Origin of the sequence: Mycobacterium sp. E1747 (assembly GCF_001667775.1) — a bacterium.
In the GTDB taxonomy this organism is placed as follows: domain Bacteria; phylum Actinomycetota; class Actinomycetes; order Mycobacteriales; family Mycobacteriaceae; genus Mycobacterium.
In genome coordinates this window covers 1-42,437 of sequence record NZ_LZJI01000222.1, presented here as the reverse complement: position 1 = coordinate 42,437, position 42,437 = coordinate 1, and the positions used below count along the sequence as shown (strand labels likewise).

Annotated in this window: 47 protein-coding genes; 26 read left to right on the top strand and 21 right to left on the bottom strand. The window is 68.6% G+C overall.

The window, feature by feature from the left end:
• From A5695_RS23860 to A5695_RS23845, 4 genes are all read left to right on the top strand, one after another.
• The coding region (locus A5695_RS23860) for an alpha/beta hydrolase (RefSeq protein WP_068088232.1) at nucleotides 1-1,147 on the top strand (1,147 nt) is incomplete at its 5' end.
• Nucleotides 1,148-1,165: 18 nt separating this feature from the next.
• Complete coding sequence (aftC, locus tag A5695_RS23855; RefSeq protein WP_068088226.1) at nucleotides 1,166-2,467, top strand: arabinofuranan 3-O-arabinosyltransferase; 1,302 nt, start codon at nucleotides 1,166-1,168, stop codon at nucleotides 2,465-2,467.
• 109 nt (nucleotides 2,468-2,576) lie between these two features.
• A complete protein-coding gene (gene msrB, locus A5695_RS23850) occupies nucleotides 2,577-2,987 on the top strand; it encodes a peptide-methionine (R)-S-oxide reductase MsrB (RefSeq protein ID WP_068088225.1) in 411 nt (136 codons plus the stop codon).
• Nucleotides 2,988-3,102: 115 nt separating this feature from the next.
• The gene (locus A5695_RS23845; RefSeq protein ID WP_068088224.1) at nucleotides 3,103-3,951 is read left to right on the top strand and encodes a DUF559 domain-containing protein; all 849 of its coding nucleotides are present in this window, start codon (nucleotides 3,103-3,105) and stop codon (nucleotides 3,949-3,951) included.
• An 88-nt stretch (nucleotides 3,952-4,039) separates the two neighbouring features.
• Here A5695_RS23845 and A5695_RS23840 read toward each other — a convergent pair whose 3' ends face one another.
• Genes A5695_RS23840 through hemE form a run of 4 tightly spaced genes read right to left on the bottom strand, consistent with a single transcriptional unit; the run spans nucleotide 4,040 to nucleotide 7,891 of the window.
• The gene (locus A5695_RS23840; protein WP_068088221.1) at nucleotides 4,040-4,792 is read right to left on the bottom strand and encodes a class I SAM-dependent methyltransferase; all 753 of its coding nucleotides are present in this window, start codon (nucleotides 4,790-4,792) and stop codon (nucleotides 4,040-4,042) included.
• Nucleotides 4,789-5,484: a hydrogen peroxide-dependent heme synthase gene (hemQ, locus tag A5695_RS23835; protein ID WP_068088217.1), complete on the bottom strand. Its 696-nt coding sequence runs from the start codon at nucleotides 5,482-5,484 to the stop codon at nucleotides 4,789-4,791. The genes A5695_RS23840 and hemQ overlap by 4 nt, the downstream gene beginning before the upstream one ends.
• Nucleotides 5,485-5,489: 5 nt before the next feature.
• The gene (locus tag A5695_RS23830; protein ID WP_068088215.1) at nucleotides 5,490-6,845 is read right to left on the bottom strand and encodes a protoporphyrinogen oxidase; all 1,356 of its coding nucleotides are present in this window, start codon (nucleotides 6,843-6,845) and stop codon (nucleotides 5,490-5,492) included.
• The gene (gene hemE / locus A5695_RS23825) at nucleotides 6,842-7,891 is read right to left on the bottom strand and encodes a uroporphyrinogen decarboxylase (RefSeq protein ID WP_068088213.1); all 1,050 of its coding nucleotides are present in this window, start codon (nucleotides 7,889-7,891) and stop codon (nucleotides 6,842-6,844) included. The genes A5695_RS23830 and hemE overlap by 4 nt, the downstream gene beginning before the upstream one ends.
• Nucleotides 7,892-7,949: 58 nt before the next feature.
• Here hemE and A5695_RS23820 point away from each other — a divergent pair, with 58 nt between their 5' ends.
• The 3 genes from A5695_RS23820 (at nucleotide 7,950) to A5695_RS23810 (ending at nucleotide 10,819) form a co-directional block, all read left to right on the top strand.
• Complete coding sequence (locus A5695_RS23820; protein WP_068088210.1) at nucleotides 7,950-8,771, top strand: enoyl-CoA hydratase/isomerase family protein; 822 nt, start codon at nucleotides 7,950-7,952, stop codon at nucleotides 8,769-8,771.
• A 76-nt stretch (nucleotides 8,772-8,847) separates the two neighbouring features.
• Nucleotides 8,848-9,504 carry a DUF3000 domain-containing protein gene (locus tag A5695_RS23815; RefSeq protein ID WP_082946268.1) on the top strand — a complete coding sequence of 219 codons (657 nt, stop codon included), beginning with the start codon at nucleotides 8,848-8,850 and terminating at the stop codon, nucleotides 9,502-9,504.
• Between the two features lies 1 nt (nucleotide 9,505).
• Entirely contained in the window at nucleotides 9,506-10,819 is a 1,314-nt protein-coding gene (locus tag A5695_RS23810; RefSeq protein WP_068088208.1) for a ribonuclease D, read from the top strand.
• Here the strand turns inward: A5695_RS23810 and dxs are convergent.
• The 4 genes from dxs to A5695_RS23790 all read right to left on the bottom strand — a co-directional run bounded on the left by dxs (nucleotide 10,816) and on the right by A5695_RS23790 (nucleotide 17,626).
• Nucleotides 10,816-12,729 (bottom strand): 1-deoxy-D-xylulose-5-phosphate synthase, encoded by a 1,914-nt coding sequence (gene dxs / locus A5695_RS23805; RefSeq protein ID WP_068088203.1) that lies wholly within the window; start codon nucleotides 12,727-12,729, stop codon nucleotides 10,816-10,818. The genes A5695_RS23810 and dxs overlap by 4 nt on opposite strands.
• Nucleotides 12,730-12,787: 58 nt before the next feature.
• Nucleotides 12,788-14,251, bottom strand: coding sequence for a cation:proton antiporter (locus A5695_RS23800; protein WP_068088200.1), 1,464 nt, complete (start codon nucleotides 14,249-14,251; stop codon nucleotides 12,788-12,790).
• 160 nt (nucleotides 14,252-14,411) lie between these two features.
• Nucleotides 14,412-15,602 carry a class I SAM-dependent RNA methyltransferase gene (locus A5695_RS23795; protein WP_068088190.1) on the bottom strand — a complete coding sequence of 397 codons (1,191 nt, stop codon included), beginning with the start codon at nucleotides 15,600-15,602 and terminating at the stop codon, nucleotides 14,412-14,414.
• A 29-nt stretch (nucleotides 15,603-15,631) separates the two neighbouring features.
• The gene (locus A5695_RS23790) at nucleotides 15,632-17,626 is read right to left on the bottom strand and encodes an APC family permease (protein ID WP_068088185.1); all 1,995 of its coding nucleotides are present in this window, start codon (nucleotides 17,624-17,626) and stop codon (nucleotides 15,632-15,634) included.
• A gap of 127 nt (nucleotides 17,627-17,753) precedes the next feature.
• Between A5695_RS23790 and A5695_RS23785 the strand changes: the two genes are divergently transcribed.
• Together A5695_RS23785 and A5695_RS23780 are read left to right on the top strand one after the other, a co-directional pair.
• Nucleotides 17,754-18,422: a TrkA family potassium uptake protein gene (locus tag A5695_RS23785; protein ID WP_156749825.1), complete on the top strand. Its 669-nt coding sequence runs from the start codon at nucleotides 17,754-17,756 to the stop codon at nucleotides 18,420-18,422.
• A gap of 12 nt (nucleotides 18,423-18,434) precedes the next feature.
• A complete protein-coding gene (locus tag A5695_RS23780; RefSeq protein WP_068088182.1) occupies nucleotides 18,435-19,112 on the top strand; it encodes a TrkA family potassium uptake protein in 678 nt (225 codons plus the stop codon).
• Between the two features lie 125 nt (nucleotides 19,113-19,237).
• On the opposite strand, the gene A5695_RS23775 is transcribed toward A5695_RS23780, so the two are convergent.
• Both A5695_RS23775 and A5695_RS23770 read right to left on the bottom strand, forming a co-directional pair.
• Nucleotides 19,238-19,879, bottom strand: a complete 642-nt coding sequence (locus tag A5695_RS23775) for a DUF3159 domain-containing protein (protein ID WP_068088251.1) — start codon at nucleotides 19,877-19,879, stop codon at nucleotides 19,238-19,240.
• Nucleotides 19,880-19,953: 74 nt separating this feature from the next.
• On the bottom strand, nucleotides 19,954-20,322 hold the full coding sequence (locus A5695_RS23770; protein WP_067268953.1) for an OB-fold nucleic acid binding domain-containing protein: 369 nt from the start codon (nucleotides 20,320-20,322) through the stop codon (nucleotides 19,954-19,956).
• Nucleotides 20,323-20,458: 136 nt separating this feature from the next.
• On the opposite strand from A5695_RS23770, the gene A5695_RS23765 reads away from it, so the two are divergent.
• Nucleotides 20,459-21,160 carry a hypothetical protein gene (locus tag A5695_RS23765; RefSeq protein WP_068088180.1) on the top strand — a complete coding sequence of 234 codons (702 nt, stop codon included), beginning with the start codon at nucleotides 20,459-20,461 and terminating at the stop codon, nucleotides 21,158-21,160.
• Nucleotides 21,161-21,166: 6 nt separating this feature from the next.
• Here A5695_RS23765 and A5695_RS23760 read toward each other — a convergent pair whose 3' ends face one another.
• Both A5695_RS23760 and dut read right to left on the bottom strand, forming a co-directional pair.
• Nucleotides 21,167-21,919 (bottom strand): DUF3710 domain-containing protein, encoded by a 753-nt coding sequence (locus A5695_RS23760; RefSeq protein ID WP_068088176.1) that lies wholly within the window; start codon nucleotides 21,917-21,919, stop codon nucleotides 21,167-21,169.
• Complete coding sequence (gene dut / locus A5695_RS23755) at nucleotides 21,919-22,383, bottom strand: dUTP diphosphatase (protein WP_068088173.1); 465 nt, start codon at nucleotides 22,381-22,383, stop codon at nucleotides 21,919-21,921. Before dut ends, A5695_RS23760 begins: the two co-directional genes overlap by 1 nt.
• 25 nt (nucleotides 22,384-22,408) lie before the next feature.
• On the opposite strand from dut, the gene A5695_RS23750 reads away from it, so the two are divergent.
• A complete protein-coding gene (locus tag A5695_RS23750) occupies nucleotides 22,409-22,894 on the top strand; it encodes a DUF3093 domain-containing protein (protein WP_068088170.1) in 486 nt (161 codons plus the stop codon).
• A gap of 4 nt (nucleotides 22,895-22,898) precedes the next feature.
• Here A5695_RS23750 and A5695_RS23745 read toward each other — a convergent pair whose 3' ends face one another.
• Nucleotides 22,899-23,201 carry a DUF4193 domain-containing protein gene (locus tag A5695_RS23745; protein WP_007171590.1) on the bottom strand — a complete coding sequence of 101 codons (303 nt, stop codon included), beginning with the start codon at nucleotides 23,199-23,201 and terminating at the stop codon, nucleotides 22,899-22,901.
• Nucleotides 23,202-23,401: 200 nt separating this feature from the next.
• On the opposite strand from A5695_RS23745, the gene cei reads away from it, so the two are divergent.
• Entirely contained in the window at nucleotides 23,402-24,052 is a 651-nt protein-coding gene (gene cei / locus A5695_RS23740) for an envelope integrity protein Cei (RefSeq protein ID WP_068088167.1), read from the top strand.
• Nucleotides 24,053-24,059: 7 nt separating this feature from the next.
• Here the strand turns inward: cei and A5695_RS23735 are convergent, their stop codons facing one another.
• Nucleotides 24,060-24,938: an inositol monophosphatase family protein gene (locus tag A5695_RS23735; protein ID WP_068088165.1), complete on the bottom strand. Its 879-nt coding sequence runs from the start codon at nucleotides 24,936-24,938 to the stop codon at nucleotides 24,060-24,062.
• A gap of 104 nt (nucleotides 24,939-25,042) precedes the next feature.
• Between A5695_RS23735 and ppgK the strand changes: the two genes are divergently transcribed.
• From ppgK to A5695_RS23720, 3 genes are all read left to right on the top strand, one after another.
• On the top strand, nucleotides 25,043-25,852 hold the full coding sequence (gene ppgK, locus A5695_RS23730; protein WP_068088163.1) for a polyphosphate--glucose phosphotransferase: 810 nt from the start codon (nucleotides 25,043-25,045) through the stop codon (nucleotides 25,850-25,852).
• A gap of 176 nt (nucleotides 25,853-26,028) precedes the next feature.
• A complete protein-coding gene (locus tag A5695_RS23725; protein WP_082946266.1) occupies nucleotides 26,029-27,522 on the top strand; it encodes an RNA polymerase sigma factor in 1,494 nt (497 codons plus the stop codon).
• An 84-nt stretch (nucleotides 27,523-27,606) separates the two neighbouring features.
• The gene (locus A5695_RS23720) at nucleotides 27,607-28,014 is read left to right on the top strand and encodes a RidA family protein (RefSeq protein WP_068088161.1); all 408 of its coding nucleotides are present in this window, start codon (nucleotides 27,607-27,609) and stop codon (nucleotides 28,012-28,014) included.
• Here A5695_RS23720 and A5695_RS23715 read toward each other — a convergent pair.
• Nucleotides 27,963-28,328, bottom strand: a complete 366-nt coding sequence (locus tag A5695_RS23715; RefSeq protein WP_068088159.1) for a DUF952 domain-containing protein — start codon at nucleotides 28,326-28,328, stop codon at nucleotides 27,963-27,965. The two genes, A5695_RS23720 and A5695_RS23715, sit on opposite strands and share 52 nt — an antisense overlap.
• Before the next feature lie 136 nt (nucleotides 28,329-28,464).
• On the opposite strand from A5695_RS23715, the gene A5695_RS28030 reads away from it, so the two are divergent.
• From A5695_RS28030 to A5695_RS23705, 3 genes are all read left to right on the top strand, one after another.
• Nucleotides 28,465-28,650, top strand: a complete 186-nt coding sequence (locus tag A5695_RS28030; RefSeq protein WP_082946269.1) for a hypothetical protein — start codon at nucleotides 28,465-28,467, stop codon at nucleotides 28,648-28,650.
• A gap of 65 nt (nucleotides 28,651-28,715) precedes the next feature.
• Entirely contained in the window at nucleotides 28,716-29,684 is a 969-nt protein-coding gene (locus A5695_RS23710) for a YihY/virulence factor BrkB family protein (protein ID WP_068088156.1), read from the top strand.
• 67 nt (nucleotides 29,685-29,751) lie between these two features.
• A complete protein-coding gene (locus A5695_RS23705) occupies nucleotides 29,752-30,837 on the top strand; it encodes an IS630 family transposase (protein ID WP_068088154.1) in 1,086 nt (361 codons plus the stop codon).
• Here A5695_RS23705 and A5695_RS23700 read toward each other — a convergent pair.
• Complete coding sequence (locus A5695_RS23700; RefSeq protein WP_007171573.1) at nucleotides 30,834-31,073, bottom strand: DUF3039 domain-containing protein; 240 nt, start codon at nucleotides 31,071-31,073, stop codon at nucleotides 30,834-30,836. The two genes, A5695_RS23705 and A5695_RS23700, sit on opposite strands and share 4 nt — an antisense overlap.
• Before the next feature lie 45 nt (nucleotides 31,074-31,118).
• Between A5695_RS23700 and A5695_RS23695 the strand changes: the two genes are divergently transcribed.
• The 3 genes from A5695_RS23695 (at nucleotide 31,119) to A5695_RS23685 (ending at nucleotide 33,470) form a co-directional block, all read left to right on the top strand.
• Nucleotides 31,119-31,544 (top strand): DUF3099 domain-containing protein, encoded by a 426-nt coding sequence (locus A5695_RS23695; protein ID WP_369830232.1) that lies wholly within the window; start codon nucleotides 31,119-31,121, stop codon nucleotides 31,542-31,544.
• 150 nt (nucleotides 31,545-31,694) lie between these two features.
• The gene (sigB, locus tag A5695_RS23690; protein WP_040623889.1) at nucleotides 31,695-32,654 is read left to right on the top strand and encodes a sigma-70 family RNA polymerase sigma factor SigB; all 960 of its coding nucleotides are present in this window, start codon (nucleotides 31,695-31,697) and stop codon (nucleotides 32,652-32,654) included.
• A 126-nt stretch (nucleotides 32,655-32,780) separates the two neighbouring features.
• Complete coding sequence (locus tag A5695_RS23685; protein WP_068088149.1) at nucleotides 32,781-33,470, top strand: metal-dependent transcriptional regulator; 690 nt, start codon at nucleotides 32,781-32,783, stop codon at nucleotides 33,468-33,470.
• Nucleotides 33,471-33,491: 21 nt separating this feature from the next.
• Here A5695_RS23685 and A5695_RS23680 read toward each other — a convergent pair whose 3' ends face one another.
• A complete protein-coding gene (locus A5695_RS23680; protein ID WP_068088247.1) occupies nucleotides 33,492-34,550 on the bottom strand; it encodes a DUF4192 domain-containing protein in 1,059 nt (352 codons plus the stop codon).
• Between the two features lie 110 nt (nucleotides 34,551-34,660).
• On the opposite strand from A5695_RS23680, the gene sthA reads away from it, so the two are divergent.
• Nucleotides 34,661-36,076 carry a Si-specific NAD(P)(+) transhydrogenase gene (gene sthA / locus A5695_RS23675; protein WP_068088246.1) on the top strand — a complete coding sequence of 472 codons (1,416 nt, stop codon included), beginning with the start codon at nucleotides 34,661-34,663 and terminating at the stop codon, nucleotides 36,074-36,076.
• On the opposite strand, the gene A5695_RS23670 is transcribed toward sthA, so the two are convergent.
• Complete coding sequence (locus A5695_RS23670) at nucleotides 36,073-36,912, bottom strand: serine protease (protein ID WP_068088243.1); 840 nt, start codon at nucleotides 36,910-36,912, stop codon at nucleotides 36,073-36,075. The two genes, sthA and A5695_RS23670, sit on opposite strands and share 4 nt — an antisense overlap.
• A 189-nt stretch (nucleotides 36,913-37,101) precedes the next feature.
• Here A5695_RS23670 and A5695_RS23665 point away from each other — a divergent pair, with 189 nt between their 5' ends.
• The 3 genes from A5695_RS23665 to A5695_RS23655 are packed head-to-tail and all read left to right on the top strand — an operon-like array spanning nucleotide 37,102 to nucleotide 39,870.
• Nucleotides 37,102-38,064, top strand: a complete 963-nt coding sequence (locus A5695_RS23665) for a proteasome assembly chaperone family protein (protein WP_068088238.1) — start codon at nucleotides 37,102-37,104, stop codon at nucleotides 38,062-38,064.
• 41 nt (nucleotides 38,065-38,105) lie between these two features.
• A complete protein-coding gene (locus A5695_RS23660; RefSeq protein ID WP_068088146.1) occupies nucleotides 38,106-39,137 on the top strand; it encodes an alpha/beta fold hydrolase in 1,032 nt (343 codons plus the stop codon).
• A gap of 46 nt (nucleotides 39,138-39,183) precedes the next feature.
• Complete coding sequence (locus tag A5695_RS23655) at nucleotides 39,184-39,870, top strand: PhzF family phenazine biosynthesis protein (protein WP_068088143.1); 687 nt, start codon at nucleotides 39,184-39,186, stop codon at nucleotides 39,868-39,870.
• Between the two features lie 17 nt (nucleotides 39,871-39,887).
• On the opposite strand, the gene A5695_RS23650 is transcribed toward A5695_RS23655, so the two are convergent.
• The 3 genes from A5695_RS23650 to A5695_RS23640 all read right to left on the bottom strand — a co-directional run bounded on the left by A5695_RS23650 (nucleotide 39,888) and on the right by A5695_RS23640 (nucleotide 41,493).
• On the bottom strand, nucleotides 39,888-40,373 hold the full coding sequence (locus A5695_RS23650) for a peroxynitrite isomerase (protein ID WP_068088142.1): 486 nt from the start codon (nucleotides 40,371-40,373) through the stop codon (nucleotides 39,888-39,890).
• A gap of 32 nt (nucleotides 40,374-40,405) precedes the next feature.
• Nucleotides 40,406-40,870 carry a transcriptional regulator NrdR gene (gene nrdR / locus A5695_RS23645; protein ID WP_068088141.1) on the bottom strand — a complete coding sequence of 155 codons (465 nt, stop codon included), beginning with the start codon at nucleotides 40,868-40,870 and terminating at the stop codon, nucleotides 40,406-40,408.
• 128 nt (nucleotides 40,871-40,998) lie between these two features.
• On the bottom strand, nucleotides 40,999-41,493 hold the full coding sequence (locus A5695_RS23640; RefSeq protein ID WP_068088140.1) for a LysM peptidoglycan-binding domain-containing protein: 495 nt from the start codon (nucleotides 41,491-41,493) through the stop codon (nucleotides 40,999-41,001).
• A gap of 289 nt (nucleotides 41,494-41,782) precedes the next feature.
• On the opposite strand from A5695_RS23640, the gene lexA reads away from it, so the two are divergent.
• On the top strand, nucleotides 41,783-42,437 hold a 655-nt coding region (gene lexA, locus A5695_RS23635), incomplete at its 3' end, for a transcriptional repressor LexA (RefSeq protein WP_068088235.1).

Below are 42,437 nucleotides of genomic sequence, written 5' to 3'. Positions count from 1 at the left end.
GGTCTGGCTGTCGCGGGGCGGCGCCGACGTGCTGCAGACCCACCCGATCGTGGCCGTCGACCGGCGTGGCATGGGCATGTCGAACCCGATCGACTGCCGGGACCCCTCCGACCGCCAGATCATGCGCGACCAGGCGCAGTTCCAAGCCGGCGACGACCCCGTCGCCAACCTCTCGGACGTCGCGAACACCGCCACCACCAACTGCACCGACGCCATCGCGCCGGGCGCCGGCGCCTACGACAACGCCCACGCCGCCTCGGACATCGAGCGGCTGCGCTCGCTGTGGGACGTTCCCGCGGTCGCGCTGGTCGGGGTCGGCAACGGCGCACAGGTGGCGCTGGCCTACGCCGCTGCGCGCCCCGACAAGGTCGCCAGGTTGATCCTCGACTCGCCAGTTGCCTTGGGCGTCAACGCCGAAGCAGCCGCCGAGCAACAGGTCAAGGGCCAGCAGGCCGCGCTCGACGCGTTCGCCGCCCAATGCATCGCGGTGAACTGTGCGCTGGGTCCCGACCCCAAGGGCGCCGTCGGCGCGTTGCTGGCCGACGCCCGCGCCGGCAAGGGGCCGGCCGGGGCGTCCGTGGCCGAGGTGGCGAACGCCATCACCGTCGCGCTGGGCTTTCCCTCCGGCGGCCGTGTCAACGCCAGCACCAACCTGGCCAACGCCCTGGCGGCCGCCCGTTCCGGCGACACCAACCAGCTGACCAACCTGATCAACCACGCCAACGCCACCCAGGACTCTGACGGCCAGTTCGTCAACACCTGCAGCGACGCCGTCAATCGCCCCACCCCGGACCGGGTGCGCGAACTGGTCGTGGCGTGGGCCAAGCTGTACCCGCAGTTCGGCACCGTCGCGGCGCTCAACTTGGTCAAATGCGTGCACTGGCCCACCGGCTCGCCGCCGGCGCCGCCGAAATCGTTGAATGTGGACGCCCTGCTACTGGGCGTGCAGAACGACCCGATCGTCGGGAGCGAAGGCGTCGCGGCCACGGCCGCGACCGTGATCAACGCGAACGCGGCCAGCAAGCGGGTGATGTGGCAGGGCATCGGCCACGGCGCCAGCATCTACTCCCCGTGCGCGGTGTCCCCGCTGATGGGTTACGTCAACAGCGGCAAACTGCCCGGAACCGACACGTACTGTCCCGCCTGATTTTCCGGCCGCACGCCGGTGTACGGTGCGCTGGTGACGGCAGCTGATCCGACCCGAACCGGCTTGCGTGATCGGACGCTCGCCGCCTTTCGTCCCCGTAGCGGCCCGCCGAACACCGCGACGATATTGCGATCCGCGTTGTGGCCGGTGGCCATTCTCTCGGTGCTGCACCGCAGCATCATCCTGACGCTCAACGGCAACATCACCGACGACTTCAAGCCGGTGTACCGCGCGGTCCTCAACTTCCGGCGCGGCTGGGACATCTACAACGAGCACTTCGACTACGTCGACCCGCACTACCTGTACCCGCCCGGCGGCACGCTGCTGATGGCGCCGTTCGGCTACCTGTCCTTCACGCCGTCGCGGTACCTGTTCATCCTGATCAATACCGTGGCCATCCTGATCGCCTGGTACCTGCTGTTGCGGTTGTTCAAGTTCACGCTGTCCTCGGTGGCCGCTCCCGCCCTGCTGCTGGCCATGTTCTGCACGGAAAGCGTCACCAGCACGCTGGTGTTCACCAACATCAACGGCTGCGTGCTGCTGGCAGAGGTGCTGTTTTTGCGGTGGCTGCTGGACGGGAAGGTGCGGCACCAGTGGTGGGCCGGGCTCGTCATCGGGTTGACGCTCACGCTCAAGCCCGTGCTGGGTCCGCTGCTGCTGCTGCCCCTGCTGAACCGGCAGTGGCGCACGCTGGTGCCCGCGTTTCTCGTGCCGATCGCCATCAACGCGGCCGCCTGGCCGCTGGTCAGCGACCCGACTGATTTCGTCACGCGCACGCTGCCCTACATCGGCGGCGTCCGGGACTACTTCAACAGCTCGATCGAGGGCAACGGCGTGTACTTCGGCCTGCCCACGTGGCTGATCGTCTTCCTGCGACTTCTGTTCACCGTGATCGCGATCGGCGCGCTGTGGCTGCTCTATCGCTACTACCGCACCCGCGACCCGCTGTTCTGGTTCACCAACTCGTCGGGCGTGCTGCTGCTGTGGTCGTGGCTGGTGTTGCCGCTGGCCCAGGGTTACTACTCGATGATGCTGTTGCCGTTCCTGATGACGGTGGTGCTGCGAAACTCGCTGATCCGTAACTGGCCCGCGTGGCTGGGGATCTACGGCTTCCTCACGCTCGACGACTGGTTAATCTACCGGTACATGAGGTATGGCCGCGCGCTGCACTACCTCAAGATCACCTACGGCTGGTCGTTGCTGCTGATCGTGGTGTTCACCGTGCTTTTGTTCCGCTATCTGGACGCGAAGGCCGAGGACCGGCTGGACGACGGTATCGACCCGGCGTCGCTGACGGGTCGGCCTGAGCTCGCGCGGTGATCGCAAATGCGGCGCGCGCGGTGACCGCAAGCGCGGCGAAAGCCGGGCGCTGGGGGTACCCCCGCGAAGCTGGGGGACGGGTCACCGCAAATAAAGCTAGCGTGGAGGCATGACTACCCCGAAGCTGCAGCTGACCGACGACGAGTGGCGCCAGAAGCTCACGCCCCAGGAGTTTCACGTGCTGCGCCAGGCCGGCACCGAGCGGCCGTTCACCGGTGAATACACCGACACCAAAACCGAAGGAATCTATCAGTGCCGGGCCTGCGGCGCCGAATTGTTCCGCAGCACAGAGAAATTCGAGTCGCACTGCGGCTGGCCGTCGTTCTTCGACCCGGCCAACTCCGACGCGGTGATCCTGCGGCCCGACCACTCGATGGGGACCACGCGCACCGAGGTGCTGTGCGCGAATTGCCACAGCCACCTGGGCCACGTGTTCGCCGGCGAGGGCTACCCCACGCCGACCGATCAGCGCTACTGCATCAACTCCATCTCACTGCGCCTGGTGCCGGCCGAGGCATAGTCCCAGCGGTCGCCGCGTGCCGCGACACTTAAACCACGCACACGACACGCCGCAAAGCGTCGCCACGGTTTAAGTCTCGCGGAGCCGGCGGCGTCTTCGTGGCGTCTTTCCCGATGTGGACGACGTGTTTCTCGGCAGCGAGGCAGTGCGGCGGGGAACCGTGAGCCGGCACCAGCTGCGAGCTCAATTTCGCGCCATATATCCCGACGTTTATCTTCCGGCTCACGCCACGCCGTCGCTCCGCACGCGTTCGGTTGGGGCGTGGTTGTGGTCGGGCCGCCGTGGCGTGCTCGCTGGACTTGCCGCCGCGGCGCTGCATGGCTCGCAATGGATCGATGACGACGAGCCGATCGAGCTGATTTGGCGGAACCCGCATCCGCCGACTGGCGTCATCACCCTCAATCAGCGTGTCCGACCGGACGAGGTCGTGCGTGCCAGCGGCCTGCCGGTGACTTCTCTGGCGAGGACGGCGTTCGACTTGGCCAGGCGGCCGCCCCACGGCAAAGCGGTGGCGCGACTCGACGCGCTGATGCGAGCGACGCCGTTCTCGATCGAGGAGGTAACGCTCCTCGCCAAGCGGCATGCGGGGGCGCGCGGTCTGCGGACGCTACGCACAACGCTTCCGCTGGTCGACCCGGGCGCAGCATCCCCGAAGGAAACGTGGCTGCGCTTGCTGCTGATCGACGCTGGGCTTCCGGCTCCCACCACGCAGATACCGGTGCAGCAGAACTGGCGACTCGTGGCCGTCCTCGACATGGGTTGGGAGGACTACAAAGTGGCGGTCGAGTACGACGGAGACCACCATCGCACTAACCGCCGCCAGTACGCACGGGACCAGAATCGGCTCCGGAAGCTCGACGAACTGGGCTGGGTCGTCATCCGGGTGATCGCCGAGGACAAGCCCGACGATGTGATACGCCGCGTCCGAGGCGCGCTCACCTGTCGCGGATGCCGCGACACTTAAAGTACGCATGCGACACGCCGGAAAGCGTCGCCACGGTTTGAGTCTCGCGGAAGCCAGGCGGGCAAGGCGGGGCGGGGACGGTCCGAGATCAGTCCACCCGGGTGGCGTGCACTTCCCAGAACGGGGCGTGCGCCCGCGCGCCCTCGAGCCAGGGCTCGATCACGCGGAAGCGCTCCAGCAACACCTGCGCCTGATCGGCCATGTCGGGGTTACGCGCGGCCATCAGCTCGATCGACTCGACACTCACGTTGACCTGGTAGGTGGTCGTGCCGAGATAGGTGATCTCCCAGCCGCCGGCCGGAAGCACGTCGCGAAAGTCGTTCTCGGACAACGACCGCAGCATCTTGAAGCCGTTGATGTTGTGTTGGCCGAACTCGTACATGAACAGCCGCGCGCCGGGCTTGGTCGCGCGGTGCAGCGCCCGCACGTAGGACTGCCGAAGCTCGGGCTCGGTGCTGAAGGTGTGGTAGAAGGCGCAGTCGACGACGGTGTCGAACCGGCCGCCGAATCCGTCCAGCTTGGTGGCGTCGGCCAGCTCGAAGTTGACCGAGACCCCGGCCTTTTCGGCGTTCCGCCGGGCCCGCTCGATGGCTCCCGCCGAGCCGTCGATGCCGGTCGCCGAGTAGCCCTTCGAGGCGTAATAGATCGCGTGATGGCCCGGCCCGGTGCCCGGGTCAAGCACCTCGCCCTTGATCGCACCCAGCGCGACCAGCTGCTGGACCACCGGCTGGGGCCCGCCGATGTCCCATGGCGTTGCGGTGGGTAAACCGTGCGACGTGCGCTCATCGCGGTACATCTGCTCGAAACGCGTCGGATCGTTGGGGTCGAATGCGGTCGTCATGGCAGCGCATTCACCAACTGCTCGACCGACACCCGGGGGCCGGTGAAAAACGGCGTCTCCTCGCGGGTGTGCCGCCGCGCGTCGGTGGCGCGCAGCTCGCGCATCAGGTCGACGATGCGGTGCAGTTCGGGGGCCTCGAAGGCCAGCAGCCATTCGTAGTCGCCCAGCGCGAACGCCGGCACCGTGTTGGCGCGCACGTCCTTGTACTCGCGCGCGGCCATGCCGTGTTCGGCAAGCATGCGGCGCCGTTCCTCGTCGGGCAGCAGGTACCACTCGTAGGACCGGACGAACGGATACACGCAGATGTAGTTCCCGGGCTCCTCCCCGGCCAGGAACGCCGGGATGTGGCTCTTGTTGAACTCGGCCGGCCGATGCAGCGCCACGCTGCTCCACACCGGCGAGCAGGCCCGCCCCAGCGTGGTGGTGCGCCGGAAGTCGGCGTAGGTGGCCTGCAGCGCTTCGACGTTTTCGGCGTGGGTCCAGATCATGAAGTCGGCGTCGGCCCGCAGGCCCGCCACGTCGTAGAGACCGCGCACCACGACGCCGCGCTCCTCCTGCTGCTTGAAAAACCGCGACGCGTCATCGATCGCGGCGTCGCGCTGATCCCCCAGCTCCCCCGGCCGCACCGAGAAGACGGAGAACATCAGGTAGCGGATCGTGGCGTTGAGGGTGTCGTAGTCGAGCTTGGCCATGGAACCTATCGTGCCACCTTCAGGTCGAGGGCTTCGACCGCGCGCCCGGCCGCACCGACGCACGCCGGCACACCGATGCCGTCGAGGTAGCTGCCGGCCACGGCGAGCGCCGGCGGCAGCCCCGCCCGTATCTCGGCGACCAGTTCGGCGTGGCCGGGCCCGTACTGCGGCATCGCGTCGATCCAGCGCTGCACGCGGGCATCGAGGGGGTCGACGGCCAGCCCGAACGCGTCGACCAGGTCGCTCAACGCCCAGCCCAACAACTCGTCGTCGGAAACGCTGGTAGCCACGTCGTCGCCGCACCGGCCGAACGACAGCCGCAGCAGCTGGGCGTCCCCGCGGGCGCCCCATTTGCGCGACGAGAGCGTGATCGCCTTGCCCCGCAACCGCTCTCCGGTCGCGACCAGCACCCCCGAGCAGTCCGGGAAGGGGGTGTCACCCGGCACGGCGAGCGCCACCACGACCGAGGACGCGTTGGTGATCCGGCCGGCGGCGGCCGCGCTGGCCGGGGCGATTTCGGCGAGTAGGCGCGCCACGCGGTGGGCCGGGACGGCCAGGATCACCGCGTCGGCATGCCGGCGGGCTCCGGTGTCATCCAGCAGCGACCAGCCGGCCTCGGCGCGGTCCAGCCGCTGCACCGCCGCCCGCACCCAATGCGGTCGACCGCGCGCGACGAGCGCGTCGAGCAGCACCTGGTAGCCGCCGTCGAGCGCCCCGAACACCGGCGCCCCGGTGGCCGGTGGCAGCGCCTGCCGGACCGCGTCCGTCAGGCTGGAGGCGCCGCGGTCCAGGGCCGCCGCGACGCCAGGGGCCGCCGCGCGCAGACCGATGGTGGCCGCCGAGCCCGCATACACCCCGCTCAGCAGGGGATCGACCGACCGTGTCACGACCTGCTCGCCGAACCGCTCGCCGACCAGTTCGGCCGTCGCGGGGTCGCTGCCCGGTCGCCATGCGAGAGCGCGGCCGGGTTCGTCCTCGATGCGCGCGACGGTCGCCTCGTCGACCAGTCCCGCCACCGACGCGGCCGACGACGGAATCCCGATGACCGTGCCGATGGGCAGCGGGTGCAGGCTCCGCTGGCTGTAGATCAACGGCCGGGCGCCCGTGGACACCACTCGCCGCCCCGAGAGCCCCAGCTCGTCCAGCAGCGCCGGCATCTCCGGCCGACGCAGCACGAACGCCTCGGCGCCCAAGTCCATCGCCTGCCCGCCGACGCGCTCGGTCCGCAGGATGCCGCCGAGCCGGTCGGCGGGATCGAACAGCGTGATGTGCGCGTCGTCGCCCACCGCGGCGCGCAGCCGATAGGCCGCCGTCAGCCCCGAAATACCACCCCCGACAACGCAATACGAGGCGGCGGTCATAGGGAATGGACCAGCGACACCAGATCGGTCAGCACACCGGGGTCGGTGTCCGGCAGCACGCCGTGGCCAAGGTTGAAGACGTGACCGGTCGCGCCCGCGTCGACGGCGTGGCGTCCGTCCTCGACGACGGCGCGGGCGGCGCGTTCCACGGCGGGCCATCCGGCCATCAGCACCACCGGGTCGAGGTTGCCCTGCAGCGCCGTACCGGGCCGGACCCGGGCGGCCGCGTCGGTCAGCGCGGTGCGCCAGTCCACGCCCACCACCGTCGCGCCGACCGTCGACATGGCACCCAGCAGTTCGGCGGTGCCGACGCCGAAGTGCGTCATCGGCACGCCGTATTCGGCGAGCGCGCCGAAAACCCGTGCGCTGTGCGGTTGGACGTAGGTCCGGTAGTCGGCGAGCGACAGCGCGCCCGCCCACGAGTCGAACACCTGAATGGCGTCCACGCCGGCCTCCAGCTGCACCCGCAGGAAGCCGACGGTGATGTCGGTCAGCTTCTCCATCAGCGCGTGCCAGCTGTCCGGCTCGGCGAGCATCATCGCCTTGGTGCGGGCGTGGTGGCGGCTCGGGCCGCCCTCGATCAGGTAGGACGCCAGGGTGAACGGCGCCCCCGCGAACCCGATCAACGGGACGGCGCCGAGCGCGGCCACCAGCAGCGTGACCGCGTCGGAAACCGGCTGAATACGTTGGCAGTCAAGGGGTTTCATCGCGTCGACGTCGGCGGCGGTGCGCACCGGCGAGGCGATCACCGGCCCGACGCCCGCGACGATGTCGAGGTCGACGCCCGCGCCGAGCAGCGGCACCACGATGTCGGAGAACAAGATGGCCGCGTCGACGTCGTGGCGCCGCACCGGCTGCAGGGTGATCTCGCAGACCAGTTCGGCGTCGAAACAGGCCGACAGCATGTCGGCCTGGGCCCGCAGCGCCCGGTATTCGGGCAGCGAGCGACCGGCCTGCCGCATGAACCACACCGGGGGTCGACCGGGCTTGCTGCCGGTGACAGCGGCCAGGTACGGCGACTCGGGGAGGTCGCGACGGGTACTCATCGTCCTCAATGCTGCCACGGCGGCGGCCTCGCCCCCGCGCTGCGTACTATCAACCACCGTGCCGGTCAGCCAGCCCCCCGTGAATTACGCCGAGTTCCCCAGTCTGCGCTGCGAAGTGGGCGACAACGGCATCTTGACGCTGGTTCTCGACGCCCCCGGCCTCAACTCGGTGGGCCCGCAGATGCACCGCGACCTCGCCGACATCTGGCCGGCGATCGCCCGCGACCCCGACGTCCGCGTCGTGCTGGTCCGCGGCGAAGGCAAGGCCTTCTCCTCCGGGGGCAGCTTCGACCTGATCGCCGAAACCATCGGCGAGTACGAGGACCGGATCCGCATCATGCGCGAAGCCCGCGACCTGGTGCTCAACATGGTCAACTTCGACAAGCCGGTCGTCTCGGCGATCCGGGGACCGGCCGTCGGGGCGGGCCTGGTGGTGGCCCTGCTCGCCGACGTCTCGGTGGCGGGCCGCACGGCGAAACTCATCGACGGGCACACGAAGCTGGGCGTGGTCGCGGGCGACCACGCCGCGATCTGCTGGCCACTACTGGTCGGCATGGCCAAGGCCAAGTACTACCTGCTCACCTGCGAGACGCTGCTCGGGGAAGAGGCCGAGCGGATCGGCCTCGTTTCCACCTGCGTCGACAACGAAGACGTGCTGGCCACGGCCACGCGGATCGCCGAGGACCTGGCGCGGGGCGCGCAGAACGCCATCCGCTGGACCAAGCACAGCCTCAACTACTGGTACCGCATGTTCGCACCCGCCTTCGACACCTCGCTCGGCCTGGAATTCCTCAGCTTCAGCGGCCCCGACGTGCAGGAGGGCCTGGCCGCACATCGCGAGAAGCGACCCGCCCGATTTACCGGCGGAAACGCCTCCTGAGCTGGCTCGATACGCCCCGATGAGCTCTGGTAACGGCTTGGTAGCGGTCGGCGCGCCTGGTTTCGCCTGTCGGCCGATGGGTCTACCGTCGGACCCTGTGACCCGTGCCGCGACGACGAAGAGCGACCGGGATGAACAGGAGCGGCGCCAAGTGACCTCAGCTGAACCGGAGCCATTCCGCGAGGCGGTAGCGGCGATGAACGGCGTCACCGTGCGGCCGGAAATCGAGCTGGGCCCGATCCGTCCACCGCAACGCCTGGCGCCCTACAGCTATGCGCTGGGGGCCGAGGTCAAACACCCCGACCGCGAGATCGTCCCGGAGCGGTCCGAAGGCGACGCCTTCGGCCGGCTGATCCTGCTGTACGACCCGGAAGGCGCCGACGCGTGGGACGGCACCATCCGACTGGTCGCCTACATCCAGGCCGATCTGGACCCCAGCGAGGCCGTCGATCCCCTGCTGCCCGAGGTGGCGTGGAGCTGGCTGGTGGACGCGCTGGAGTCCCGGATGGATCAGGTCACCGCCCTGGGCGGCACCGTCACCGCGACCACGTCGGTGCGCTACGGCGACATCTCCGGGCCGCCGCGCGCCCACCAGTTGGAGCTGCGGGCATCCTGGACGGCGACCACGCCGCAAGTCGGCGTCCATGTCGAAGCCTTCTGCGAGGTACTCGAACACGCGGCGGGCCTCCCACCGACGGGCGTCACCGATCTGAGCTCCCGGTCACGCGCCTGACATGTGCGAACCGGAGGCCCCCGGGCCCGGCAGCACTGCGCCCGACCACAGCGAGCCCGACAACCCCGAACCCCAGCCCACGCCGCTGCTGCGCCCCGCCGAAGGGATTCCCGACCTCTCGGTGACGGCGCGGCAGATCCAGGAGGCCGCGACGCTGCTGGAGCATGGCCGCGGGCCGTTCGCTGTGGACGCCGAGCGGGCGTCGGGTTTCCGGTATTCCAATCGGGCGTATCTGATCCAGATCCGCCGGGCCGGCGCCGGCACGGTGCTCATCGACCCGGTCAGCCACGGGGCCGATCCGCTGGAGGCACTGCGACCCCTCGCCGAGGTGCTGAGCGAAGACGAATGGATCCTGCATTCCGCCGACCAGGACCTGCCCTGCCTGGCGGAGGTCGGCCTGCGGCCGCCGGCCCTCTACGACACCGAGCTGGCCGGGCGGCTGGCCGGTTTCGAGCGGGTGAACCTCGCGACCATGGTCGAGCGGCTGCTGGGTTCCGGGCTGGCCAAGGGCCACGGGGCGGCCGACTGGTCCAAGCGCCCGCTGCCCGAGGAATGGCTCAACTACGCGGCGCTGGATGTGGAACTGCTCATCGAGCTGCGCGCCGCGATCGCCGACGTCCTGGCCGAGCAGGGGAAAACGGCTTGGGCCGCAGAGGAATTCGACTATCTGCGGGCGGTAGGGTCCAGGGATCCCAGCGCCGCGCCGCGACCGGACCGGTGGCGGCGCACCTCGGGGATCCACCGGGTGCGCGACCCGCGTGCGCTGGCCGCGGTTCGCGAGCTGTGGCTGACCCGCGACCGCATCGCCCAGCGCCGTGACATCGCGCCGCGGCGCATCCTGCCCGACTCGGCCATCATCGAGGCCGCCATCGCCGACCCGAAGACGATCGAGGACCTCACCGCGCTGCCGGTGTTCGGCGGGCGCAATCAACGCCGCAGCGCCGCCACCTGGCTGGGGGCGTTGGAGGCGGCGCGGCGAACGAAGAACCCGCCCGCCGATACCGAACCGCCCAACGGCCCGCCCCCGCCGGCGCGCTGGAGCAGGCGCAAACCCGAGGCGGCCGCACGGCTGGAGGCGGCGCGGGCGGCGCTGTCGAGAGTGTCGGAGCAGGTGCGCGTCCCGACCGAGAACCTGGTCTCGCCCGATCTGGTGCGACGGTTGTGCTGGGACTGGGAGCCGGCGCCCGATCCTCTCGATGCCGTCGAGACGTTCCTGCGGGCCGGGCAGGCAAGGCGGTGGCAGCGCGAATTGGTGGATCCCCCGCTGGCCCAGGCGCTGCAGCCCCCGGCCGAGCAGGAGCCTGAGGACGACTAATCGAGGTGTTCGCGGATCTCCGCTTCGGTGACGGAACTGCCCAGGGCGGCCACCCAGCCGGTGATGCGCCGGGCCACGTCCTGATCGGTCAGCCCGAGGTCGGCCAGCAGCTCACCCCGCGAGGCGTGCTCGTAGAACCGCTGCGGCAGGCCGACGTCGCGGCACGGGACATCGATCTCGGCGCCGCGCAGCGCGGCCGACACCGCCGACCCCACGCCGCCGCTGACCCCGTTGTCCTCGCAGGTGACGACCAATTTGTGCTGCGCGGCGAGCTCAAGCACCCCGTCGGACACCGGTAGCACCCAGCGCGGGTCGATCACCGTCACGCCGATCCCCTGGTTGTGCAGCCGCTTGGCCACCTCCAACGCCATCGGGACGAACGCGCCGACGCCCACCAGCAGCACGTCGTGGTTCAACCCGGCAGCTGGCACCGCCAGCACGTCCACGCCCGAGCGCCGCTCCAGCGCCGGAATGTCTTCGCCCACATCACCTTTGGGGAACCGCAGGGCGGTCGGGCCGTCGTTGACGTCGAGGGCCTCGCCGAGTTCCTCGCGCAACCGGGTGGCATCCCGGGGTGCCGCCACCCGCATGCCCGGCACGATGCCCAGCATCGACATGTCCCACATGCCGTTGTGGCTGGCGCCGTCCGAACCGGTGATGCCGGCGCGGTCCAGCACCATGGTGACGGGCAGCTTGTGCAGCGCCACATCCATCATGATCTGGTCGAAGGCGCGGTTAAGGAACGTCGAGTAGATGGCCACCACGGGGTGCATGCCGCCCATCGCCAGTCCCGCGGCCGACGTCAGGGCGTGCTGCTCGGCGATGCCGACGTCGAACAGCCGATCCGGGAATTGTTGGCCGAAGGAGCTCAGGCCGGTCGGGCCCGGCATCGCCGCGGTGATCGCCACGATGTCGCGGCGCTTCCTGGCGTAGCCGATGAGCGCGTCGGAGAAGGAGGAGGTCCAGCCCGGGCCGGCGACCTTGGTGGCCTGCCCGGTGACCGGGTCGATCACGCCGCAGGAGTGCATCTGCTCGGCCTCGTCGTCCTCGGCCGGGCCGAAACCCATGCCCTTGCGGGTGACGACGTGCACGATCACCGGCCGGCCGAAACCGCGCGCGTGCCGCAGCGCCATCTCCACCGCGCGCTCGTCGTGGCCGTCCACCGGCCCCACGTACTTCAGGCCGAGGTCGGTGAACAGCAGCTGCGGGGACAGCGAGTCCTTGATGCCGGCCTTGACGCTGTGCATGAACCGGTAGGCGAGCTCGCCGAAGAACGGCATCGAGCGCACCGCGTTGCGGCCCTTCTCCAGCGCCTGCTCGTAGGCCGGCTGCAACCGCAGGGTCGCCAGGTGGTCGGCCACACCGCCGATCGTCGGCGCGTAGCTGCGGCCGTTGTCGTTGACCACGATGATCACCGGGCGGCGCGACGCGGCGATGTTGTTCAGCGCCTCCCAGCACATGCCGCCGGTGAGCGCGCCGTCGCCGACTACGGCGACCACGTGCCGGTTGCGGTGGCCGGTCAGCTCGAAGGCTTTGGCCAGGCCGTCCGCGTACGACAGGGCGGCGCTGGCGTGGCTGGACTCGACCCAGTCGTGTTCGCTCTCGGCTCGCGACGGATAGCCCGACAGGCCGCCCTTCTTGCGAAGGCTCTCGAAATCCTGGGCGCGGCCGGTCAGCATCTTGTGGACATACGCCTGATGACCGGTGTCGAACACGATCGGGTCGTGCGGCGAGTCGAACACCCGATGCAGCGCCAGCGTCAGTTCGACCACGCCGAGATTGGGCCCCAGGTGTCCCCCGGTGGCAGCGACCTTGTGAATCAGGAACTGGCGAATCTCGGCGGCGAGCTCGCGCAGCTGCTGTTGGGACAGGTGTTGCAGATCAGCGGGCCCGCGGATCTGTTCCAGCATCCCGATAGTCTACGCAACGTCCGCGGGTACGACAGGGAAGCGACCGAAGGGCGCGGGCCTACGAGCGCCCGAAGAGGTCGGCAAGACTCTCGCGCAGTTCGGGATCCGCGAGCACAACGACCTCGTCGCCGGCCCGGAGTTCGGTATCGCCCCGGACGGGCACCAGTCCGGTGGTGCGGACCACAATGCTCACCCAGATGTCGCCCACGCGGTCGCTGAGCCCCTCGACCGTGCACCCCTCGGCGGCCGACCCACGGGCAACGCTGAAGCGATGGACCCCCTGCGGTTCGTCCGCGAGCCGGACACCTATCTGCCACGGCTGGGTTTCCACGGTGCGGATGGGCAGGCGTAGTAGCCGCGCGACACCCGGCACCGAACTTCCCTGCACCAGGACGGAGAAGATAACGACGATGACGACGATGCCGTAGAGGCGTTCGGCGTCGGCGACATGGGCGGCTCGAAGGAACTCGCCGAGCAGGATCGGCACCGCCCCCTTGAGCCCGGCGTAGAGGACGAAGATGCGTTCGTTGCGCCGCAACCCGACGGGGATCAGGCACGAGCCCACCGCCAACGGCCGAATCACCAGAGTCAGGACCACACCGAGGACCAGCCCCGGGATCCACACGTCTGGATGGGCGAGCACGACGATGTCGACGGTCAAGCCCAGAAAGGCGAACGCGACGATTTCGGCCAGGCCGGCCAGGGCGGCATGGAATCGCTTGATCTCCGGCTTGTAGGGCGCGCGTGCCTCGCCGATCACGATGCCCGCGACGAACACCGCTAGGAAGCCCGAGCCGTGCGCGAGCGTGGCGATGCCGTACAGCATCAGGCAGGATGCCAGCGTTCGCAGCGAGTAGAGGCCTTCGCTCGGTAGGGCGACGCGACGCATGAAGACGAGCAGGGCACGACCGCCGATCACCCCGACGGCCAGTCCGATCACCATCTGGAGAACGAATTGCTTTCCCACACCGGCGAATCCGGCTGCGCTGAGCCCGCCTGCGGCGATCAGGCTGGACATCAGGGCGATGCCGACCGGATCGTTGGCACCGGACTCGCCCTCCAGAATTGTGCTGCTGCGGCCCCTGATCTCGCGCTTGCCCAAGACCGAGAAAACCACGGCCGGGTCGGTGGGGGCCACCGCCGTGGCGACGAGTACGGCCGGAAACCAACCGATTCCGCATGCGTAGTGCACCACCAGCGCCGCCCCGGCGGCGGTGAGGGCGGTTCCTACCACACCCAGCGACAGGATCGGCACGGCAGCCGCGCGGAACCTTGATGGTCCGATGTGCATGCCGCCGTCGAACAACACCAACACCAACGCGATGGTGATCACCCGCTCCACGGTCGGCTCGGACGGTGACTGCACCGCCGGCACAGCGTGCACCACCACGGCGGCCCCGACCAGCACGAGCAGGGGCACCGGAATCTTCACCCGCTCGGTGAGGCGGTTCGCCAGCACCGCCACCAAACCGACTGCGCTGCAGAGCGAAATGATCAGCGCGTAGCGAAGAGTCTCGGTCATGACGGCCGCAGCCCCATACCGCTTGATGCGTCGACGGGCGCGGCCCGCTCTCCGGTGGTAGGCACCTAAGCCTTTCGGTTGGTCGACGAGGACATCGCCGACCAGACTTCCCGGCACACCGCGAGGGAGTCTATCGGCTGCGGCGCCCTTCCTCTAATCGCTAGCGGGTCAACAGTGCGACGCATTCGGTGTGGTGCGTGAGCGGGAAGGCGTCGAATACCTTGATCTTCTCGACGGCATAGCCCTGGGCGAGGTAGAGGCCGATGTCGCGCGCGAAAGACGCCGCCTCGCAACCGATGTGCACCACCCGCGGAACCCCGGCGGCGGCCAGCAGCTCTATGACTTCGCGCCCGGCGCCCGCCCGGGGCGGATCCAGCACCGCCACGTCGGCGCTCGAGCGTTGCGCGCCGAGCGCCCGGCGCACCGAGTCGGTGACGACCTGCACCTGCGGCAGGTCGTCCAGCGCGGCGCGGGCGGACCGCGTCGCCGCCCGCGAGGTGTCCACGGTCAGGACCCGCCCGGACTCCCCGACCGCGGCGCCCAGCGCCGCGGCGAAAACACCCGCGCCGCCGTACAGATCCCACGCGGTCGTGCCGGGGCCCGGCTGGGCCCAGTCGGCGACCAGCCTGCTATACACCGCGGCCGCGCCGCGGTGAGCCTGCCAGAAGGCCGTCACCGGGATCTGCCAACTGCGCCCGTCCACCCGCTGGACCGCCTCGTAGCCGCCCTGCACGACCTTGGTCACGGTCCGTTTGCCCTGGCGCAGCGTGCGCACCACGTGGCGCGCGTCGTCGTCGTCGACGACAACGTGCAGTTGGGCCGACGGCGGCCAGTCCGATTTGGTAAGCCCGTCGAGCATGCCGGGCGGCAACTGCGCGCAGCGCAGGTCGGTCACCAGATCGTCGCTGTGATACCGGTGAAAGCCGGGCCGCCGGTCCGCCCCCACATCCAGCCGGACGCGCGTGCGCCACCCCGCCGGTCCGGAATCCGACAGCGGTTCGGCCTCGCCGGTCCAGCGGTGTCCGCCCAGTCGCTCCAGTTGGTTGGCGACCACCTGCGCCTTGAGGGCACGCGCCGCTTCCGGCGCGGCGAACGCCAGGTCGCAACATCCGGCCCCGTCGACGCCGGCGATCGGGCACAGCGACTCGACGCGGTCGTCGGCCGGCTCTAGCACCTCGAGGGCCTCTGCGTGCCAATAGGATCCGCGGTCGGCGGTCACTCGGACCCGCACTCGCTCACCCGGCAGCGCATAGCGGACGAACACCACGCGCCCTTCGTGGTGCGCCACACAGCTGCCACCGTTGGCCGGGGAGCCGGTCACCAGCGTGAGTTCCCCAGCCGAGGGAAGCACCGCGTTGGGCGTGCGGGACGATTCGCGTATCAATCGAAGATTCCCCGACGAGTGTCGCCCGGGGCCACGTGCGGCTGCAGCGCCTGCAGCCGCTCCGACGAATTCAATTGCCACGGAACCGAAGTCACCATCACGTTGGGCATGAACAGCAGCCGGCCCTTGAGCCGCAGCGCGCTTTGATTGTGCAGCACCTGCTCCCACCAATGCCCCACCACATACTCGGGGATGAACACGGTGACGACGGTGCGCGCTGACTCCTTGCTGACCCGCTTGACGTAATCGAGTATCGGACGGGTGATTTCGCGATAAGGCGAGGCGATGACCTTCAGCGGCACGCTGATGTCGCTTTCCTCCCACTGATGCACCAGCTCTCGGGTCTCGGCCTCGTCGACGCTGACGGTGAGCGCCTCGAGCACATCGGGACGGGTCGCGCGGGCATAGGCCAGCGCGCGCAGCGTCGGCAGATGTAGCTTCGACACCAGCACCAGGGCGTGGTTGCGGCTGGGCAGCACCACGTCGTGCTGGGCGGCGGCCTGTTCCTCCAGTTCCCGGCTGACGGTCCCGTAGTGCCGGTGGATCATCTTCATGATTCCGAACAGCAAACTCATCGCGAAAAGCGCGATCCAGGCGCCGGCGACGAACTTGGTCACCAAAACGACCACCAAAACGGCGCCGGTGGCGATCAGCCCAACGGTATTGACCACTCGGGAGCGCATCATCTGGCGCCGCGCCCGCGGATCGGTCTCGCTGCGCAACAGCCGGGTCCAGTGCCGGACCATGCCGATCTGGCTCAACGTGAAGGAAATGAACACGCCGACGATGTAGAGCTGGATCAGCGCGCTGAGCTCGGCACGGAACGCGATGATCGCCAGCAGGGCGGCCCCGGACAGGAACAGGATCCCGTTGGAGAACGCCAACCGGTCTCCGCGGGTGTGCAGCTGGCGCGGCAGGTAGCTGTGCTGCGCCAGGATCGAGCCGAGTACCGGAAACCCGTTGAACGCGGTGTTGGCTGCCAGCACCAGAATGAGTGCGGTCACAGCCGCGATCAGCAGGAAGCCGATGTGAAAGCTCCCGAAGACCACCTGCGCGAGCTGTGCGACGAGAGTCTTCTGGTAGTAGTGCGGCGGCGTGCCCGCCAGCTGCCTGGCCGGGTCATCGACCACTTGGACGCCAGTCTTCTTGGCCAGCAGGATCATCCCCATAAACAGACTCACCGCGATTGCGCCGAGCATCAGCAGTGTGGTCGCCGCGTTGCGCGACTTGGGCTTCTCAAACGCCGGGACCCCGTTGCTGATCGCCTCCACACCGGTCAGCGCCGCGCATCCCGAGGAGAACGACCGCGCCACCAGGAACGCCAGGGCGAAACCGACGATCTGGCCGTGCTCGGCATGCATCTGGAAACCGGCGGATTCGGCCCGCAGCGGATCACCGAGCACGAAGGCACGGATCAGTCCCCAGCCGATCATGACGGTCAAGCCGATGATGAACGCGTAGGTCGGAATGGCGAACGCCAATCCGGACTCGCGGACGCCGCGCAGGTTCATCGCCATCACCAGCAGGATGGCCGCCACGCAGAACCACACCTTGTGTTCGGCCACGATTGGGATGGCGGAGCCGATGTTGGACATCGCCGACGCGGTCGAAACGGCAACGGTGAGAATGTAATCCACCAGTAGGGCGCTGGCCACCACCAGGCCGGCGGTGTCGCCGAGGTTGGTGGTGACCACCTCATAGTCGCCCCCGCCCGACGGGTAGGCGTGCACGTTCTGGCGGTAGCTGGCCACCACGACCAGCATGACCGCGGCCACGGCAAGACCGATCCACGGCGCCAGCGCGTACGCGGACAGGCCGGCCACCGAGAGCATCAGGAAGATCTCCTCGGGCGCGTAGGCCACCGAGGACAACGCGTCGGACGCGAACACCGGCAAGGCGATCCGCTTGGGCAGCAGGGTATGACTCAGCCGGTCGCTGCGGAACGGCCGGCCAATCAGCAACCGACGCGCTGCGGTTGAAAGTTTGGACACGAGAGCCAAGAGTAAGCCCACACGGGTTTGGCGGTAACTTCGTAGGCGAGAATGTTTGCCGACCCGAATCGGCTGGCCGACGTGGGTTGCCGATGGGAGACGCAGGACGCGGCCGAGAGGATCGTAAGTGCGAGTAGTGGTGATGGGCTGCGGCCGAGTCGGCTCCTCGGTGGCCGACGGGCTATCGCGGATCGGCCACGACGTCGCGGTCATCGACCGCGACAGCACCGCCTTCAACCGGCTGAGCCCCGAATACGCCGGAGAGCGGGTGCTGGGTCAGGGGTTTGACCGCGACGTGCTGCTGCGGGCCGGCATCGAGGAGGCGGACGCGTTTGCCGCCGTGTCATCCGGGGATAACTCGAACATCATCTCGGCGCGGCTGGCCCGGGAGACCTTCGGCGTCAAGCGCGTCGTCGCCCGGATCTACGACGCCAAGCGCGCCGAGGTCTACGAACGCCTCGGCATCCCCACGATCGCCACCGTGCCCTGGACCACCGACCGCCTGCTCAACGCGCTGCTGCGGGACACCGAGACCGCCAAGTGGCGGGATCCGACCGGCACGGTGGCCGTCGCCGAGGTCGTCCTGCAGGAGGAGTGGATAGGACACCGGGTCACCGACCTCGAGCAGGCAACCGGCGCCCGCGTCGCCTTCCTGATCCGGTTCGGCGCCGGCGTCTTGCCGGAACCGAAGACAGTCCTGCAAGCCGGCGACCAGGTCTACGTCGCCGCGATCTCGGGCCGCGTGGCCGAGGCCGTGGCCATCGCGGCCCTGCCGCCCAGTGAAGACCTCGGTTAAGGAGCGGCGAACATGAAGGTAGCTGTCGCCGGGGCCGGCGCGGTCGGCCGCTCCGTCAGTCGCGAACTCGTCGGCAACGGACACGACGTGACGCTGATCGAGCGCAACCCCGATCACGTCGACGTCGACGCCATCCCCGCCGCGCACTGGCGGCTCGGCGACGCCTGCGAATTGAGCCTGCTGGAGTCGGTGCGCCTGCACGAGTTCGACGTGGTGGTGGCCGCCACCGGCGACGACAAGGCCAACGTCGTGCTCAGTCTGCTGGCAAAGACCGAATTCGCGGTGCCCCGGGTGGTGGCCCGGGTCAACGACCCCCGCAACGAGTGGCTGTTCACCGACGCCTGGGGCGTCGACGTGGCGGTGTCCACCCCGCGCATGCTGGCCTCGCTGATCGAAGAGGCCGTCGCGGTCGGTGATCTGGTGCGGCTCATGGAATTCCGCCGCGGGCAGGCCAACCTCGTGGAGATCACGCTGCCCGACGACACACCGTGGGGCGGGAAGCCGGTGCGCCGGCTGCAGCTCCCCCGGGACGCCTCCCTGGTGACGATCCTGCGCGGCCCGCGGGTCATCGTGCCCGAGGCGGACGAGCCGCTGGAAGGCGGCGACGAGCTGCTCTTCGTCGCGGTCGCCGAGGTTGAAGAGGATCTGCGCAAGCTCCTGCTGCCGGACGGGCCGGGGCTCGAAGACTAGGGCCGACGGCGGTGACCCGCAGCGCCCGGCTTGGACTTTGCGGCGACCCGCTTCGCCCGGCTACGCCGCGCTCGCGATCACCGCGGCCGCGCTCGCGATCGCCGCGGCCGCTCTCGCGATCACCGCTAGTCGCTGACGGGGTCGGCGTCGATCGGGGCGGGGGCGTCGCCGACCGCGAGCATGGCACGCTGCGCGGACTTGATCGCCAGGTACGTCACCAGCGCGGCCGCCACGGTCAGCGGCCACCCCATCGCGATGCGCGCGACGGCCAGCCAACCCGTCTGGTTGGCGTTGTAGAGCAGACCTTGGACCGCGAACCGGGCGGCGAACACCAGCACCCAGCAGACCGAGGCGATGTCGAACGCGTGGACGGCCCGCGGGACGTCGCGCCAGCCGTGACCCCGCCCGGTGGCCCACGTCCACACGTAGCCGACCAGCGGCCGCCGGATGACAATCGACGCCGCGACGACCACCGCCCACAGCAGCGACATCCAGATGCCCAACAGGAAGTAGCCCTTGGACTCCCCCACGATGTAGGCGATCAGCGCACAGATCGCTACGCCGAGGAACCCGGAGAGGGCCGGCTGCGCGGATTCCCGTCGAATCAGGCGCCACACCAAGACCAGCGCGGCTGCGGTCAGCGCGGAGGCGATCGCCGCGAACAAGCCCGACACGCTCGACACAATGACGAAGATCACAACGGGCAGCGACGAATAGATGACCCCGCTGATGCCGCCCGCCTGTCGCAGCAGACGTTCCGCCGTGATGCGGTTGACGGTCGCGCGCTCAGCCGCGCCCGACTCGTCGGGTACCGAAGTCGGCCCCCGATCGTCGGGTGGGGTCACCGCTGAATTTCGTAGTGCGGGTTGTAGATGGCCTTGGTGCCGTTCTCCAGCTTGCCCAACCGGCCGCGCACCCGCAGCTTGCGGCCCGAGTCGATGCCCGGGATCCGGCGCTGCCCCAACCAGACCAACGTGACGGTGTCGCTGCCGTCGAAAAGCTCGGCGCGGACACCGCCCGCACAGGCCTTGCCGTTACATTCCACGCTGCGCAGCGTGCCGACCATCGTGACCTCTTGGCCCCGCTCGCAATCAATGACCCGTTGCGCGCCGGTGCTGGCGACCTCGTCGGACAACTCCTCGGAGTCGCGTTGCTCCGGCGCCTCCGTCAGACGACGGGTGAGCCGGCGCAGATATCCTTGGGCCCCCATGGCCACTCCTGACAATGCTGTTAAGCCTCGGCGCTTCACTTATGCCAACGGACACCGTAGACCTGTTGGTTCCCGCACGCCAACCGAGTCAAACGTCGTGTTGGAGCGCGGCTGAACGCCGGGGCACTATCAGGGGGTGGCTGTCGATCTGCGGGGTGTCACGACGGTGTTGTTGCCCGGCACCGGGTCCGACGACGACTACGTTCACCGGGCGTTTTCGGCCCCGTTGGGCGACGTGGGCGGGGTCCTGGTGGCCCCGCCGCCGCGCCCGGATCGATTGATCGACGGCTACCTGTCGGCTCTGGATGCCGCCGCGCGCACCGGCCCGATCGCCGCCGGAGGCGTGTCGATCGGCGCGGCGGTGGCGGCCGCCTGGGCACTGGCCCACCCGGATAAGGCGGTCGCCGTCCTGGCCGCGCTGCCGGCCTGGGCCGGCGCCCCGGAAGCGGCGCCCGCGGCGCTCGCGGCGCGGTATACCGCGTCGCAGCTGCGCGCCGACGGGCTGGCGGTGACCACCGGTCAGATGCGGGCGTCCAGCCCGGCGTGGCTGGCCGACGAGCTGGCCCGGTCGTGGCGGGCGCAGTGGCCGCAACTGCCCGACGCGATGGACGAGGCCGCCGCCTACGTGGCACCGAGCCGATCCGCGCTCGCCCGGCTGGCCGTGCCCCTGGGCGTGGCGGCCGCGGTCGACGATCCGATCCATCCGCTGGACGTCGGCGTGGAGTGGGTCGCCGCAGCGCCGCGCGCGGCGCTGCGGACCGTGACGCTCGACCAGATCGGCGCGGACCCCGCCGCGCTGGGCGCGGCGTGCCTGGCCGCGCTCGCCGACGTCAGCTGAGGGCTGTCAGCCGCCGGTGGTGGTGCGCAGCTGCTGCATGGCCGAGCCCTCGACGCTGCGGCGCGCCGCCGGCTCGTTGGACCCCGACTCCGGCGCCGCCTGTTGCGCCTCGCCTTGTTGCTGGGCCTGCTGGGCGGCCGCGGCTTCCCGCAGTTGCTGCGCCATCGCCTCGGGCAGCTGCACGGCCAGCGGCGTGCGCACCGGAAGCGGCGTGTCACCGCGACGAACCACGGTGTCCGCCAACGCCGCTCGCGCCTCCTGCTCGAGAGCCTCCATGGTCTCGTGCGGGCCGTTGACGACGCAGCGGATCATCCACCGGTAGCCGTCGACCCCGATGAACCGCACCGCCCCGGATGCGGAGCCGACCACCTCACGGCCCCACGGGCCGTCCTTGATGCTGACCTTGGCCGAGTCCTTGCGCAGCGAATCGGCGAGTTCGCCGGCCACCTCGCGCCACAGGCCGCCCGTCTTGGGCGCCGCGTAGGCGGCGATGGTGAAGCGGCCGTTGGGCGTGACGACCCAGACCGCGCTCGGGACCCCGGTCTCGGTCAGCTCGACCTGCAGCTGGCCCGCCTCCGGCATCGGAATGAGCACCGAACCCAGGTCGAGGCGCGCCAGCTCCGCGACCGAGGGGTCGTCGAAATCGTCGATGTCGAACGGGCCCTCGAGTTCTTCGCCGTACTCGTCGTCGATCGGGTCGGCGGCGGCCTCGGCGTTCACCGGCTCGTCACTGTCGTCATTGCGTCTCTTAAGTGCCATCACAAACTCGCATGTCCGCCGGAGGAACCGTGGCCACCATCGCCACGGGAGGTGTCGGCCAGGCCGGCCTCGTCGAACGACGACACCTCGACCAGCTCGACCAGCTCGACTCGCTGCACCAGCAGCTGGGCGATGCGGTCGCCCCGATGCACCACGATGGGTTCGGCCGGGTCGAGGTTGATCAGCGCCACCTTGATCTCGCCGCGATAGCCCGCGTCGATGGTGCCGGGACTGTTGACGATCGAAAGTCCCACGCGCGACGCCAATCCCGAACGCGGGTGGACCAACCCGACCATCCCGAACGGAATCGCGACCGCGACCCCGGTGCGCACCAGGGCGCGCCGACCGGGTTCCAGCTTGAGGTCCTCCGCGCTAAAGAGGTCCACTCCCGCGTCGCCCTCATGCGCGCGCGTGGGCAGTGGAAGCTCGGGATCGAGGCGCACGATGGCCAGACTGGTCGACACGGGGGCACAGATTACCCTTGACTGCGTGTCCGGTACGCGCGTCGCGCCGCACAGTGTGCGATATCGCGAACGACTGTGGGTGCCATGGTGGTGGTGGCCGCTGGCCTTCGGGCTGGCGGGGCTGATCGCGTTCGAAGTCAACATGGGTGTCGCCCCCCGGCCGTTCTGGCTGCCGTACGCGACGCTGTTCGCGGTGGCGGCCGGAGCGCTGTTGTGGCTGGGCCGCGTGGAAATCCGGGTCACCGCTGACCCGGACGCCCCCGGCGGGGTGGAACTGTGGGCCGGTGAGGCGCACCTGCCGGTCACCGTGATCGCCCGGTCCGCTTCGGTCGCCCCGTCGGCCAAGTCCGCGGCGCTGGGCCGCCAACTCGACCCGGCGGCGTTCGTCCTGCATCGGGCGTGGATCGGGCCGATGATTTTGGTCGTCCTCGACGACCCGGACGACCCGACGCCGTACTGGCTGGTGAGTTGCCGCCACCCCGAGCGGGTGCTGTCGGCATTGCGCAGCTGACCTATCAGGCTGCGCAATCGGTACAGATCATCAGGCCGTTCTTCTCGCTGGCCAGTCGGCTGCGGTGTTGCACCAGGAAGCAGCTCGAGCAGGTGAACTCGTCAGCCTGCTTGGGAATGACGCGCACCGACAGTTCTTCCCCGGACAGGTCGGCGCCGGGCAGCTCGAAAGATTCAGCGGTTTCGGATTCGTCGACGTCGACCACGGCCGAGGCCGCCTCGTTGCGTCGTGCTTTGAGCTCCTCCAACGAGTCCTCCGAGACATCGTCGGTCTCGGTGCGCCGTGGAGCGTCATAGTCGGTAGGCATTTCTGTTCCCCTGCCGTATTGCCTCTACATGTACATGCCCGCGTTAGTTCAAGCATCGCTTTGTACCAGCGTCGAACGCATCCACCAAATGATTCGTGCCCGGATAGCGGTCGGTTAATGTGTGATTTACGTCACACACCCATATTGGCCCTTGCGTTCGCCTTTGAACAGTGCGTTTAGGGTGCGACTAGAGTGCACCTGTGGTCGCACAAATCACCGAGGGTACCGCCTTCGATAAGCACGGCCGGCCCTTCCGGCGACGCAATCCCCGGCCCGCCATCGTTGTGGTGGTCCTCCTGGTGGCGGCGACGGCCGTGGTGTGGACGATCGCGCTGACCCGGCCCGCCAACGTGCACGAGGTCGCGGCGTGCAACGCGCCACCCCAGGCGGCGAATTCGACGCCGGCTCAGCTCGGTGAGCAGGTGTCGCGCAGCGCGATGATGGACGTCACGCCCGCCAAGCTCAACGACACCAAGGTCCGCGTGCTCAACGCCAGCGGCCGCGGCGGACAGGCCGGCGACGTCGCAGGTGCACTCAAAGACCTTGGCTTCACGCAGCCGACCGCTGCCAACGACCCGCTCTATGCGGGCACCCGCCTCACCTGCCAGGGCCAGATCCGGTTCGGCACCGCCGGGCAAGCCACCGCCGCGACGGTGTGGCTAGTGGCGCCGTGCATGGAGTTGTTCAACGACAACCGCGCCGACGACTCCGTCGACCTGTCGTTGGGAACGGACTTCACCGCGTTGGCCCACAACGACGACATCGATGCCGTACTGGCCACCCTGCGCCCGGGCGCCACCGGGCCGTCGGACCCCGCGCTACTCACCAAAATTCACTCCAGCAGCTGCTGACGGGCCGTCAGTCGAGAATCGGGTCCAGCCCGTCGACCTCGTTCAGCGCGGCCAGCAGCGCGTCGGCGATTCCCGGTGCGGCGGCCAGCACCAGTCCGGCGCCCTCGATGCCGGGCGGCGGCAAGGTAACTCGCGCCCCCGCCTCGGCCGCGATCAGCGCCCCGGCGGCGCAGTCCCACGGCTGCAGGCCGTGCTCGTAGAACGCGTCGAGCCGGCCCGCCGCGACCATGCACAAATCGAGCGCCGCCGAACCGATGCGACGAACGTCGCGGACCACCGGCAGCAGCCGCGCCAACAACACCGCCTGCGTCGCCCGGCGCTGCCGTGAATAGCCGAAACCGGTGCCCAGCAATGCCATCGACAGGTCGTCGACCGCGGCGCACCGCAACGGCTGGATCCCTTCCTCGTCGATGACGTGTGCACCCTGCCTCGTCGCCGCCGAGTACACGCGATTGCCGACGACGTCGGCGACCGCGCCCGCCACCGACACGCCATCGACCTGCACGCCGACCGACACCGCGTATGCGGGGATGCCGTAGACGAAGTTCACGGTGCCGTCGATGGGATCGAGCACCCAGGTGACCGCGCCGGCGGGCATGCCCGCCGGGTCACTCGGACCGCCGCCCTCCTCGCCCAGAATCGGGTCGCCCGGCCGCAATTCGGCCAGCCGATCCCGAAGCAGCCGCTCCGTTTCCGTGTCGACGATGGTCACCGGATCGGTGGGGGTGCTCTTCGCCCGCACCGCCCCGCCACCTGCAGATCCGGAGCCCGCCGCGGCCGCACCGAACACCTCGGCGCGGCGGCGCCGCACGAACGCGGCGGCCTCGGTGGCCAACGACTCGGCCACCGTGCGCAACTGGGCGGGCTCGTCCTGAGGGCGGGTCACCGGTCTATCGCATCACAGGCGGCACGGCCCCCGCAGATACCCCGTCGCCACATCGGCGCCGGGCTAAGGTGGGCGGACAGCCAAAGTCACGCCCAGGAGCTTCGATGACCAGCACCGACTCGACCACGGATACGCCCGGCACCGGCACCGCCGTCGGCGCCGCAGAGCGTCGGGGATTCGGCATCGACGTCGGCGGCAGCGGCATCAAGGGCGGCATCGTCGACATGGATACCGGGCTGTTGATCGGCGAGCGGGTCAAGCTGTTGACCCCGCAACCGGCGACCCCCGCGGCGGTCGCCAAGACCATCGCCGAGGTCGTCAACGCATTCGGCTGGACCGGCCCCCTCGGGGTGACCTATCCGGGGGTCGTCACCCACGGCGTCGTCCAGACGGCGGCCAACGTCGACAAATCCTGGATCGGCACCAACGCGCGCGACATCATCAGTGCCGAGCTGGGCGGCCAGGACGTCACAGTGCTCAACGACGCCGACGCCGCGGGGCTGGCCGAGGAACACTACGGCGCGGGCAGAAACCAGTCCGGCCTGGTCGTGTTGCTGACGTTCGGCACCGGAATCGGCTCCGCGGTCATCCACAACGGCACGTTGATCCCGAATACCGAGTTGGGGCACCTCGAGGTCGGCGGCAAGGAAGCCGAGCAGCGGGCGGCGTCGTCGGTCAAGGAGAAGAACGACTGGACCTTCGAGAAGTGGGCCAAGCAGGTCACCCGCGTGCTGGTGGCGATCGAGAACGCGGTGTGGCCGGACCTGTTCATCGCCGGCGGCGGCATCAGCCGCAAGGCCGACAAGTGGCTACCGCTGCTCGAAAATCGCACCCCGGTGGTGGCCGCGGCCCTGCTCAACACCGCCGGAATAGTGGGTGCGGCCATGGCCTCGACCTCCGACGTGACGCACTGATTTTCGCCCGGCGGAGCCGTTCGACCGCTGACTGTCGTTACAATGGTCATCGGCGACCGCCCGAACGTTAGCGTGCAAGTACCCACGCTGATCCAACGCCGACATCGACATAGCAGACACTTTCGGTTAACCATGCCCACTACCCACCGAAGGTGAGCCCAAACGAAGGGGTGTAAGTGGCAGCGACCAAGGCAAGCCCGGCAACCGACGCGCCGGTGAAACGGACCGCCACGAAGTCTTCCCCCGCCAAGCGACCAGCGGCCAAGGCCGCCCACGGCGCCGCCCCCGCGAAGCGCGCCGCCAAGGCGCCGACGCGGGCCGAGGCCGAGGCCGGTACCGACACCAAGAAAGCGCATGGCGCCAAGGCCCCGGCGGGCCGCGGGTCGAAAGCGGCCAAGGGCGCCCCGGCCGACGCCGAGGCCGACCTCGAGGCCGTCGAAGAGCTCGACGACACGGAGCTCGACGCCGAGCCCGGTGAAGACCTCGAGATCGACGCGGCCGACCTGAGCCTGGACGACCTGGAAGAAGACGTTGCGGCCGACGGCGAAGATGCCGACATCGAGCCCGCCGATTCCGACGACAGTGAGGAAGAGGCCGCCGCCCCGGCCGCCGCGGCCGGAGAGACTGCCGCCGAGGAGGACGAGGAAATCGCCGAGCCGTCCGAAAAGGATAAGGCCTCCGGCGATTTCGTCTGGGACGAAGACGAGTCCGAGGCGCTGCGCCAGGCCCGCAAGGACGCCGAACTCACCGCGTCGGCGGACTCGGTTCGCGCCTACCTCAAGCAGATCGGCAAGGTGGCGCTGCTCAACGCCGAGGAAGAGGTCGAGCTGGCCAAGCGGATCGAAGCCGGCCTGTACGCCACACAGCTGATGGCCGAGATGGCCGATCGCGGCGACAAGCTGCCCGCCGCTCAGCGCCGCGACATGATGTGGATCTGCCGCGACGGCGACCGCGCGAAAAACCATCTGCTGGAAGCCAACCTCCGACTGGTGGTGTCGCTGGCCAAGCGTTACACCGGCCGCGGCATGGCCTTCCTGGACCTCATCCAGGAAGGCAACCTGGGCCTGATCCGCGCGGTCGAGAAGTTCGACTACACCAAGGGTTACAAGTTCTCCACCTACGCCACGTGGTGGATCCGCCAGGCCATCACCCGCGCCATGGCCGACCAGGCCCGCACCATCCGCATCCCGGTGCACATGGTCGAGGTGATCAACAAGCTGGGCCGCATCCAGCGCGAGCTGCTGCAGGACCTGGGCCGCGAGCCCACGCCCGAAGAGCTGGCCAAGGAAATGGACATCACGCCCGAAAAGGTCCTGGAAATCCAGCAATACGCCCGCGAGCCGATCTCGCTGGACCAGACCATCGGCGACGAGGGCGACAGCCAGCTGGGTGACTTCATCGAGGACAGCGAGGCCGTGGTGGCCGTCGACGCCGTGTCCTTCACGCTGCTGCAGGACCAGCTGCAATCGGTCCTCGAGACCCTCTCCGAGCGCGAGGCGGGCGTAGTACGGCTGCGTTTCGGCCTCACCGACGGCCAACCCCGAACCCTCGACGAGATCGGCCAGGTGTACGGAGTCACCCGCGAGCGCATCCGTCAGATCGAGTCCAAGACGATGTCAAAGTTGCGCCACCCCAGCCGTTCTCAGGTCCTGCGCGACTACCTCGACTAAGCGACCCGCCGGGCTGTTTGGCGCGCAAGGGACCCAACGGAAAACCCGTCGCGCCGGCGGCGCCGGCCGTCGTACGGTGACGGCATGAACCGCACACGGGTGTCCTCCGGCTCCGAGTTCGAGACGGCCGTCGGCTATTCGCGCGCCGTCCGGATCGGCCCGCACGTGTGGGTGGCCGGCACGACGGGCTTCGGACCGGTCGGCGACGTCGCGGCCCAGACCCGAGACGCGTTGCGGCGCATAGAGGTTGCGCTCGACGGGGCGGGCGCGGCGCTCACCGACGTGGTCCGGACCCGCAGCTACGTCACCGAGATCTCCCGCTGGCGCGAGGTCGCGGCGGTGCACGCCGAGGTGTTCGGTGACATCCGCCCGGCGGCCACCATGGTGCAGGTGTCGGCGCTGATCGCGCCCGAACTGCTGGTGGAGATCGAAGCCGACGCCTATGTGGGATCCCCGACCGGCGGGAAGGTGCCGTCGGCGGCCGGCCGGTAATCGGTGACCCGAATCACAGCCGCAGTGGGCAGCGGGCCGTACAGGTGCGGGAACAGCATCGACTCCGGATCCGTTGCTACGCCGGGCTCCCAACGAACTTCGGAGTCCAGCAGCGCCGGATCGATGTGCAGCAACACCAAATCATCGCGACCCCGGTAGAGCCGGTTGGCCGGCAAATGGACTTGTCCGGGCGCCGAAAGATGGATGAACGGGCCACCGACCGACGTGTCGGGGCGAATCTCACCGGCGGCGCGGGCACGGGTCCACTCGTCACGCGCGCACAGATGTACCAGCAGGTCAGGAGCAGAAGCCACGGATGATCACTGTAGAGAGTTGTTCGAAACGAAACGTTTACAGCTCGTGAGAAACGACACACCCGATAACGATCGGGGAACAACGCAAAAACCACATACGTCTGAGAGAGTGAACAAAAGCAAGAACGGAGAAGCCATGAATGCAACTCTGACCAGTCCCGAGCTAACCCGGGCGGACCGCTGCGACCGCTGCGGTGCCGCTGCTCGAGTCCGCGCCACGCTGCCTTCAGGAGCTGAGCTTCTCTTCTGCCAGCATCACGCCAACGAGCACGAGGCGAAGCTGACCGAGCTCTCCGCCGTCCTGGAGGTCAACGGAAGCTAGTCCCGCCGGACTCACCCCTCGCCAATGTGGGCGAGTGGGGCGGTCTTCGGTAATGCTGGACGGGTATGAGCGATCAAGTCGCAAAACCGTCGCGCCATCACATCTGGCGACTCACGCTGAGGACCCTGTCGAAGAGCTGGGATGATTCCATCTTTTCCGAGTCGGCCCAAGCGGGTTTCTGGTCGGCGCTGTCGCTACCGCCACTGCTGCTGGGGATGCTGGGAAGCCTGGCCTACGTGGCACCGCTGTTCGGCCCGGACACGTTGACGGCGATCGAGAAGAGCATCACCTCGGCGATCCGCAGCTTCTTCTCCCCCAGCGTCGTCAACGAGATCATCGAGCCGACCATCCGCGACGTCACCGCCAACGCGCGTGGCGAGGTGGTGTCGGTCGGCTTCCTGATCTCGATGTGGGCGGGATCGTCGGCCATCTCGGCCTACGTCGACGCGGTGGTGGAGGCGCACGACCAGACCCCGCTTCGGCATCCCGTGCGGCAGCGGCTGTTTGCGCTCTTCCTCTACGTCGTGATGCTGGTCTTCGTGGTGCTGGCCGCCCCGGTGTTGGTAATTGGCCCGCGCAAGGTGAGCGAACACATCCCCTACGACTTGGCCAACGTCCTGCGCTACGGCTACTACCCGGCGCTGATCCTGGGGCTGCTCGTCGGGGTGGTCATCTTGTATCGGGTGGCGCTGCCCGAGCCCCTGCCCACGCACCGGCTGATCTTCGGCGCCGCGCTGGCCATGGCGGTCTTCCTGATCGCCACGCTGGGCCTGCGAGTCTACCTGCGGTGGATCACCAGCACCGGCTACACCTACGGAGCGCTGGCCACCCCGATCGCGTTCCTGCTGTTCGCGTTCTTCGGCGGGTTCGCCGTCATGCTGGGCGCCGAACTCAACGCCGCGATCCAAGAGGAGTTCCCGGCGCCGAAGACGCACGCGCACCGGCTGCGCAAGTGGCTGCAGTCACGCATCGCCGAGCTGACTGGGACGGCGGCTCCCCCGCCGGACCCGGCCGCCGACAACGCGGCGCTGTGACGCTGAGGCGCCGCGGTCGACCTAGTGTCCTGAGTCCTTAGTTCGTGGGTTCTTGTTAGAATGGGTGATGCCGTCGCCGCATGCTGTTCAGATCGTGTTGACCGAGGATGAACGCGCTGAGTTGGAGGGCTGGGTTCGTTGGCGCAACAGCGCGGCCGGACTGGCTCTGCGGGCCAGGATCGTGCTGGCCGCCGCCGATGGCGGATCCAATGTCGATCTCGCCGACAGGTTGGAGTTGGATCGCAACACGATTCGTAAGTGGCGCAATCGGTTCGCCGAGAAGCGGTGCGACGGGCTGCTCGACGAACCGCGACCGGGCCGGCCTCGCGTGGTGGGTGACGAGCAGATCGAGGCGTTGATCACCGCCACGTTGGAGACCACGCCGCCAGGTGCCACCCACTGGTCGACGCGGTCGATGGCCGAACACCTTGGGCTATCGCAGTCGATGGTGTCGCGGGTGTGGAGGGCGTTCGGATTGGCTCCGCACAAACAGGATTCGTGGAAGCTGTCCAAGGATCCACTGTTCGTGGCCAAGGTTCGTGACATCGTCGGGCTCTACCTCGACCCACCGGAGCGCGCCATGGTGCTCTGCGTGGACGAGAAGACCCAGATCCAGGCGCTCAACCGCACCGCACCGGTGTTTCCTATGCTGCCCGGAACGCCGGCGCGCGCCACCCACGACTACGTCCGCCACGGCACCTCGAGCCTGTACGCGGCACTGGATCTGGCTACCGGCAAAGTGATCGGTTCACTACATTCGCGGCATCGCTCTCAGGAGTTCCTGGCGTTCCTCAAAAAGATCGACACCGAAGTGCCCGCGGACTTGGAGTGCCACGTCGTGCTCGACAACGCCTCCACCCACAAAACACCAGCGGTCAAGAAATGGCTGCTCAACCATCCCCGCTTCGTGCTGCACTTCACCCCGACCAGCTCGTCGTGGCTCAACCTGGTCGAGCGATGGTTCGCCGAGTTGACCACCAAGAAACTGCGCCGCGGTACCCACACCTCGGTGCGCCAACTCAACACCGACATCCGCGCCTGGATCGAACACTGGAACGACGACCCGAAGCCCTACGTCTGGACCAAGACCGCCGACCAAATCCTGGCGAGCATCGGAAACTACTGCAACCGAATTAATGACTCCGGACACTAGTCCTTCTTCATCCGGTCGTAGATCTGCTTGCAATCCGGGCACACCGGCGAGCCGGGCTTGGCCGCCTTCGTGACGGGAAACACTTCCCCGCACAACGCCACCACGTGGTTACCCATCACCGCGCTCTCGGCGATCTTGTCCTTCTTGACGTAGTGAAAGTATTTCGGCGTATCGCTGCCGGTCCCGTCGTCGACGCGTTCGTCGGTGTCGGTGCGTTCGATCGTCTGGGTCTGCATACCTCATATTGTGCCCCGAAACCGGCTTCTGCCGGAATCGCCGTGGTGTGGGACAGTGGAAGGATGACGCGCGGCTCCGAGTTGGGGTTCGACGATGATGGCAGGCCGATCCTCATCACCGCCGCCGCACCCTCCTACGAAGAACAGCACCGGGCACGGGTGCGTAAGTACCTGACGCTGATGGGATTCCGGATCCCGGCGCTCATCCTGGCCGCCCTCGCGTATGGCGCCTGGCACAACGGTCTGATCTCGCTGGCGATCGTGGCGGTGTCGATCCCGCTGCCGTGGATGGCCGTGCTGATCGCCAACGACCGGCCGCCGCGCAGCGCAGACGAGCCGCGGCGGTTCGACGACGCCCGGCGGCGCACCCCGCTGTTCCCGACGGCTGAGAGTCTGGCGCTCGAGGCGCGACGCCATCCGCAACCGGGTTGGCCCCCCGGGCCGGGCGGCGACGTCGGTCACTCGCGCTGAGAACGCGATTGCTCGGACTTCTCAGGACATTCTCAGGTCGCCGGCACATTTGTGCACGTCAAGACGTGTGAGATGACAAAAGGCTGGGAACTCTCAGGGCTGATCTGTCGTTGTACTCGATGACAGCACAAAGCCGAATGGGAGGTCGCTATGGCGAACGCCAGCACGAGCAGATTTGACGGCGATCTGGATGCTCAGAGCCCCGCAGCGGACCTCGTGCGCGTTTATCTCAATGGCATCGGTAAGACGGCGCTGCTGAACGCGGCGGGCGAAGTTGAACTGGCCAAGCGCATCGAGGCTGGGCTCTACGCCGAGCACCTGCTCGAAACCCGTAAGCGCCTCGGGGAGAACCGCCGACGCGACCTGGAAGCCGTCGTGCGCGATGGTCAGGCCGCGCGCCGACACCTATTGGAAGCGAACCTGCGGCTGGTGGTGTCGCTGGCCAAGCGCTACACCGGTCGCGGCATGCCGCTGCTGGACCTGATCCAGGAGGGCAACCTCGGGCTGATCCGCGCGATGGAAAAGTTCGACTACACAAAGGGATTCAAGTTCTCCACCTATGCCACGTGGTGGATTCGCCAGGCCATCACCCGCGGCATGGCCGACCAGAGCCGCACCATCCGCCTGCCCGTGCACCTGGTTGAGCAGGTCAACAAGCTGGCGCGGATCAAGCGGGAGATGCACCAGAACCTGGGCCGCGAGGCCACCGACGAGGAACTGGCCGCCGAGTCCGGCATCCCGGTGGAGAAGATCAACGACCTGCTCGAGCACAGCCGCGACCCGGTAAGCCTGGACATGCCGGTCGGCTCCGAAGAGGAGGCCCCGCTGGGCGACTTCATCGAGGACGCCGAGGCGATGTCCGCCGAGAACGCGGTCATCGCGGAGCTGCTGCACACCGACATCCGCAGCGTGCTCGCCACTCTCGACGAGCGTGAGCACCAGGTGATCCGGTTGCGCTTCGGCCTCGACGACGGCCAGCCGCGCACCCTGGATCAGATCGGCAAGCTGTTCGGCCTGTCGCGCGAGCGGGTCCGCCAGATCGAGCGGGACGTAATGTCCAAACTCCGCCACGGCGAGCGCGCCGACCGGCTACGGTCGTACGCAAGCTAGGACCCCTGAGCTAGTAACACGACGGTATGCCCGCCGCGGACGCGGCGGGCATACTGCTTGTCGGGGAAGCGTTACACCCATTCACGCAGCTGGCCAAGTAGACTCGGCGTCGATGGAAGGTGCTGAATGAACGACCTGGTTGACACCACCGAGATGTACCTACGGACCATCTACGACCTCGAAGAAGAGGGCGTGACGCCGCTTCGCGCCCGGATCGCCGAGCGGCTCGACCAGAGTGGGCCGACCGTTAGCCAAACTGTATCCCGCATGGAGCGCGACGGGCTCCTTCACGTCGCCGGCGACCGGCACCTCGAGCTCACCGACAAGGGCCGGGCGCTGGCCGTGGCCGTCATGCGCAAGCACCGCCTCGCAGAGCGATTGCTCGTCGACGTCATTGGCGTGCCGTGGGAGGAAGTGCACGCCGAGGCATGCCGGTGGGAGCACGTGATGAGCGAGGATGTCGAGCGGCGGCTGGTGAAGGTGCTCAACCACCCGACCACCTCCCCCTTCGGCAATCCGATCCCCGGGCTTCTCGACCTGGGCGTGGGCCCCGAGTCGGGCTCCGGCGAGGCCAACCTCGTCCGGCTGACCGAGCTGCCACCCGGATCGCCGGTGGCCGTGGTGGTCCGCCAGCTGACCGAACACGTGCAGGGCGACATCGACCTGATCAGCCGCCTGAAGGACGCCGGCGTCGTCCCCAACGCCCGGGTGACCGTCGAGACCGGCCCCGCGGGCGTGACCATCGTCATCCCTGGCCACGAGAACGTCACCCTGCCGCACGAGATGGCGCACGCCGTCAAGGTCGAGAAGGTCTGACCGCCCGGCACGGTCGTCGGGTTAGCTCGCCCGCCGGCCGAACGGCCGCCGCGGCGGTAACCGCACCCCGAGCTGCTTGGCCAGCCGGTAGCCGGTGAGCGCCAATTCGCGGATGTCCTCCGGCCTCAGCCCCGACTGCAACGCGGTGTCCAGCATGCCCGCCATGCGATGCTCGGGCTCGCAGCGCAGCGCGGCCTCCAGCGACACCCCGGCCAGCGGGCCGTCGCCGCGGGCGTACGCGCTGAACGCGAGCAGTACCAGCGCCTCGACCCGCCAGGGCGGCGGCAGGGTGCGCGCCAGCAGCGCCCACAACGTCTCCGCATCTCCGGCGTTCTCGCCGACCGCCAAGGCGTAGAGGATGTCGCGCACCTGCGCGTCGCTCAGCGCGCAGCCCAGCTTGGCCAGCTGGGTCGAGGACAGCGCCTGGCCGGCGGCGACCCGGGATGCGGACGTCATGGCGTGTTTGACGTCGGCCCGGGCGCGGCGGGCCGGATCCGCGCGCTGGACCGCCACGCGCCGTGTCGCGTACCGGTCGATCACGCCGGTCAATGCCGCGCTGCGCGCCGCATCCTCGACCGCGATGACGGCCTGCAGGTCGGCGCGTCGCGCGTAGAGCCGCCTGCCATCGAGCACCGCCGCGGCCGCCAGCGGCGACGCGGATGGATCGTCGACCACGCCGCTCGAACCGCACCCGTCCACGCAGTGCCAGCGGCCGCCGAGCGCGACACGGTCGACCACATGGGCGGCCCACAGCTCGATACCCTTCTGGGACAACGAGTTTGCCAGCGTGTCACACAGCTGCCGGTACTCCTCGTTGCAACAGGGACAGTGCGCCCCGTCCTCGTTGACGATCACCACGATCGCGGCGTCGGGACGGGCCGCGGCGGCAACCTCGGCCAGGTGCCCGACCCGGCCGATCAGCTCGTCGGAGAGGTCGACCCGCATCACGGCCCCCAGGTCGCCGCCGTCCAAAGACACCAATACCAATGAATTTTCGGGAACGAAGCCCAGAACGGCAGGCAGCGCGGCGATGAGGGCGCCGGGTCGGTTCAGTTTGAAGTCAGGTCGATGCGTCGTCATGGGCACCACGCTGGCGGCCACCGCCGTCAACCGGGCTCGCGGGAACAGGCGGAATCCCGCGCCTGTGGATGAACCCAGCACTGTGAGTGCTGCTGATCTACTGTTACCCCATGAGTTCGGCTCAAGAGTACGACATGGTGGTCATCGGTTCGGGTCCCGGCGGCCAGAAGGCCGCCATCGCGTCGGCCAAGCTCGGCAAGTCGGTCGCGGTCGTCGAACGTGGCCAGATGCTCGGCGGCGTGTGCGTCCAGACCGGCACCATCCCCTCAAAGACGTTGCGCGAGGCCGTGCTTTACCTCACCGGGATGAGCCAGCGCGAACTGTACGGCGCCAGCTACCGCGTCAAGGAGAAGATCACCCCGGCCGACCTGCTGGCCCGCACCCAGCACGTGATCGGCAAGGAGGTCGACGTGGTGCGCAACCAGCTGATGCGCAACCGCATCGACTTGTTGCTGGGCCACGGTCGGTTCGTCGACCCGCACACCATCGAGGTCGAAGACCCCTCGCGTCGCGAAAAACTAACCGTCAGCGGCAAACACATCGTGATCGCCACCGGCACCCGGCCCGCGCGCCCGTCCGGCGTGGAGTTCGACGAGGATCGGGTCCTCGACTCCGACGGCATCCTCGACCTCAAGTCGCTGCCCACCTCGATGGTGGTGGTCGGCGCCGGTGTGATCGGCATCGAATACGCCTCGATGTTCGCCGCGCTGGGCACCAAGGTCACCGTCGTGGAGAAGCGCAGCGACATGCTGGACTTCTGCGACCCCGAGGTGGTGGAGGCCCTGAAATTCCACCTGCGCGACCTGGCGGTGACCTTCCGGTTCGGCGAGGAGGTGACCGCGGTCGACGTGGGCTCGGCGGGCACCGTCACCACGCTGGCCAGCGGCAAGCAGATCCCCGCCGAGACGGTCATGTATTCCGCTGGGCGGCAAGGCCAGACCGACCACCTCGACCTGCACAACGCCGAGCTGGAGGCCGACAACCGCGGCCGGATCTTCGTCGACGACTTTTTCCAGACCAAGGTGCCGCACATCTACGCCGTCGGCGACGTGATCGGCTTCCCCGCGCTGGCCGCGACCTCCATGGAGCAGGGCCGGCTGGCCGCCTACCACGCTTTCGGGGAGCCGACCGACGGCATCACCGAACTGCAGCCGATCGGCATCTACTCCATTCCCGAGGTGTCCTACGTGGGGGCCACCGAGGTCGAACTGACCAAGAACGCGATCCCCTACGAGGTGGGGGTGGCCCGGTACCGGGAACTGGCCCGCGGCCAGATCGCCGGCGACTCGTACGGGATGCTCAAGCTGCTGGTCTCCACCGATGATCTCAAGCTGCTGGGTGTGCACATCTTCGGCACCAGCGCCACCGAGATGGTGCACATCGGGCAGGCCGTGATGGGCTGCGGCGGGACCGTCGAATACCTGGTGGACGCCGTGTTCAACTACCCCACTTTTTCCGAGGCCTACAAGGTGGCCGCGCTCGACGTGATGAACAAAGTGCGGGCGCTCAACCAGTTTCGCCACTAACAGCTGTCGTCGAGTTCTCCAGGAATAGGGTCGCCGGGGCCGCCGGCATCGGCGCGGGCCAACAACTGCGCGGTCTGGGCGTCGAACGGCGCCGAATACGAGACGTTCGCGGCGCAGCCGCCGCGCTCGAACCCACCGATCACCCCGGTGAGGATGGTGCCGCTGACCCACGGCGCGCCGCTGGTGCCGTCCACCAGGCCTTCGCACGGGAACGAGGGGAAACCGCCCTCGGTCACCGAGGTGCTGGCCTGACAGCCGATGGGCGCGCCGCCCACGCCGGCCGGGTAGCCCATGACGGTGACGTGGCTGCCGGGCGGCGGCGTCGTGCCCAGAGTCAGTGCCAGGCCGACGCGGGCCTCCACCGTACCCCCGGCGTCGTTGCTCAGCCGCGCGATCGCGTAGTCCGCGTTCGGATCCTTGCTCGCGCTCCAGCGGTGGTCGAGGTAGACGGCGTCGGCCTTCCAGATGTCGGCTGGGGCGGGCGGCGCGTCGCCGGCGAAGCCCGGCACGAAGGTGATCTTGGATGCCCCCGCCAGGCAGTGCGCCGCGGTCATCATCAGGTTGCCGCCCGCCGAATGCACCACCGAGCCCGTGCACACGTGCAGCGGCCCACCGTCGATGAAGATGGCGCCGACGCGCTTGTCCGGGTCCACCGGCCCCGCCACCGCCTTTTGCTGGGGCTGGGCCAGCCGCTGCGCAGGCGCGCTGCTGTGCACGACGGGCGCCGGCGGGGCCGACGCACGATCGTTCGGCGGCCGCTTGCACGACGTCACCGACGTCGCCACGGCGACCACCAGGCACAGAAACAGGGTCGGAACGCGCATCGGTTTCATCATGCCTGACACCTGCGCGGCGAGCAGATTCCGACGCGTCGCCGCGCAACCACTGGCGAACACGGCCCACCGGCGTGTTCGCTTGCGGATTAACCGCGAACTTCACACCGCTGTTTGATTTTGGTGTCCACCGATTCGGGGGACACTGGTAGGGCAGCACCCAGGATGGACCCTCGAGAGGAGGCGATCCCGATGGCCAGTCAGGACCCGCACTACCAGCCGGGACAGGCCGGCATGTACGAGCTCGAGCTGCCGGCGCCGCAGTTGTCGACCTCGGATGGCCGCGGCCCGGTGCTGGTGCACGCATTGGAGGGTTTCTCCGACGCCGGTCATGCGATCCGGCTGGCCTCCTCGCATCTGAAGGCGGCGCTGGACACCGAGCTGGTCGCGTCGTTCGCCATCGACGACTTGCTGGATTACCGGTCGCGGCGGCCGCTAATGACGTTCAAGACCGATCACTTCACGAACTATGACGAACCGGAACTGAGCCTGTACGCGTTGCGTGACACCATCGGCACCCCGTTTCTGCTGCTCGCCGGGATGGAGCCGGATCTGAAATGGGAGCGCTTCATCACCGCGGTGCGCCTGCTCGCCGAGCGCCTGAACGTGCGCCAGACCATCGGCCTGGGCACCGTCCCGATGGCGGTTCCCCACACGCGGCCGATCACGATGACCGCCCACTCGAACAACCCCGAGTTGATCGCCGAATTCACCCCGTGGATCTCCGAGATTCAGGTCCCGGGCAGCGCGTCCAACCTGCTGGAATACCGGATGGCCCAGCACGGCCACGAGGTCGTCGGCTATACCGTGCACGTCCCGCACTACCTGACGCAGACCGACTACCCGGCCGCCGCCGAGGCGTTGCTCGAGCAGGTGGCCAAGATCGCGTCGCTCGAGTTGCCGCTGACCGCGTTGACCGAAGCGGCTGAGGTGATCCGGACCAAGATCGACGAGCAGGTCGAGGCGAGCGCGGAGGTTGCTCAAGTGGTGACCGCGCTCGAGCGACAGTACGATGCCTTCATCGACGCTCAGGAGAACAGGTCGTTACTAACTCGCGACGAGGACCTGCCTAGCGGCGACGAGCTTGGTGCAGAGTTCGAGCGATTCCTCGCCCAGGAGGCCGAGAAGAAGCGCGGCGACGACGACCAGGCGTGACCTTTCCACACGGCCCTAGGCCCGACCCGAAGGTTGGCGAGATGACCGAGCGGAAGCGCAAGAGCACTCTCCGCCCGGTGCGTGAGGTCACCGCACCCCGGCTGGAGTTCCGCACCATCCACGGCTACAAGCGGGCCTACCGGATCGCCGGCGACGGGCCGGCGATCCTGCTGGTGCACGGCATCGGGGACAACTCCACCACCTGGAACACCGTGCAGGCCAAGCTCGCTCAGCGGTTCACGGTCATCGCTCCGGACCTGCTCGGTCACGGGCGATCCGACAAGCCGCGCGCCGACTACTCCGTCGCCGCCTACGCGAACGGGATGCGTGACCTGCTCAGCGTCCTCGACATCGAGCGGGTGACGGTCGTCGGTCATTCAATGGGCGGCGGCGTGGCCATGCAATTCGCCTACCAGTTCCCGCATTTGGTCGACCGGCTCATTCTGGTCGCCGCGGGTGGTGTCACCAAGGACGTCAACATCGCGCTCCGGCTCGCTTCGCTGCCGATGGGAAGCGAGGCCCTGGCCCTGCTGCGGCTCCCCCTCGTCCTGCCGGCCATGCAGCTGGCAGGGCGAATAGCGGGCCTGGCGATCGGATCGACCGGCCTGGGCCGCGACCTTCCCAACGTCCTGCGGATCCTTGACGACCTGCCGGAGCCCACGGCCTCGGCGGCCTTCAGCCGCACGCTGCGCGCGGTGGTGGACTGGCGCGGGCAGATCGTCACGATGCTCGATCGTTGCTATCTGACGGAGGCCATCCCGGTACAGATCGTCTGGGGCACCAAGGATGTGGTGGTCCCCGTCCGGCATGCGTGGATGGCGCACGCCGCGATGCCGGGTTCCCGCCTCGAAATCTTCGAAGGCTCCGGTCACTTCCCGTTCCATGACGACCCGGCCCGATTCATCGACGTTGTCGAGCGCTTCATCGATTCCACCGCTCCCGCCGAATACGATCAGGCCGCCCTGCGCGGTCTGCTGCGCAGCGGCGGCGGCGCGAAGGCCGTCAGCGGTCCAGCCCCGACCCGCGTCGCCGTGCTGAACGCGATGGGCTCCGACGAACGCAGCGCCACCTGAACCACCTTGATCTGTGCGGCCGCCCCAGGGGTCGTACAGTCGGTCCATGGGGATCGACGTCACGGTGTTGCGGGTGTTCACCGATGCGGACGGCAATTTCGGCAATCCGCTCGGGGTGGTGAACGCCACCCACGTCGAGCCCGCCGACCGGCAACAGCTGGCTACTGAATTGGGTTACAGCGAAACCGTTTTCATCGATCTTCCGGCTGCGGGGTCGACGACCGCGCACGCCACCATCTACACCCCCCGGGTCCAGATCGCTTTCGCCGGGCACCCCACGGTCGGCGCGTCGTGGTGGCTGCGCGAGAGCGGTACGCCGGTCAACACCCTGCAGGTGCCGGCCGGCCTTGTGCAGGTGAGCTATGCCGGCGACCTCACCCGTATCAGCGCGCGCTCGGACTGGGCGCCCGAGGTGGCCCTGCACGAATTCGATTCGGCCGAGGCGCTTCTCGCGGCAGACCAGGGTGATTTTTCCGACGACACGGCGCACTACCTGTGGGCGTGGACCGATCGGGCCGGCGGGTCGCTACGCTCGCGCGGGTTTTTCCCGAACCTCGGTGTGCTCGAAGACGAGGCGACCGGCTCGGCGGCGATGCGGATCACCGACTACCTAAGCCGCGACCTGCGCATCACCCAGGGCCGGGGCTCGATCATCGAAACCACCTGGAACGCCGAGGGCTGGGTGGGGGTCGCCGGGCGGGTTGTCAACGACGGTGTGCGGCATCTGGACTGACGGCCGCGGGGCCGCGCTCAGCGCTGCCGACGCAGCACCGCGGCGAGGTGGTGCTGCAAGGGCTGCCCGACCGCGCCCATCCGCACCGAATACGACAGTTCGTCGCCGTCGATGCGGAAGGAACGGCCAAGGGCGGTCACCTCTTTGGCGGTCGGGGTCAGGCCGACGTCCGTGGTGGTCAGCTCGATGTCGATCACATCGTCGGTGACCGCGTACGTGCCCACCTCGATCTCGGTGATGCCGCTTGGATGGGCCAGCACCAGTTCGACGTGACCGGGTTGCGGCACCCGCAGGTAGCCGGTCTCGGCGTGCAACGGCTTTCCGTCGGCCGGCGCCTTGGTCCTTTGCGCGTACGCCAGAAACGGCTTGCCGACGTGGGAGAACACGACTTCTTCGAGATAGTCGAACGGCTCGATGGTCGGGTACTCGCCCGCACCCTGGCCGGCCCAGGTGCCCAGCAGCGGCGCGAGGGCCGCGAGATCGGGATGCAAGTCGGGGGGCATGAAACCGAGACTAGCCCGGGGAAGAAGACCCCTCAGTTAGGTGTCGTCACCTGGCGGTGTTCGCGCAGCGCCTGGATCTCGCGTTCGAAATCGTCCGCGGACTCGAAGGACCGATACACCGAGGCGAACCGCAGGTAAGCGACCTCGTCGAGGTCGCGCAGCGGCCCGAGAATCGCCAGGCCGACCTCATGGCTGGCGACCTCCGGCGAGCCCGCGGCCCGCACAGTGTCCTCAACCTGCTGGGCCAGCAGGTTGAGCGCGTCGTCGTCCACCTGGCGGCCCTGGCAGGCCCGGCGCACACCGCTGATGACCTTCTCCCTGCTGAAGGGCTCGGTGACTCCGCTGCGCTTGACCACGGCCAGCACCGCGGTCTCCACTGTCGTGAAACGACGTCCGCACTCGGGGCACGATCGGCGGCGCCGGATCGCCTGCCCCTCATCAGTTTCCCTCGAGTCGATCACCCGGGAATCGGGATGACGGCAGAACGGGCAATGCATGACCGCTCCTTCGCCGTGCCGACAACCAGGTACCGCAGCACTTCGAGCGTACCCGCGCACTCACCTGCGCGGGTACTGGCTCAGTGCGGGGTTCGCGCTCGCCGGTCGGCCGTTAGCGGAGGCGGTCGTCAGCCGACCGGGGCGATCAAGGTCTGGCCCGCGACCAGGTTCGGCGAGTTCATGTCGTTGAGTTCGCGGATGCGGTCGGCGACCTGGCGCGCGGGCGCGTCGGGCGCCACCCGGTGCGCCACGTCTTGCAGCGACTCCCCCGCCTCCACGCGCACCACGGCCAGCCGGTCCGGGACGTGCGCGGCCGAACTGCCGGAGTCGCCGTTGAGCACCTGACCGACGTTCCCGACCAGGCCCAGCCACAGCGTGATCGCGCCGGCAGCCAGCGCCAGCCAGATCGTGGTCGCCAGCGTGACGGGACGCTTGCGGTGGGGCGCCGCAGACACCGCGACGCCGGTGCCGTAGTAGCGCGTGGGTGCGCCCGCCGGTCTCGAGGGACCGGGGCGGCGGGACCGGGCCAGCCCGTCGCGGCCGTAACGAAGCCCCTGGACCGGTCCGTTGACCGGACGCCGAGGGCTGGCGGTCCGCGGCCCCAGCGTGTGGATGGTTGTCATCTGCGTTCCTCCGGTCAACTTGATTCGCTCAGCTGTTCGACTGTATCGCTCGTGTGTTCGAAATCCGAACATGTGAGCGAAGCGTGTCGCACGAGTCGAACGCTAGGCCACGCCACCGACAAGTTCGTGGCCGCCAGAGCTGACATGCGGCTGAAATACCCGATCTATCGAAGAGTTACACCTTTGTGATTCACGACTTCGCCGCGGCTTTCCGCGGGGCTAGGGGCGCGCGACACGCGAGTCGAACACATGTTTGATTCTTGGGCCCGGTGGGGTTACATTCAGTGCCATGAGCGACAGCAGCGACACCTCATCGGCCGGCAAGGACGGTCGGTTGCACGCCGTGGATTCATCGCTGACCGAACGTCAGCGCACCATCTTGAACGTCATTCGCGCGTCGGTCACCAGCCGCGGTTACCCCCCGAGCATCCGGGAGATCGGCGACGCCGTAGGCCTGACGTCGACGTCGTCGGTGGCTCATCAGCTGCGCACCCTGGAGCGCAAGGGCTACCTGCGTCGCGACCCGAACCGCCCCCGGGCGGTCGACGTGCGCGGCGCAGACGACGAGGTGGCGGCGCCGGCCACCGACGTCGCCGGCTCGGACTCCCTGCCGGAGCCGACGTTCGTGCCGGTCCTCGGGCGCATCGCCGCCGGTGGACCGATCCTCGCCGAGGAAGCCGTCGAGGACGTCTTCCCGCTGCCGCGCGAGCTGGTCGGTGAGGGCACGCTGTTCCTGCTGAGGGTCGTCGGCGACTCCATGGTCGAGGCGGCGATCTGCGACGGCGACTGGGTGGTGGTGCGTCAGCAGAACGTCGCGGACAACGGCGACATCGTCGCGGCCATGCTCGACGGGGAAGCCACCGTGAAGACGTTCAAGCGGGCAGGCGGTCAGGTGTGGCTGATGCCGCACAACCCGGCGTTCGACCCGATTCCCGGCAATGAGG

Bases quoted from the DNA above. Each gene is read 5' to 3' on its own strand.
- msrB (WP_068088225.1), top strand. From the start codon at position 2,577: ATGACTACCCCGAAGCTGCAGCTGACCGACGACGAGTGGCGCCAGAAG.
- A5695_RS23840 (WP_068088221.1), bottom strand. From the start codon at position 4,792: ATGACGACCGCATTCGACCCCAACGATCCGACGCGTTTCGAGCAGATG.
- hemQ (WP_068088217.1), bottom strand. From the start codon at position 5,484: ATGGCCAAGCTCGACTACGACACCCTCAACGCCACGATCCGCTACCTG.
- A5695_RS23830 (WP_068088215.1), bottom strand. From the start codon at position 6,845: ATGACCGCCGCCTCGTATTGCGTTGTCGGGGGTGGTATTTCGGGGCTG.
- hemE (WP_068088213.1), bottom strand. From the start codon at position 7,891: ATGAGTACCCGTCGCGACCTCCCCGAGTCGCCGTACCTGGCCGCTGTC.
- A5695_RS23815 (WP_082946268.1), top strand. From the start codon at position 8,848: ATGGGTCTACCGTCGGACCCTGTGACCCGTGCCGCGACGACGAAGAGC.
- A5695_RS23810 (WP_068088208.1), top strand. From the start codon at position 9,506: ATGTGCGAACCGGAGGCCCCCGGGCCCGGCAGCACTGCGCCCGACCAC.
- dxs (WP_068088203.1), bottom strand. From the start codon at position 12,729: ATGCTGGAACAGATCCGCGGGCCCGCTGATCTGCAACACCTGTCCCAA.
- A5695_RS23800 (WP_068088200.1), bottom strand. From the start codon at position 14,251: ATGACCGAGACTCTTCGCTACGCGCTGATCATTTCGCTCTGCAGCGCA.
- A5695_RS23780 (WP_068088182.1), top strand. From the start codon at position 18,435: ATGAAGGTAGCTGTCGCCGGGGCCGGCGCGGTCGGCCGCTCCGTCAGT.
- A5695_RS23770 (WP_067268953.1), bottom strand. From the start codon at position 20,322: ATGGGGGCCCAAGGATATCTGCGCCGGCTCACCCGTCGTCTGACGGAG.
- A5695_RS23760 (WP_068088176.1), bottom strand. From the start codon at position 21,919: ATGGCACTTAAGAGACGCAATGACGACAGTGACGAGCCGGTGAACGCC.
- A5695_RS23745 (WP_007171590.1), bottom strand. From the start codon at position 23,201: ATGCCTACCGACTATGACGCTCCACGGCGCACCGAGACCGACGATGTC.
- ppgK (WP_068088163.1), top strand. From the start codon at position 25,043: ATGACCAGCACCGACTCGACCACGGATACGCCCGGCACCGGCACCGCC.
- A5695_RS23720 (WP_068088161.1), top strand. From the start codon at position 27,607: ATGAACCGCACACGGGTGTCCTCCGGCTCCGAGTTCGAGACGGCCGTC.
- A5695_RS28030 (WP_082946269.1), top strand. From the start codon at position 28,465: ATGAATGCAACTCTGACCAGTCCCGAGCTAACCCGGGCGGACCGCTGC.
- A5695_RS23710 (WP_068088156.1), top strand. From the start codon at position 28,716: ATGAGCGATCAAGTCGCAAAACCGTCGCGCCATCACATCTGGCGACTC.
- A5695_RS23705 (WP_068088154.1), top strand. From the start codon at position 29,752: ATGCCGTCGCCGCATGCTGTTCAGATCGTGTTGACCGAGGATGAACGC.
- A5695_RS23700 (WP_007171573.1), bottom strand. From the start codon at position 31,073: ATGCAGACCCAGACGATCGAACGCACCGACACCGACGAACGCGTCGAC.
- sigB (WP_040623889.1), top strand. From the start codon at position 31,695: ATGGCGAACGCCAGCACGAGCAGATTTGACGGCGATCTGGATGCTCAG.
- A5695_RS23685 (WP_068088149.1), top strand. From the start codon at position 32,781: ATGAACGACCTGGTTGACACCACCGAGATGTACCTACGGACCATCTAC.
- A5695_RS23680 (WP_068088247.1), bottom strand. From the start codon at position 34,550: ATGACGACGCATCGACCTGACTTCAAACTGAACCGACCCGGCGCCCTC.
- sthA (WP_068088246.1), top strand. From the start codon at position 34,661: ATGAGTTCGGCTCAAGAGTACGACATGGTGGTCATCGGTTCGGGTCCC.
- A5695_RS23670 (WP_068088243.1), bottom strand. From the start codon at position 36,912: ATGATGAAACCGATGCGCGTTCCGACCCTGTTTCTGTGCCTGGTGGTC.
- A5695_RS23665 (WP_068088238.1), top strand. From the start codon at position 37,102: ATGGCCAGTCAGGACCCGCACTACCAGCCGGGACAGGCCGGCATGTAC.
- A5695_RS23660 (WP_068088146.1), top strand. From the start codon at position 38,106: ATGACCGAGCGGAAGCGCAAGAGCACTCTCCGCCCGGTGCGTGAGGTC.
- A5695_RS23655 (WP_068088143.1), top strand. From the start codon at position 39,184: ATGGGGATCGACGTCACGGTGTTGCGGGTGTTCACCGATGCGGACGGC.
- A5695_RS23650 (WP_068088142.1), bottom strand. From the start codon at position 40,373: ATGCCCCCCGACTTGCATCCCGATCTCGCGGCCCTCGCGCCGCTGCTG.
- nrdR (WP_068088141.1), bottom strand. From the start codon at position 40,870: ATGCATTGCCCGTTCTGCCGTCATCCCGATTCCCGGGTGATCGACTCG.
- A5695_RS23640 (WP_068088140.1), bottom strand. From the start codon at position 41,493: ATGACAACCATCCACACGCTGGGGCCGCGGACCGCCAGCCCTCGGCGT.